We start from the raw sequence: 57,422 nt of genomic DNA, 5'->3' as shown, positions 1-57,422 counted from the left end.
TTATTGACCGATGCCATATGCACTGCCCCTGATAAGTAGATGAAGGAGAAGGTTGAAAGGAACCCTCGATTGTGCCCCAGGCTGCCGCCGGCATCCCCGTCGGGTGCCAGAATGAGGGTTCGGCATGAATAGAGAACCCGACTTCCTCGAGCACCTGCGCGCCGAATTGCGCGGTGGCCGCATCTGGCTCGACCGCGCCATCGTGCTCGGCTACGCCATTGCGGCCGGGCTCTTCGTGGTGGGCTTCACGGTTGCCAGCGACTGGGTCTTCGGCCAGTTCCACCGCTTCTACCAGGCGTGGCCCTGGGCGGTGCTGCTGACCACGCCGCTCATCACGGCGGCCATCGTGTGGTTCACGCTGCGGTTTTTTCCCGGTGCGGGCGGTTCGGGCATTCCGCAGATCAAGGCCGCGCTGCATCCGGCGCTGCCCGAGGAGCGGCGCTTCGTCTTCGCGTCGCTCCGGCTCACGGTCGCAAAAATCGGGCTGGGCGTTGCGGGTTTCGCGGCCGGGCTGTCGATCGGGCGCGAAGGCCCCTCGGTGCAGGTTGCCGCTGGCGTCATGCAGCACGCGCGGCGCTGGCTGTCGCCCAACACCACCATCGATTCCCGCGCGCTGCTGGTGGCGGGCGGGGCGGCTGGCATTGCCGCGGCCTTCAATGCACCGCTGGCGGGCGTAGTGTTCGCCATCGAAGAACTGTCGGGCCGGCTGGAGGCGCGCTCCAGCGGCCTCATCATCACGGCCATTGTGCTGGCGGGCCTGGTGGCGGTGTCGGCGTTCGGCAATACCAGTTACTTTGGCGTGATCCGCGTGCCGCGGCTGGGCTGGGACGCGCTCGGGCCCGGGCTGCTGGTCGCTCTGCTGAGCGGCGCTGCGGGCGGTCTGTTCGCGCGGCTGCTGATTGCCTCGCTGACCGGCACAGCCGGGCGGCTCAACCGCTGGCGGGCGCGCTTTCCGGTGCGGTTCGCGGCCTGCGGCGGGCTGGCGGTGGCAGTCATCGGGCTGGTGACGGGCGGGGTCACCTTCGGGGCAGGGTCGGAAGCGGTCAAGCAGATGCTGCTGGGCCATGACGAACTGACGCCGCTCTACACCGCGCTCAAGTTCATTGCCACCTGGCTCACCGCCTGGTGCGGCGTGCCCGGCGGCATCTTCGCGCCGTCGCTGTCCATCGGCGCGGGCATTGGCGATGCGGTGGCCGGACTGGCGGGCAATGACCTGGGGCCCGCGCTCATCGCCATGGGCATGGCGGGCTTCCTGGCCGCGGTCACGCAGGCGCCGCTCACGGCGTTCATCATCGTGATGGAAATGGTCGACGGCCATTCGATGGTGCTGAGCCTCATGGCATCGGCCATGCTGGCCAGCCTGGTCTCCCGCATGATCAGCCGGCCGCTCTACGAGACGCTGGCCGAGCACATGGTGGGCCGCGCCATCGGCAGCACCGCGCCGGTGCACCGGGCGGAACCGGAGGCCCCGGCGGAGAAACCGCCACAACCCGCCCCCTCGCCATGAAATTGCGGGCGGACTATCATGCTCGGTTGCCCTCGGACGATCGAACCCTTGAAATCCCCCGCCACTGACAACCCGGAACGCGACGCCTACCTGGGCGCCGTGCTCGCGCAGCAGCGCATCAGCATCCGCGGTGCGCGCACCCACAACCTGAAGAACGTCGACCTCGACATTCCGCGCAACAAGCTGGTGGTGATCACCGGCCTGTCGGGCTCGGGCAAGTCGAGCCTGGCGTTCGACACGCTGTATGCCGAAGGGCAGCGGCGCTACGTGGAAAGCCTGTCGGCCTATGCGCGGCAGTTTCTGCAGCTCATGGACAAGCCCGACGTCGACGTGATCGAGGGCCTTTCGCCCGCCATCAGCATCGAGCAGAAGGCCACCAGCCACAACCCGCGCTCCACCGTGGGCACGGTGACCGAGATCCACGACTACCTGCGCCTGCTCTATGCACGCGCCGGCACGCCCTACTGCCCCGAGCACCACCTGCCGCTGCAGGCGCAAACGGTGTCGCAGATGGTCGACGCCACGCTTGCCATTCCCGATGAGCCGCGCCTGATGATTCTTGCGCCCGTCGCGCGCGAGAAGAAAGGCGAGTTCCTGGAGCTCTTCGCTGAAATGCAGGCGGCTGGCTACGTGCGCTTCCGCGTCGACGGGCAAACCTACGAATACAACGACCTACCCAAGCTCAAGAAAACCGAGAAGCACGACATCGATGTGGTGATCGACCGGCTGCGCGCACGCCCCGACATGCAGCAGCGCCTGGCCGAGAGTTTCGAGGCGGCGCTTCGGCTGGCCGAAGGCCGCGCCATTGCACTGGAGCTGGGCACCGAGGGAGCGTCCGACAAGGAGCACCTGTTCAACGCCAAGTTCGCGTGCCCGATCTGCCACTACTCGCTGTCGGAGCTGGAGCCGCGCCTTTTCTCGTTCAACTCGCCTGTGGGTGCCTGCCCGAGCTGCGACGGCCTCGGCCACCGCGAGGTGTTCGATCCGGCGCGCGTGGTGGCCTTTCCGTCGCTCTCGCTGGCCAGTGGCGCCATCAAGGGCTGGGACCGCCGCAACGGCTACTACTTCAGCATGATCGAGAGCGTCGCCAAGCACTACAAGTTCGACGTCGACGCGCCCTTCGAATCCTTGCCCGCCTCGGTGCAGCAGGTGCTGCTGCACGGCTCGGCGGCCGAGGAGATCAAGTTCAACTACACCATGGAGTCGGGCAACTTCGCGGGCAAGAAGCTCACGAAGAAGCATCCCTTCGAGGGCATCATCCCGAACATGACGCGGCGCTACCGCGAAACCGATTCGGTGATGGTGCGCGAAGACCTTGCGCGTTTTCGCAACCTGCAGCCCTGCCCCGACTGCGGCGGCTCGCGGCTCAGGCCCGAGGCGCGCAACGTGTTCCTGGTGGACGAAGCCAATCGCCCGGCCGACGGCGGCGACCCGCCGCGCATGGCAATCTTCGAACTGAGCCACCTCACGCTGCGCGATTCGCTCGCCTGGTTCCAGAACCTGAAGCTGCGCGGCGCCAAGGCCGACATTGCCGACAAGGTGGTGCGCGAAATCGGCCTGCGCCTGAAGTTCCTGAACGACGTGGGACTGAACTACCTGAGCCTGGACCGCAGCGCCGAGACGCTTTCGGGCGGCGAGGCGCAGCGTATTCGCCTGGCCTCGCAAATCGGCTCCGGCCTCACGGGCGTGATGTACGTGCTCGACGAGCCGAGCATCGGCCTGCACCAGCGCGACAACGACCGCCTTATCGGCACGCTGAAGCACCTGCGCGACATCGGCAACAGCGTGATCGTGGTCGAGCACGACGAGGACATGATCCATGCCGCCGACCACGTGATCGACATGGGCCCCGGCGCGGGCGTGCACGGTGGCCGCGTGATGGCGCAGGGCACCTACGCCGAGGTGTCGGCCAACCCCGATTCGCTCACCGGCCAGTATCTGTCGGGCACGAAGAAGATCGAAGTGCCCAAGCACCGCACCGCCTGGCTGCCGGTCGTGAAGAAGCCGGCCTTCAACGAAGGCAAGAAGGCCTCGCGCTTTCCGCCGAGCCCCGCGGCCGAACGGCGCGCCGCGCGCGAGGCGGCTCACCTTGCTTCACAAACCGACCTGCAGGAAATCCGCGTGGTCGGCGCCACCGGCAACAACCTGAAGAATGTGAGCGTGGCCTTTCCGGTCGGCCTGCTCACCTGCGTTACCGGCGTTTCGGGTTCGGGCAAGTCGACGCTGGTGAACGACACGCTCTACACCGCCGTGGCTCGCACGCTCTACCGCGCGCACGAAGAACCGGCCGCGCACGAATCGGTCGAGGGCATCGAGTATTTCGACAAGGTCATCAACGTCGACCAGAGCCCCATCGGCCGCACCCCGCGCAGCAACCCGGCCACCTACACCGGCCTGTTCACCCCCATTCGCGAGCTGATGGCCGAGACCAACACCGCGCGCGAACGCGGCTACGGCCCGGGGCGCTTCAGCTTCAACGTGGCGGGCGGCCGCTGCGAGGCCTGCCAGGGCGACGGCGTGGTGAAGGTCGAGATGCACTTTCTGCCCGACGTGTACGTGCCCTGCGAGGTGTGCCACGGCCAGCGGTACAACCGCGAGACGCTCGAAGTCCAGTACAAGGGCAAGAACATTGCGCAGATCCTCGAGATGACGGTCGAGGTGGCGCACGAGTTTCTGAAGGCCGTGCCGACCATCGAGCGCAAGCTGCGCACGCTGCTCGACGTGGGCCTTTCGTACATCAAGCTCGGCCAGTCGGCCACCACGCTTTCGGGCGGCGAGGCGCAGCGCGTGAAGCTTGCGCTCGAGCTCAGCAAGCGCGACACCGGCCGCACGCTCTACATCCTCGACGAGCCGACGACAGGCCTCCATTTCGCCGACATCGAACTGCTGCTGAAGGTGCTGCACCAGCTGCGCGACGCGGGCAACACCATCGTCGTGATCGAGCACAACCTGGACGTCATCAAGACGGCCGACTGGCTCATCGACATGGGGCCCGAGGGCGGCGCCGGCGGTGGAACGGTGGTGGGCGAAGGCACGCCGGAAGACATCGCGGCCAATGAGGCGAGCCACACGGGCCGTTACCTCAAGCGCCTGCTGTAGCCGGCAGCAGCGCCGGCTTGCTGCGCGAATGCGCAAGCCGCGCCACAATCGCGGCCCATGCCTTCCTTCACGCCGCGCCAGTTCGTCCTGCTCGTTCTACTGACCCTTGCATGGGGCCTCAACTGGCCCGTGATGAAGCTCGGCGTGGCGGACTATCCGCCGCTCGCCTTCCGCGCCATTTCCATCTGGCTGGGCCTGCCGGTGCTGGGCCTTGCGCTGGTGTGGATGAAAGTGCCGTTTCGTGTGCCGCGAAGCGCGTGGCCCGACCTGGTGTGGCTCGGCGCCACCAACATGTTCGTCTGGCATGCCTGCATCATCCTTGCGGTGAAGGCGCTCTCTGGCGGGCGCGCGGCAATCCTCGGCTACACGATGCCGGTGTTCTCTGCGGTGATCGGCGCGGTGCTGTTCTCTGCCGTGCTCACGCGGCGCGCATGGATCGGCGTGGGTGCCTGCGCGGTGGGCGTGGGGCTCTTGCTGTGGCACGAGCTCACCGACTTTGCAGGGCGGCCCGGCTACGTGGCGCTCGCACTGGCGGCTGCCGCAACATGGGCGTTGGGCACGCAGCTCCTGCGGCACACGCGCATCGGGCTTCCAACGCTCACGCTCTCGTTCTGGATGACCGCAATGACGGCTGTCGTGATGACGGCGCTCACGCTGCTTTTCGAGCGCGACCAGTGGCGTTGGCCGGGCGAGGTGACCTGGGGTTCGATTCTCTACAACGCGGTGCTGATCTTCGGCTTTGCGCACGCGGCCTGGTTCTACCTGGCGCGCGGCCTGCCGCCGGTGGCATCGACGCTGAGCGTGATGTTCATTCCGGTGCTCGGCGTATTCAGCGGCGCGGTGTGGCTCGGCGAGGTGGTGCACTGGCAAGACTGGGTTGCCGTTGCGCTGATGATGGTGGCGATTGCCTCGGTGCTCTGGCCCTCTCGCGGTGCCACAGCCAAGGCCTGACGAAGAAGCCTCAGGTCGTCGTCTGCACGTGCAGGCGGCTCGTCTTGCAGCGGTGCAGCGCGCGGTAGTGCTCCAGCGGCCGGCCGTTGGCACCGTAGGCAATCGACTCGATGCGCAGCAGCGGCTCGGGCTGCGGCAGGTCGAGCAGCTTGCAGGTTTCGGCATCGGGCAGCACCGCATCGATCCAGCGCTCGGCGCGCACCAGCCGCAGGCCGTATTGCCTGCGCAGCACGTCGTACAGCGAACGGTCTTCCAGCCGGGCGCGGTGCAGCCCGGGAGCCAGGTCGGCCGGCACCACGGTTTCGACCAGGAGGCGCAGTTCGCCATCGACGCTGCGAAGGCGCTTGAGCGCGACGACCTGCGTGTCGTCGGCCAGCCCCAGTGACGAGGCTTCTTGCGCAGTGGGTGCGCGAAGTTCCTGCGTGAGGATCTGGGTGCGCACCGAGCGGCCCTTGCGCTCCATCTCGTCGGAGAAGCCCAGCACGGTCGAAACAAAATCTTCGTCGCGCTCGCGCGCCGACACAAACGCGCCGCGCCCCTTGATCTTGTAGATGAGGTTGTTGCGCACCAGGTCGGCCAGCGCCTCGCGCACCACGATGCGCGAAATGCCGAACTGCTCGCCCAGCTCTGCTTCGGAGGGCAGCTTGGCGCCGATGGGCAGCACGCCTTGCAGGATCTGCAGGCGAATGGCGTCGCGAAACTGCGCCCACAGCGGCGATTCGGAGTTGCGGTCGAGCACGGTCGACATGTCGTTGGGACTGTTCACTTTTTTAAGCCTGGCCAAGCACTGGGCTGGCCATCAATGATGCATCGAAAGAAGATTGTTCGCCCGGCGCCACGGCGTGCAAGCGTACGTTGTGTCGCTCGCGCAGCGCGGTGGCGCAGGCGCACAGCTCGTCATGGGCCTGGCTTGCATCCCAGCCCAGCGCTTCGGCCGCGACACCCGCTATTTCGGCCAGCGCGGCATCGGTCACCAGGCCGCGAATGGCCAGCAGCGTGCGGCGAATCACAAGATCGTCGAGATGCACCACGCCGGTTTCAAGGCACAGGTACGACAGCTCGGCAGCCGAATAATCAGGCGCATGCCGCAGGGGTACGTCGCCCGATGCGGCAAGGCGCTGCGCCAGCGGCAGCGCCTTCGAGCCGTAGCGCGCCAGCAGGTTCAGCGCGCGCGTGCGGCCTATGCCCGACGCCACCATCATCTTCTCGATGAAACGGTCCGTCGCCGATGCATCGGCCGGCAGGTCCGCACCCCCACCGATAGGCAGCAGCTCGGTCGATGCGGTGCGCGAGCGGCCCAGCAACTGCAGCACTTCGTTGGACGCCTCTTCGGCCAGTGAGCGAAAGGTGGTCCACTTGCCGCCGACCAGCCCGACGATGGCGATGTCCCGCGTTGCATTCGGCGGATCGACCACCACCGAATGGTCGCGCGAAATCTGCCCGGGCTTGTCGGCATCGGAGCGCGCGAGCGGCCGCACGCCAACGTAGGTGTAGACCACGTCGCCGCGGCCGAAAGCCATGTTCGGAAAAACCTCGCGCAGCACGTCGATCAGGTAGTCGACCTCGGCCGGCTCGGTGACGATCTGGTCCGGGTCTTCCACCGGAATGTCGGTGGAGCCCACCAGCACGCGGTCCAGAAACGGGTAGACGATGCACACGCGCCCGTCCACCGCCTCGAAGTAGGCCATGCGGCCGTCGAGCGCATCGCGCAGCGCAGGGTGGTCGAGCACCAGGTGCGAGCCCTTGGTGCCCATCACGCGCGGGCCGGCACCGCCGAGCACCGCCGCGCTGCGGTCGAGCCACGCGCCGGTGGCGTTCACCACGGTGTCGGCGGTCACGCGCACGAGCGCGCCGGTGATCTCGTCGCGCAGCGTGAGGATGTTGCCCGCGCAGCCCATCACGCGGCAGTAGTTCGCGGCCGCCGAGCGCGGCTGGTCGCGGCACGCATCGCCGATGAGTTCGAGGATGAGCCATTCGGGATGGCTGATCCACGCATCGAAGAACGTGGCGGTCCAGCGGATTGCCGTACGGAACAAGCCGCGGTCGGCCGAAGGCACGCGGCCGATGCGATGCCCCGGCATCACGCGCTGGCGGCGCCCCAGGAGGTCATAGAGCCGCAGGCCCAGCGCCACGGCCAGCAGGCCCCGCGTGCGCTGCGGCGGCGTGCGGCCGAAGAACTTGAGCGCGCTGCTCATCAGCCCGCCGAAGAAGTTGGCCAGCGGCACCACCGTCTTGAGCGGCCGCACCAGGTGCGGTGCATTGCGCAGCAGCAGGTTGCGCTCGCGCGTGGCTTCGGCCACCAGCGAGAAGCTGCCGCTCTCCAGGTAGCGAAGGCCGCCGTGGATCATGCGTGAAGGCGCGCTGCTGGCGCCTGCGCCAAAGTCGCCCTTGTCGACGATGAGGCAATCCACGCGCTGCAGCGAAAGGTCGCGAAACACGCCCACGCCGTTGATGCCGGCGCCCACGATCACGGTGGAGAAATGCCGCCCCGCCAGGGAGGCAGGACGCACGAAGGGCAATTGCCAGGCGCTCATAGAAAAACCTCCGCGCTGCGCGCTGCGGTGCGAGCGCCTTCGGGCGGCCGGGCGGCGCTCATAGAAAAACCTCCGCGCTGCGCGCTGCGGTGCGAGCGCCTTCGGGCGGCCGGGCGGCGCTCATTTCGCGCCTCCCGCAAGGTGGGTGAATACAGGTGACATGCTGTCGATCAGTTCGTTGAAACCGGCGTTGAAATCCGCATGGGCGCTGGCGTCCCGCGCATCGGGTTCGACCACTTCGCAAGGCGCGAGCAGCGGGCTGCCCTGGGCCGCGTCGTCGAGGCCCTGCGACATGGCCGCGTAGATTGCTGCGCCGCGCGCACCGGTCTCGTCGTCGGCGCAGCGCTCGACGGGCCGGCCGAGAAAGGACGCCAGCAGGCGCACGAGGCGCGCATCGCCCGCGCCGCCGCCGAGTACCGTCGTTTCGCCAACCGCGAGGCCGGCTGCGGCAAGGCGCGCCGTGTGCCGCGCATGCAATGCCGCAACGGAATCGACCACGGCGCGTGCCATGTCGGCGCGCGTATGGTGGCTCTTGAGGCCCACGAAGCCTGCGGTCACACCGCCTCCGCCGTTGACGAAAGGAAGAAAGCGCAAGCCGCCGGCGCCGAGCGGCACTGTCATGGCAAGGTCGACCACCGCGCGCGAATCGGGCAGCGCGAGCACGCCCGCAAGCCAAGCGATATTGGCCATCGACGAGGGGCTGTTCTCCATGTAGAGGCGCTCGCGGGTGCGGCCGAAGTTGACGATGGCGACGGTGGGCTTGGGCTCCAGCACCGGTCCGACGACAGCATTGACACACCATGTGCCGAACACCGACACCGCACGGCCGCGCGCTTCAGCGCCGATCGCCGTCATCGAGGCGAGCAGGTCGATGGCGCCCATCGCCACCGGAATGCCCGCGGGCAATCCGCACAACGCCGCCTCGGAAGACCGCAGTTTTCCGATGACGGTGCCGCCAGGCACGATGGGACCGAAGGCATGTGCGCCAAGCTCCGCAATGCCCGATGCGTCGAAAGCCGCCTGCGACCAGTTGCCGGTAGCAAGCGACACCAGGCCGGCGGTACTCGCATCGCTGGCATCGGTGGCAATTTCGCCGGTAAGCAGAAAACCGAGGTAGTCCTTGGCGAACAGCAGGCGGCGCAGTTCGCCGCGCTGCACCGCGTCCGAGCCCAGCAATTCGGCGGCAATCACCGTCGGCTGTCCAGGCCAGGGGCTGCAGCCCACCTCTTCGAACAACTGCGCGCCGTGGCTCGCCGCGAGGGACCGCGCACGCGCGTCGGCGCGCTGGTCGGTGGAGGCTACCGCGCGCCCGCCGACGAGCTGGCCGCCGGCATCCAGCGCATACAGGCCCGCGCCGTGGCCGGTGCAGGCCATGGCGCGCACCTCCACCGTGCGGGGGCCGAGCTGCTGGGCGATGTCGCGCAGCACATGCGTCAATGCGGCGCGGATGGCAGTTGCGCCCACCTCGCAACCGCCGCCGGCCAGCCGGTTGTGCGGCAGGGGCATGCGGGACAACGCAACGGTGCGGCCGCTCGCGGCTTCGAGGGCCAGCGCCTTCAGGCTGCTCGAGCCCATGTCAACACCGATCAATATGTTTGGCTTCATGTCATAACAGCTTCTGCGACTTGAAAGCGGCTCGCCAGTAGCGTTTCCCCTAGTTATCGCGGCAAACAACCCGCGATTACATTCTACCTGTCATAACAACTGTCGTGACAACAAGGTCCTGAAGATCTGCTCCCAAAGGCAGGTCGCAAGCTCTGCCAGTCAACGCGAGGAGACACAAGATGAGGCGAAATTTCCTGAAGTCCGCTGCGGCCGCCGGTATCGGCCTGGCCGGCACCAGCGCATTTGCGCAGTCCACACCCACGGCCGCGGCCACCGGATTGCGCGGCAACGCGAACGACGTCTACGTGATGAACGTGATGGTGTCGGGCGTCGAATACTGGTTTCCGGTCTACGAGATGATGAAGCAGCTCGGCCGCACGCTCGGCGTGCGCACGCGCTACACCGGCACGCCGGAGTACGACGTGAACAAGCAGCTGGCCTCGTTCGAACAAGAGCTGGCGCGCAAGCCCGCGGGCATCCTGCTGCACCCGATGAATCCCGACCCGTTCATCGAGCCGATCAACCGGGCGGTGGCAATGGGCATCCCGGTCGTGACCTTCGCGGCCGATTCGCCCAACTCGAAGCGCGCATCCTTCGTTACCTCCGACAACGACCGCGAAGGCACGCAGGCGGCCGACGCGATTGCAGCGGCGCTCGGCGGCAAAGGCGAATATGCGGTGCTCGAGAACCCGGGCCAGGACAACCACGACCGCCGCATCGCGGCCTTCATCAACCGCATGAAGGCCAAGCACGCGGGCATGAAGCTCGTGGGCCGCGCCGCCAGCAACCAGGACCCCAGCAAGGCCTACCAGGCGGTGCTGAGCCTGGCGCAGGCCAACCCGAACCTGGGTGCGCTGTTCATGCCCGAAGCCAACTCGGCGTTGGGTGCGGCGCAGGCCAAGATCGAATCGAAGAAGAACATCCGCGTGATGTGCTGCGACGTGAACGCCAAGATCCTGGACATGATCAAGGCCGGCGACGTGTTCGGCGCCATCAACCCCAACCAGGGCATGCAGGGCTACATGGGCATGATGATGCTGTTCCTGGCCAAGAACCCCTCGCTCATCGACCCGATGAACGATGCCAAGCGCAACGGCACCAACCCGATGTCGGTGCCGTTCCTGGACAACGGGCTGTCGGTGGTCAGCAAGGCCAATGCCGACGACTTCTACTGGGACAAGTACCTCGCGCGCCGCGGCACCAAGGGAATCGGCGAATGAGCGCAGCGCCGGGCCGCCCCAAGCAAGCTCGCACCGCAGCGCATAGCGCGGAGGTTGCAGAGTGAGCACGTTGCTCGAACTGCGCAGCATCAGCAAGCGCTTCGGCGCTTCGCGCGCGCTCTCGGGCGTGGACTTCTCCCTGCACGCGGGCGAGATCCACGCCCTGTGCGGCGAGAACGGCGCGGGCAAGTCGACGCTGATGAACATCATCGACGGCATCCACCGCCCGGACGAAGGCGACATCTTGCTCAACGGCGAGAAGGTGGCCATCGACGGCCCGGCGCATGCCATGCGCCTGGGCATCGGCCTGGTGCACCAGGAGATCGCGCTGTGCGGCGACGCCTCCGTGGCAGAGAACATCTTCATGCCCGAGATCAACGCCGGCAGGCAGGCGTGGATGAACTACGCCAGCCTGAACGCACGCGCGGCCGAAGTGCTGGCGCGGCTCGGGCAAGAGATCGACCCCGCCGCGCCGGTGAGCGAACTGAGCATTTCGAACCAGCAACTGGTGGAGATTGCCAAGGCGCTCACGCTGGACTGCAAGGTGCTGATCCTCGACGAGCCCACCGCCGCGCTCACCGACAATGAATCGGCCGCGCTTTTCCGGGTGCTGCACGACCTAAAGGCACAGGGCATAGGCATCATCTACATCAGCCACCGCATGGCTGAAATATTCACGCACTGCGACCGCGTCACGGTGCTGCGCGATGGCCGCAACGTGCATTGCGGGCCGCTGGCCGGCCTGACCGCCGACGAGCTGGTGCGGCGCATGGTCGGCCGCGAGCTCGGCAACTACTATCCGCCAAAGCAACCCAGCGCCGATTCCTCGGCCCCCGTGCTCGATGTGGCCGGCATCGGCGACGGCGAGCGCGTGCACGGCATTTCGTTCGAGCTCAAGCGCGGCGAGATTCTCGGCATTGCCGGCCTGATGGGCGCCGGCCGCAGCGAACTGGCCGAAACGCTGTGCGGCCTGCGCCCCGCCACGCAGGGCACGGTGCGCCTGAACGGAAAGGCGCTTTCCATCCGCAAATACAGCGACGCGCTGCACGAAGGCATTGCGTACCTCAGCGAAGACCGCAAGGCCGCGGGCGTGTACCTCGACCTGCCGATTGCGCAGAACATCTCTTCGATGGCGCTGCGGCGCGTGAGCTCCGCCTGGGGCCTCTTGCAGCGCTCGGCCGAACATCGGCTGGCTCGCGAGCTGGGTGCAAAGCTCAACCTCAAGTCGGACGGCGTGGCCATCGAGGTCTCGAGCCTGTCGGGCGGCAACCAGCAGAAGGTGGCCATTGCCAAGCTGCTGGCCACCAACCCGTCGGTGCTGCTGATGGACGAGCCCACGCGCGGCGTGGACGTGGGCGCGAAGTCCGAGATTCACCACATCCTGCGCGAGCTTGCGAACCAGGGCGTGGGCGTGATCGTGATTTCTTCGGAGCTGCCCGAGATCATCGGCCTGTGCGACCGGGCACTGGTGATCCGCGACGGGCGGCTGGCCGGTGAACTCAATTCCAACGAAATGACGGAGGAAGCCCTGCTGCGGCTCGCCTCCGGGCTCTGCGAACAGGAGATGGCATGAACTATCCGGCACAACTCGATGCGGGCATCGCGCCGAGGCAGTCAGGAGGCGGGCCCGTGAAGCCCGCCAACAAACTCACCAGCATGCGCGAGATGGGCCTGCTGCTGATCATTGCGGTGCTTTGCGTGGCCATGAGCTTCGCCTCGCCCTACTTCCTGACGTGGGAGAACGTGCGCGCCATGCTGCTGTCGTTTTCCATCGAAGGCATCGTGGTGGTCGGCATGACCATCCTGCTGATCGTCGGGGGCATCGATCTTTCGGTGGGCTCGGTGGTGTGCTTTGCGATGGTGGTCACGGGCAAGCTCTTTCTGATGGGCGTGGACCCATGGCTCGCAAGCCTGGTGGCCATTGGTGCGAGCGGGCTCATCGGCGCGATGATCGGCGGCTGCGTCACGCGCATCGGGCTCAACCACTTCATTGCATCGCTGGCGTTCATGGTGATCGTGCGCGGGCTGTGCCTGGCACTTACGCAGGGCACGCCGCAGTCGCTGTTCTCGCTGCCGGCCGAGTTCAAGTTCATTGGGCAGGGCACGCTGTTCGGGGTTCCGGCCGTCATCCTGATCTTCATTGCCATCGTGGTGGTGAGCGACTTCGTGCTGCGCAGGTCGACCTTGCTTCGGCGTGTTTTCTACACCGGCAGCAACGAGAAGGCGGCGCTGTATTCGGGCATTCGCGTGGGCCGCGTGAAGTTCTGGGTCACGGTGCTGTGCGCCGCATCGGCAGGCCTTGCGGGCGTGATCTACACGGCGCGCTTCGGCGCTGCCACGCCCACCTTCGGCGTGGGCATGGAGCTCAACGTGATTGCCGCCGCGGTGATCGGCGGGGCCAGCCTCAAGGGCGGCTCCGGCACGGTGCTGGGCGCGGTGCTCGGCCTGGCACTGCTGTCGGTGGTGACCAGCTCGCTCATCCTGCTGGACGTTTCGCCCTACTGGCAGGACGTGATCAAGGGCCTGATCCTGCTCGCGGCCGTGACCATCGACCACCTGTTGAACACGAGGAAGAAGACAAGATGAAGAGCGAGATGAAGCAGACCGCGCTGGGCCCGTCGGGCATCGAATGCTCGGCCATCGGCCTGGGCACCTGGGCCATGGGCGGATGGATGTGGGGCGGCGGGGACAACGCGGCCGCCATGGTGGCCATACAGGCCTCGCTGGACGCAGGCGTGAACCTGATCGACACCGCGCCGGCCTACGGCCTGGGGCGTTCCGAGAGCATCGTGGGTACCGCGCTCAAGGGGCGCCGCCACGAGGCGGTGATCGCCACCAAGTGCGGGCTGGTCTGGCACACGCAAAAGGGCACGCATTTCTTCGAGGAAGACGGGCACCCGGTGTACCGCTATCTCGGCCGCGATTCGATCTTTCATGAATGCGAAGAGAGCCTGAAGCGCCTGCAGACCGACTACATCGACCTCTACATCACGCACTGGCAAGACAGCACCACGCCCGTGGCCGAAACCATGGATGCGCTGCTCGACCTCAAGAAGCAGGGAAAGATCCGCGCCATCGGCGTGAGCAACGTAAGCCCCGAGACGCTTGCCGAGTACCTGCGCCATGGCCCGGTCGATGCGGCGCAGGAGCGCTACAGCCTGATCGACCGCGAGATCGAAACCACGCTCGCGCCCTTGTGCAGCGAGCACGACGTGGCGGTGCTGGGCTACTCGTCGCTGGCGCTCGGCCTGCTCGCAGGGCCGATCGATCCGGCGCGCGAGTTCAAGGGCGACGACCAGCGTGCAAGCAATCCGCGATTCAGCGAAGCCAACCGCTCCAGGCTCAAGGCCTTCTTCGAAGAGCTCGATCCGCTGCGCACGCAACTGGGCTGCTCGTTCGGCCAACTGATGATTGCCTGGACCATTGCACGCGGCACCGTCTCGGTGGCGCTGTGCGGCGCGCGCGTGCGGCAGCAGGCCATCGAGAACGCGGGTGCCGGCGCGGTCGACCTGGGCGACGACGCCCTGCGGCTGATCGATGCGGCGGCAAAGCGCCACCTGAGCGCCCTCGCCTGACCAATCCCATTTTTTTCGACCCAACAAGGAGTTCTTTCCATGTCGAAAGACAAGACAGCGCGGCTCAACCGGCTGCTCACCAACGGCCGCTGCCTGGACATTGCCCTCGACCACGGCGTGTGCAACGAGCCCTCGTTCCTCGATGGGCTGGAAGACATGCCCCAGGTCATGGACAAGCTCCTGGCCGCCGGCCCCGATGCAATCCAGCTCAACTACGGACAGTCCGACCTGCTGCAAGACCGCCCCGGCCGCAACAAGCCGGCGCTGGTGATGCGCATCGACATGGGCAACCCCTACAACGCCACGCTGCACCGCGTGATGTGGGCACAGCTGCAGAACGAGCATGACCCGGTGCTGCCGGCCGTGCAGCGCGACGCGGCCTGCGTGGTGGTCAACCTGTTCATGCTGCCGAACGAGCCCGACCTGTTTCGCCAGTGCGTGCAGAACATTGCGCGCGTGCGCGCCGACTGCGACCGCTACGGCATGCCGCTGATGATCGAGCCGCTCGTGATGCAGTCGCCGACACCCGGCAGCCGCTACCAGGTCGATGGCGACGCCGAGAAAATCGTGACGCTGGTGCGCCTTGCGCGCGAGATGGGCGCCGACATCGTCAAGGCCGATCCGACCAGCAACCCTGCCGACTTTCACCGTGTGGTGCAGGCGGCGCGCTGCCCGGTGCTCGTGCGCGGCGGCGGGCGCGAAGACCTGCAGCAGGTGTTCGCGCGTTCGCGCGCATTGCTGGACCAAGGGGCGGTCGGCATGGTGTACGGACGCAACGTGTACCAGCACGCCAACCCTTCGGCGGTGGTGAGCGCGCTGATGGCCATGATCCACCGCGATGCGAGCGCCCAGGAAGCCTGGGCGCTCTACGAATCGGGCGGCGCCGCCTAGGCAACGAAAAAGCGCCGGCGCAAATACAAGAAATCAGCACGGCAGGCGATGCACCCGTCGCCAGCCGGGGTGCGTCCTGCGCGCGCACTGGAGAGAGGTCGAGCAACGGGTTGCCCTGCGAACTTCTAACAATCTGGAGGCGACGATGAAGATCCGGTATTTCTTGATGGCGTTCCTGGCCCCGCTCGTCACATTGCTGACGCATGCGGCCATCACCGGGGTCAGCCCGATGACCACCCTCGACAACATGGCAACGGCTGTAGCCGATGCCATGGCCGATCCGCTCCCGCTGCAGGGGCCGGGCCTCGGCAACCTTAGCTACACGTCGGCCGAGCTGTTCAAGCCGGTGTCGATGATCACCAGCCTCGCGCACCCGCTCGATCCTGCGCACAGCAGTGCCTACGAGTCGCGCGAGGTGCCTGCCACATACCCGGGCCGCAAGGACTACGGCATGAACGCGGGCATCATGATCAACGGCTACTTTCTCACGTCCTTCGCGCCGGACAGCGGCCTTGGGCCTGGCGGCTTTCTTCTGTACGACGTGTCGAATCCGCGGCAGATCAAGCTGGTCAAGAAGATCTACGAGCCCGAGGCCCGCACCAAGGAGTTCCGCGAAACGCACTCCTTCGGCACGGCGAAGATCGGCGGCAAGACCTACGTGGTGCTGCCCAGCATCTACGGGGTGGAGTTCTGGGACTTCACCGACATCAACGACATCAAGCAGGTGAAGAAGCTGGCGCTGCCCGGCGTCAACGCCGGCGACTACGAAGACGTGAGCTGGCAGCTCTGGTGGCAGGCGCCCTACCTGTACGTGGCCTCGGCGGGGCGCGGCATGTTCATCGTCGATGCCAGGGACCCCGCGAACGCGGTGGTTGCGAACCGCGGTGCCGGCAAGCCCAACCCGGTGCCCACGGGCGAGCTCGGCAACTTCCGGATCGGCCCGATCTTCACCATGGGCAACCACATGGTCCTGACCGCGATGGAAAGCAACGGCGGCTTTGCGAGCCTGGATATTTCCGACCCGCTCAACCCCAAGGTGCTCGACTCGATCGTCGGCACAACCCCGTTCTACTACGCCACCTGCTTCGACGGCCGGAACCTGCACGCTTCCACGCGCGGCGGCGGCGCCAAGATGTACAGCTATGACCTGAGCGACCGCTCGCGCTTCGTGGCCGAGGACAACCGGCTGGTCATCGACGAACAGCTGTACTGCGCCACGCAGGACAACTACGTGATCCAGGGCGCGCAGACGCGCATCCACAAGGTCGACGTGAGCAATCCGCTGAACCACGTCGAAGTGGGCCGCGGCAGCATCCTGCGCGAGGACGACCCGAACTTCTCGCACTCGGACAACGGCCAGGTCGCGATGTTCGGCAATCTCGTCTTCGTGGGCAACGACCACGGCTCGGGCAGCGGCTTCATCGTGCACGCGGTGGACCCGGACACCACCAGGCCCGAAGTGAAGCAGGTCTCGCCGGCCAACGGCGCGAAGCAGCAGGCGCTCAGCTCGCGCATCGGCATTGGCATGACCGACAACATTCGCCCCGAGAGCGTGAACGCCAACACCTTCGTCGTTCGGGCGGTGGGCGGCAACACGCTCGCGGGCACCTACAGCGTGCAGCTGGGCATCATCAACTTTCATCCCGAGCAGCCGCTTTCGCCCGGCACCAGCTATGAAGTGTTCTTGCCGGCCAACGGCGTGAAGGACTATGCGGGCAACGCCATCGGCGCCGACTTCAAGTCGGTCTTCAACACCGGCAACGCGACCGACATCAACCTGCAGCACTACTGGACGCTGGCGGGCAACCTCTCCGACCAGATCGGCAGCAACAACGGCACTCCGGCGTCGGGCGATGCTTTTGAAAGCATCGGCATGAGCTTTGCGGCGCGCACCGCGGGCGTGCCGCTGAAGAACGACACCGTCGCCACGACGCTCGGGGGCACCGCCTCGCTGAGCTTCTACATGAAGACCACGCAGGCAGGCAGCGCCAACCCATGGACGGCTCCCGGCATCTTCGGCCGCGACCAGGCCAACGGTGCGGACGACGTGTTCTGGGGCTGGATCGACAACAGCGGCTTCATGAACCTCTCGGTGGCAAACAAGGCCACCAACAACCCGGGCACCCGCTCGCAAACTGCCGTGAACGACGGCAACTGGCACCACGTGGTGATGACCCGCGACGCGGCGTCGGGCGCGCAGGCCATGTACGTGGACGGCGTGAAGACAAGCTCTACCGGGCTTACCGGCACCAAGGGGCTTGCCAACAAGTTCCAGGTGATGGGCCAGATCCAGGGCAACACCGACCTGTTCAAGGGCACGCTGGCAGAGGTGCGCGTGTACAGCCGGGTGCTCACCGACAGCGAGGTGGCCACTCTGCGCGGCCAGGCCATCATCGGCGACCCGGGCATCGGCGGCGGGCCGAAGATCGTGAACGGCCAACTGGTGTTCGACCCCGCCACGCTCGGCAGCAGCGGCGCGCAGTTCCGTTGGAACTTTGGCGACGGCACGCAAACGGCCTACTCCACACAGCCGCGCTACACCTACACCTACACACGGCCGGGCCACTACACAGTGACGCTCACGGTACGCGATGCGAGCGGGCGCGAAAGCTTCTACACCTACAACGTGACCGTGATCGCGCCGGTCACGGCAAGGCCTCCCACGCACACCACCAACATCACTGGCGATGCGAACGCGGTGTACTCCGTCAACCCCGACAGCGGCACGGTTGCGTCCATCGATGCGCAAACCCTGGCCAAGCGATGGGAAACAAGGGTCGGCGAAGAACCGAAGACGCTGGCCGTCGGGCCCGACGGGCGCATCTGGGTGGCGGTGCAAGGCGAAGACAAGCTGGTGGCGCTCAACGCCGCCGACGGCACCCTTTCGGCCACAGTGGCGCTGGCGTACGGCAGCGGCCCCTACGGCGTGGCCTTCACGCCGGACGGTGCCAGGGGCCTGCTCACGCTCGAAAGCAAATCGGTGCTGATGAGCTTCGACCCTGGCACGGGGGCGACCACCGGGGCGGTGGCACTCGAAGGTGGCGTACGCGGCATTGCGGTGAGCGCCGATTCACAGCTGGCCTACGTCACGCGCTTCAAGTCGAAGATGACCGGAGGCCAGCTGCACAAGGTGAACCTGCAGAGCTTCACCGCCATGGCCACCATTGCGCTGCCCGTGGACACTACCACGGTCGACACCGAGAGCCGCGCACGCGGCGTTGCCAACTACCTGAGCCAGGTGGTGATTTCGCCTGACGGCCGGCGAGCGGTGCTGCCCTCGAAAAAGGACAACATCGTGCGCGGACGCTTCCGCGACGGTGTGGACCTGACGCACGACCAGAGCGTGCGCTCCATCCTCTCGCAGGTCGACCTGCAGGCGGCAGCGGAAGTGTTCGACGAGCAGATCGACTTCGACGACCGCGCACCTGCGCGTGCGGCGCTGTTCTCCGCGCCGGGCGACTACCTGTTCGTGGCGCAGATGGAAGGCAACCGCGTGGCCATCGTCGACCCCTACAGCCGGGCGGTGCGGGGCGAGATCAACGCAAGCAGCGCGCCGCACGGCCTGTACCTGGACTCGGCGCGCAAGCGGCTGTTCGTCAACAACTTTCTCGCGCGCTCGGTGTCGGTGCACGACGTGGCGCTGGTGCTCTCGTCCGAATCGGCCTCTGCCACCTTCTTGCAGAACGTGATGACGGTGGCGCAGGAGCCCATGGCGGCCGCTGCCTTGCGCGGCAAGCAGGTGTTCTACAACGCCTCCGACCGGCGCATGAGCAAGGACAACTACATATCGTGCGCAAGCTGCCACGCGGACGGCGGCGACGACGGCATGGTGTGGGACTTTACGCAGCGCGGCGAAGGCCTGCGGCGCACCATCAGCCTGCAGGGCCGGCGCGGCGTGGGCCACGGCAAGCTGCACTGGACCGCCAACTTCGACGAGGTGCAGGACTTCGAGAACGACATCCGCAACGAGTTCGGCGGAACGGGCTTCCTGACCAATGCCGACTTCGCCGCCACTGCCGATCCGCTGGGCGCCCCCAAGGCCGGCAAGAACGCGCAGCTCGACGACCTTGCGGCCTACCTTGGCTCGCTGAACAAGTACATGCGCAGTCCGGCGCGTGCGGCGGACGGCAGCCTGAGCGTCGAAGCAGTGAGGGGCCAGACCGTGTTCAACACAGCGCAGTGCGCAACCTGCCACACCGGCGGCACCTTCCGCGACGGCCTGCGGCACGATGTGGGCACCATCCAGCTGTCTTCCGGCAAAGGCAGCAACCAGCCGCTGGCGGGCCTGGGCTTCGACACGCCCACGCTGTCGGGCACGTGGAACACCACTGCCTTCTTCCACAACGGGCAGGCGGCAACCCTGCAGGATGTACTGAACGGAGGCCACGGCAATGCATCGAGCTTGCCGGCAACGGACGTGGTGGCGCTGCGCGAGTACGTGCGATCGCTCGACACCGCCCCGGCCGTGGTCACGCGGCTTCGCTCCGACCTGAACCCCACGATGTGCGTGAACATCAAGGGTGCGCTCACCACCAGCGGCACCACGGCCGTGCAGTGGCCCTGCGGCAACGCGGCCAACGAGAAGTTCACGGTGAACAGCATCACCGGCGGCTACGTGCAGTTTGTGGCCGAGCACAGCGGACTGTGCCTGGCGCAGAACGGCACGGCAACCACCAACGCGCCGGTGGTGCAGGTGGCCTGTTCGGCCGGCAATACGGCGCAGTGGAGCCTGGTGGGAGGGAGCATCCGGAACCGCGCATCGGGCTCATGCCTTGACGTGCCGGGCAGTGCGACAGCGCAGGACACCGCGCTCATCACGTGGACTTGCAACGGCGGCACGAACCAGAACTGGACGCAGCTTCCGTAAGCACCGCGAAGCTTCATGGAAAAGCCGGCCGTTTCGACGGCCGGCTTTTTTTCAATTGCCCTCGGGCCGACGCGGCCCGATCCGTCAGAAGCGGCGGTTGTAGGAGAAGGTCACTCCCGCCCTGCCGAGAACGGCGGCCTGTATCGCATCCCGAGGGGTCAGGCGCCAGCCGATCGCCGGAATGATGGCCGGGGAGAAGCCGCCAACGTTGAATGGCACCTTGTCCTTGAAGCGCCCGCGGTAGCCGTAGATGATGCCGCCGGACAACTTGAAATACAGCGAATCGGTGCCCAGCAGCGCATTCCACTCGTGGCCGTAGTAGACATAGGCGGAGGCTTGGCCGAAGGAATTGCTGAAGAGTGCGCCTCCCACGGTCGAACCGTCAGGCGCAATGCGCTCCAGCCCGAGCAGAACGACACGGCGGTGCTCCGCGTCCTTGTGCCAGTGATGCGTGAAGGGCGCAACCACAAGCTCCCACTTCGTATCGGCAACCGGCTCGGGAGAGTTGGCCGAACCGGCTCCCACGCTCGCATATGCGGTCGCACAAACACTGGCACAAGCGGCCGCAGCCAACATGGCGGCCGCCCGCCAGGCATTGCATTTCTTCATTGTCGATCCCTGGTGTTTTATTTATTGGACGCGGTTGCCGGCGACAGATGGCCTGTGCCGTTCGAGGTCCCCGGTCCGGGATCGAGCCTACCCCCGGTCCGGCGGGCCGCCAGGGCGTGGCCGGCCAGCAAAGCACACGAAGCGCCTCATTCTTCACGGTTAGCGGGCTTCATAAGCATGACCTCCCGCGTCATGGACCGCGCGCACCCGCTTTGAGAAAGTACCTCCATCGATCAACCACAAGGAGAAAGCACCATGACCGGCTTCAACATTCTTCCGCTCGCAGTGGCCCTGCTGATCGGCATCGCGGCGCTCGGCTCCTGCCTGGGCATTGCGCTGGTCGGCCAGAAGTTTCTCGAAAGCAGCGCGCGCCAGCCCGAGATGATCGACGCGCTGCAGACCAAGTTCTTCCTGGTGGCCGGCGTGACCGACGGCGCCTTCATCATTGCCACCGGCATCGGCCTGTGGTTTGCCACGGCCAGCCCATTCGGCTGAGGCCGGCCGCGCACCAGGAAGTGACACGATTCACTGGCACCATTCGTGCTAGCACCGTTGACACCGAATTGTTTATGGTTAAAGTATTTAGCTATCAACGGTTCGATGTTTTGCGGCACTGCATGGCGCGGTGCCGGTGCATCGTTTCATCCTTCCTCTGCCGGAGAACCCATGAGCCACCCGTCCCCGAAGTTGCCCGCGCTGCCGCGCACCCTGCTTTCGCTGCTGCTCTGCGGCGCAGCCCTTGGCGGCGCGGTCTCCGCCATGGCCGCCCCCGTGAAGGTGGGGCTGGCACTCGACATCTCGGGCCCCTTCGCGGCATTGGGCGCCGAGGCGCGCGACGGGTTTGCGCTTGGCATCAAGCAACTGGGCGGCAAGCTCGGCGGGCAAGACGTGGAGTTTGTGCAGGCCGACATGGCCGGCAGCCCCGACCAGGCCAAGCAGCTGGTCGACCGCATGATCCAGCGCGACAAGATCGATATTTTCAGCGGCCCCATCGGCTCCAACGTGGCGCTGGCCGTCGGCCCCACGCTCTTCAACGCCAAGGTGCCTTACCTTTCGGCCAATGCCGGTCCCAGCCAGTTTGCGGGCGCCCAATGCAATGCCTACTTCTTTGGCACGGCTTACCAGAACGACCAGTTCCACGAGGCTGCCGGCAAGTTTGCGCAGGACCGCGGCTTCAAGAAGACCGTGCTCATTGCACCGAACTATCCCGCCGGCAAGGACGCGCTGGGCGGCTTCAAGCGCCAGTTCAAGGGCCAGGTGGCCGACGAGCTCTACACCAAGCTCGGCCAGATCGACTACGCGGCCGAGCTCGCGCAACTGCGCGCGGCCAAGCCCGACTCCATCTACTTCTTCCTGCCCGGCGCCATGGGCATCAACTTCATCAAGCAGTTCGTGGGCGCCGGCCTCTCCAAAGACATCACTCTCGTGACCAGCGGCTTTTCTGCCGACGAAGACGTGATCGGCGCCGTGGGCGAGCCGATGCTCGGCCTGTTCAACACCTCGCACTGGGCGCACGACCTGGACAACGCCGCCAACAAGGCGTTCGTTGCCGCCTTCCGCAAGGAATACAACGGCCGCTATCCGTCGGTGTACGCGGCGCAGGCGTATGACGCCATTCTTGCGATGGACGCCGCCGTGAAGCAGGCAGGCGGCAATGCGCAGAACCGCGAAGCCGTGGTGGCGGCCCTCAAGAAGGCCAGCTACGCCTCGACGCGCGGCAACTTCAAGTATGCGAACAATCACTTTCCGATCGAGAACTTCTATCTGCGCGTGATCGGCAAGGACGCACAGGGCAAGGTCACGAACAAGCTGATCAACACCGTTCTCACGAACTACGGCGACAGCTACGCAGACAAGTGCCCCCTCAAGTGAGCGGCATCCTCGTTCTCGAGCAGCTGCTCAATGGCCTCGGCTATGGGTTGATGCTGTTCCTGCTGGCGGCGGGGCTCACGCTGGTGTTCGGCATCATGGACGTGCTGAACCTGGCGCACGGCTCGCTCTTCATGTCGGGGGCCTATGTGGCGGCCGAGGCGCACACGCGCACCGGTTCGTTCACCGCGGCCATCGTCATTGCGGTGGCCGTGACGGTGGTGGTGGCGCTGCTGCTCGAAGTGCTGCTGATGCGGCGCCTGTACACACGCGACCACCTGGCGCAGGTGCTCGCCACCTTCGGCGTCATCCTGGTGGCCGACGACATCGTCAAGATGGCATGGGGGCCTTCGCCGGTGATGGCGCCCACTCCTGCCGCGCTGTCCGGGCCAATCAATCTGGTGGACGGCCTGCCCTACCCGGCGTATCGCCTCGTGATTCTTGCTGGCGGGCTGCTGGTGGCGCTCGCGCTGTACCTCCTGGTCAACCACACGCGCATCGGCATGCGCGTGCGCGCAGGCGCTTCAGACCGGCCGATGGCCGAGTTGATGGGTGTGCGCGTGGGCCGCATCTTCAACGGTGTTTTCCTGCTCGGCGCGGCGCTGGCTGCACTGGCCGGCGCGCTGATGGGGCCCATCGTCGCGGTGCAGGTGGGCATGGGCGAGGCCATCCTGATTCCGGCGCTGGTGGTGCTGGTGATCGGCGGCATCGGCTCGGTGCGTGGCGCCTTCGTGGCGGCATTGCTGGTCGGCGTGGTCGACACCATCGGCCGCGCCTTCGTGCCGATGCTGCTGCGTGCCACGCTGCCGCCGGCCACGGCCGCCGACCTGGGGCCGCTGTTCGCCGAAGTCGCGATGTATGCGCTGATGGTGGTTGTGCTCATCTTCCGGCCCTCCGGCCTTTTCTCGGCACGGTCGTGAAATGAAGTCTTCCTCACGCTATATCGGACTCGGGCTGCTCTTTGTGCTGCTCGCTGCGTTTCCGCTGGTCGCGCCGCTGCTCGGCCTCGACTTCTACATCGGCTTTGTGCGGCGCGTGCTCGTGGTGGCGCTCGCGGCGGCAAGCCTCAATTTCATTCTCGGCTTCGGCGGCATGGTGGCGCTCGGGCATGCAGGCTTCATCGGCATGGGCGCGTACACGGTGGTGGCACTCAGCGATGCGGGCGTGATGTCGGCGTGGGTCATGTGGCCGCTGGCGGCGGTGGTCGCCGGCGCGGTTGCGGCGCTCATCGGCACCGTGGCGCTGCGCACGCGCGGCGTTTACTTCATCATGACCACGCTGGCCTTTGCGCAGATGCTGTACTTCGTGGTGGTGTCGCTGCGGCGCTACGGCGGCGACGACGGCTACACGCTGATGAGCCGGCCCACGCTGCTGCCCGGGCTCGACCTGGGCAACGAGTCGAACTTCTATTGGGTGGTGCTGGTCATCGTTGCGCTGGCGCTCTGGTGGCTGCAGCGTGCAACGCAGTCGCGCTTCGGCCATGCGCTCATGGGCATTCGCGACAACGAGACGCGGATGCGGGCGCTGGGTTACCCCGTGTTCCGGCTGCAGCTTGTGGCCTTCACGATTGCCGGTGCCATCGCGGGGCTGGCGGGCGCGCTGCTTGCGGGCGGCAATGGCTTCGTGAGCCCGGCGACGATGCACTGGACGCAATCGGCCACGCTGCTGGTCATGGTGGTGATCGGTGGGCTGGGGCGCAGCTGGGGCGGGCCTGTGGGCGCCATCGTGTGGCTGCTGCTCGAAGAGTTCCTGAAGCAGCACACGGAGCATTGGCACATGCCGCTCGGGTTGCTGTTGATTGCCGTTGCGCTGTGGGCGCCTAAAGGGCTTGCTGCACTCTACAAGCGCCGCTTGCCCCTCACCCCAGCCCTTTCCCCAGAGGGGCGAGGGAGTAAAGCATGAGCCTTTTCAGAATCGAAGGGTTGGTCAAGCGCTTTGGCGGCTTGCTCGCAACCGACCATGTGAACCTGACCGTGGAGCGCGGCGAAGTGCATGCGCTCATCGGGCCGAACGGCGCAGGCAAGACCACGCTGGTGAACCTGATCACCGGGCTGCTCAAGGCCGATGCCGGGCGCATCCTGCTCGACGAGAAGGACATCACCGGCTTCAAGGACCACCAGCGCGTGGCGGCGGGCATGTCGCGCTGCTTTCAGGTGACGCGCGTGTTTGCCAAGGAAACCGTGCACGACAACCTCATGCTCGCGGCGCAGGCCCATGCGGGCAGCAGCCTGCGCTTCATGGCGCCGCGTGCAACCGAGCGTGGCCTGGTGGACCGCGCCGTGGCGCTGGCCGAACGCGTAGGCCTTGGCAGCGAACGCCACCGCATCGCAGGCACCTTGCCGCACGGCGCCCAGCGCGCGCTCGACGTGGCGCTCGCGCTTGCGGCCGAGCCCAAGCTGCTGCTGCTCGACGAGCCGATGGCGGGCATGGGACCCGACGAATCCGCGCGCATGGTCGAGCTGATCGAATCGCTGCGCGAATCGATGGCCATCCTGCTGATCGAGCACGACATGGACGCGGTGTTCCGCCTGGCCGACCGGCTCACGGTGCTGGTGCAGGGCCAGGTGCTGATGAGCGGCACCGCCGACGAAGTGCGCGGGCACCCCGACGTGCAGGCGGTGTACCTCGGTACGGAAGCAGAGGGACACGCATGAACGCCGCCACCACATTGCTCGACGCGAAATCCGTCGAGGCCGGCTACGGCGCCAGCCAGGTGCTGTTCGGCATCGATTTGAAGATCGGCGCCGGCGAAGTGCTTGCGCTGCTCGGCCGCAACGGCATGGGCAAGAGCACGCTGCTGAAGGTGCTGACGGGCACGCTCGCGCCGATGCGCGGCAGCGTGCACTTCGGCGGCGATGCCATCGGCGGACACAAGCCCGACGCCATTGCGCGGCGCGGCGTGGCCATCGTGCCCGAGGGGCGGCACGTGTTTCCCAACCTCAGCGTCGACGAGCACCTGCGCGCCTTCGCGCGGCCACGCCCGGGCAGCGCACCGCGCTGGACGGTCGAGGCGCTGTACGGCCTGTTTCCGCGTCTCGCGGAACGCAAGGCCAATGCGGGCAACCAGCTTTCGGGCGGCGAGCAGCAGATGCTGGCGATTGCACGCGCGCTCTCCACGCATCCGCGCCTGCTGATCCTGGACGAAGCCACAGAGGGCCTGGCACCGGTGATCCGCGAGGAGATCTGGCACTGCATCGCCACGCTCAAGGCCGAGGGCGAAGCGATCCTGGTGGTCGACAAGTACGTGCAGCGCCTGCTGCCGCTGGCCGACCGCCATGTGATCCTGGAGCGCGGACGCGTGGTGTGGCAGGGCGACTCGGCCGCGCTCGATGCCGACCGTTCGCTCTGGACGCGCTACCTGGGCGTGTAGCTCGGCTCTTTCGCTACGGCGCACCCGGCGCCACGTGCCGCGTGCGGCCTACTCGGGCGCCGCGTCGAGCCTCAGGATGAGGTCGCGGCTGGCCCGGTTGAGCCCCGTCACGTGGACCACGCTGCCGTGCTTGCGCAGCCGCTCGACCACCTTGTTGAGCGCGGCCACTGAGGTCACATCCCAGAAGTGCGCTTGCGACACGTCGATGTGGACCGGTGCGCCGTCGATCTCGCGCACGTCGAAGGCATCGACCAGCATGTCGGCCGATGCGAAGAACACCTGGCCGCTCACGCGGTAGACGCGCGTGCCGCTTTCATCGACGGTATCCGCATGCACGTGCAGCAAACGCGCGACCTTGAAAGTGAAGAACACGCCGCTCAGCATCACGCCGGTGGCCACGCCCGCGGCCAGGTTGTCGGTGGCGACGGTGACCGCCACGGTCGCGAGCATGACGGCGCTGGACATGCGCGGATGGCGCACCAGCGTGCGAAGCGACCCCCAGTCGAACGTGGAGGCCGACACCATCACCATGATGGCCACCAGCGCCGCCACCGGCACCTGCGAGATCCAGGGCTTGAGCAGCACCATGAGAATCAGCAGGAAGACGCCCGCGAACAGCGTGGACAACCGGCCGCGCCCACCGTATCGCACGTTGCTCACGGTCTGGCCGATCATTCCGCAGCCCGCGATGCCGCCGAAGAAACTGGCCGCCACATTGGCAATGCCCAGGCCGCTGCATTCGCGGTTCTTGGAGCTCGGCGTGTCAGTCAGGTCGTCCACCACGCTGGCCGTCATCATCGATTCCAGCAGGCCGACCATCGCAATGGCAAAGGCTGGCAGCGCGATGATGCGCAGCGTGTCGAGCGACATAGGCACCGACGGCAACGCAAAGGCGGGCAGCGCGTCGGGCAGGTGGCCCAGGTCGGCCACCGTCTTGAGCGGCAAGCCCAACCAATGCCCCACGAGCGTGACCACCACGATGCACACCAGCGGCGAAGGCACGGCGGTCGTGATACGCGGCAGCAGGTAGATGATGGCAAGGCCCAGCCCCACCATGGCCCAAGTGGCCGTGTTGGCGCCGATGAAGTGCGGCATCTGCGCCGCAAAGATCAATATCGCCAGCGCATTGACGAAGCCCGTTCGCACCGACGTGGAAACGAAGCGCATCAGCACGCCGAGCCGCAGCAGGCCGAAAACGATCTGTATGGCCCCGGCCAGCACGCCGGCTGCGAGCAGGTACGGTAGCCCGTGCACATGCACCAGCGGTGCGGCCACGAGCGCCACCGACCCCGCCGCGGCAGAGACCATGGCCGGCCGGCCCCCGGTAAAGGCAATGACGATGCTGATGACGAACGAAGCAAAGAGCCCGACCGCAGGGTCGACACCGGCCACGAAAGAGAAGGCAATAACTTCGGGAATGAGGGCGAAGGTGGCGACGGCGCCGGCCATCAGTTCGCGCGGAATGCTCGGGAACCATTCGGCTCGCAAGCGGCTGTGTGGAGAAGACATGGATGGAGAGCGGCCCGCACGCGGCGACATGAAGGGCCGCGCCACGCTTCACGGGTAGATGCTCCCGATTGTAGGTAGCGCCCCGGCGCCCGCCCGCAGGCGCTCACACCGAGCGGGTGATGCCGCCGTCCACGCGCAAGTTCTGGCCGGTGATGTAGCCCGCGCCTTCCGATGCGAGAAAACCGATGACGGCGGCAATCTCGCTGCTCTTGCCGTAGCGGCCCATCGGAATGCGCGAACGAAACTCGGGCTTCTCGGGCAAGCTGTCGATGAAGCCCGGCAGCACGTTGTTCATGCGCACGTTCTGTGCGGCGTATTTGTCGGCAAAGAGTTTGGTGAACGCCGCAAGGCCCGCGCGAAACACGCCCGAGGTTGGAAACACAGGGTCGGGCTCGAAAGCGGCGAAGGTGGAAATGTTGATGATGGCGCCCCCGCCCTGCTTCACCATGAGCGGCGCCACAAGGCGGCTCGGGCGCACCGCACTCAGCAGGTAGACATCCATTCCCCTGTGCCAATCTTCATCGGTGATGTCGAGAATGGGAGCGCGGGGACCGTGGCCCGCGCTGTTGACCAGCACATCGATGCGGCCCCATTCTTCAGTGACCTTGTCGACCAATCGCTTCAAGTCGTCGTTCGACTGGTTGGAGCCCGTCACGCCGATGCCACCAAGCTCTGCGGCCAGCGCTTCGCCCTTTCCCGATGACGAGAGGATGGCGACGCGAAAGCCGTCTTCTGCAAGCTTGCGTGCCGCGGCGGCGCCCATGCCGCTGCCGCCGGCGGTGACCATGGCTACTTTTTTCTGTGCTTCGGAAGACATGCTGCGTCCTTGATTCGTTTCTTTTGAGACGCGTATTTAGCCAAGGATTTGGGGCATTTGCACAGGCTGGGTTCTTTGTTCAAGGGCGCTGTTGTTCAGGGCCTGTGCAAAGGCCACCGGGTACTCCCCTCCGCGAATGTCCCCCGGGGCTGCGCCCCTCCTCCTTTATTTCGCTGCGGGGAGCACCCGATGCCCTGTGCACTTGGGCACGCTGCTGGTGTACCGCCGATCAACGACCGCTCTGTACAACGCACCCGCTGGCGGGGTGCCTTGCGCAGCGAAATAAAGGAGGAGGCCGCAGGCCGGGGGACATTCGCGGAGAAAGGTACCCCGTCGGCGGGTGCGCCGCCCTGAACCGGCGGCGCCCTGAACGGCAGCACCCAACACCGTCTCAGCGCTTGACCCGCAGCATCCCCTCTTGCGCCGTAGAAGCCACAAGCCGCCCGTCCCGCGAATACAGGCTGCCGCGGCACAAGCCACGCGCGCCGCTCGCGCTCGGTGAGTCGAGCACGTACAGCAGCCAGTCGTCCATTCGGAAATCACGGTGGAACCACATGGCGTGGTCGAGACTTGCGGGCCGCACCTGGCCGCTCATGAAACTCAGGCCGTGCGGCAGCATTGCGGCGCGCAGCAGTCCATGGTCGGAGGCGTAGGCGAGCAACGCGCGGTGCACGACCGGATCGTTGGGCAACGGTGCAATGGCACGCATCCAAATGGCGCTTTCGGAGGGGCGCACTTCCGGCGTCAGCAGGTCATCGGCCTCCACACGGCGATATTCGATGCCGTGCGGCTCCAGGCCCTTGATGCGCCAACGCTCGGGTAGCCGGTCGCCGAGCGCGATGCGCTGGTCGAGTTCGCTCACCAGGCCCTCGGGGCCTTGCACCGTTGGCATGGTGAACTGGTGCTCGACGCCGTCGTCCACCGTCTGAAACGACGCCGACATCTCGAAGATGATGCGTTCCTGCTGGCGCGCCACCACATGCCGCGTGGTGAAGCTGCGGCCGTCGCGCACGCGGTCGACGCTGTATTCGATGGGCGCATGCTCGCCCGGCAGCAGGAAGTAGGCGTGCATGGAATGCACCGGCCGGTCGGCGCCGACCGTGAGGCTTGCAGCCGCCAGCGACTGGCCGAGCACCTGGCCGCCGAACACGGCGGGCGTGCCGATGTCTTCGCTCTGGGCCAGGAATTTGTCGCCCCCCAGCGGCTCGAGTTGCATGAGCGCGACGAGTTCGTCGACAAGGCGGGCGGCGGTGGCGGGGTCGGTGGTCATCGGAAGAAAAGGCTGCAGGCGTCAGCAAAAAGAATCAACCTGCAACCATAGCAAAGGCCGGGCCCGCGGGCTGTCGCGGGCCGGTCAGGGCCGGGCCGGCCGCCCGGCCTGAAAGATCAACGATCGAGATCTACGCCGTCGGCCGCGAGCTTGTCTTGCAACGCCGGCACATCGACGTCGGCAAACCGGGCACCGCTGCCCAGCGAAGCCGCCGCCGTTCCCGCGGCCTGCCCCATCACAAAGCAGCCGCCGCTCGCACGCGCGGCCGACTGGCCTTCGTGCGTCATGGCGGCGCAGCGGCCGGCCACCAGCAGGTTGTCGACGGTGCGCGGCACCAGCATGCGCCATGGCAGCTGGTTGTAGGTACGACTCTCGTCGCGCGGAAAAGCCCACTCGATGCGGCCGTCGGCATGCATTTCCATCGGCCAGGCATTGATGCCGATGCTGTCGTCGAATGCGGCCGACGAGAGAATGTCCTCGCCGGTGAGCGCATAGAGGCCTTCGATGCGGCGCGTTTCGCGAATGCCGACCTGCGGCGCAATTTCGACGATGGCCGACTTTGCGAAGCCCGGCACCTCGGCCTTCATGAACTTGAAGTATTCGGCAATCTGGCGCCGGCCTTCGAGCTCGCCCTCGGTGAGTTCGCGCGCATCCACCCCGTTCATCGCGCGGCCAGCGGCATTGCGGATCTGCGTGACGTTGGCGCGCCATTCGCGCGGGTCGATGTTGGGGCGGAGGATGGCGCCTTCGCGCGGAAACTTGTACTTGCCGGGCTTCTGCTGCTGCACCGTGGCCATCAGGTCGTTGATGGCCTTGAACTCGCCGACGGCCGCAAGGGCCGGCTCGGCATCGACCTGTCCGACGCGGAACATGGTGGTGGGGAACAGGCCGCTGCCGTGGCCATCGCCCACTTCGAAGGGCACGCCCGCAAAGGCGGCCACATCGGCGTCGCCGCTCGCGTCGATGAATGCATTGGCGCGAATGGCCTGCCTGCCCGACTTGGTTTCGACCACCAGCGCGGCGATGCGGTCGCCGTCGCGCACCACCGCTGCCGCCCATGCGTGAAACAGCAGGTTCACGCCGGCGTCCGCCAGCAACTGGTCCGCCGCAATCTTGTAGGCCGAGGTGTCGTAGGAGCGCACGCGGATGCGGCCCTGCATGCCGTCCTGCGGCTTGTTGAGGCCTCCGAGCGCGTCGATCCGCGCGAGCAGGTCGTCGACCACGCCGCGCACCAGCAGCGTCATCTCGCCGTTGCGCTTGCCGTACAGGCCGGCAAAGTTGGTCACGCCGCCCGCGGTGCCCATGCCGCCCAGAAAGCCGTAGCGTTCCACCAGCAGCGTGTTGGCGCCATGGCGTGCCGCGCTCACGGCCGCGGCAATGCCGGCGGGGCCGCCGCCGACCACCACCACGTCGTATTCGCCGAAGACCGGCAGCTCGCGCGCCGGCTCGGTCAGGGTCTTCTGACTGGCTGCCGTCATCACTGGATCTTGATGCCGCGGGCCGAAATGATCTTGGTCATGATGGCCGCCTCTTCCTTCACGCGCAGGCGCATGCCGTCCGGCGAGGTGCCGACTGCCTGCCAGCCCTGCTCGAAGAGCTTCTGGCGCACTTCGGGCTGCTTCATGATGGTTTCGACCTCGCGGCTGAGGCGGGCCTGCGCGGTCTTGGAGAGGTTGGCGGGGCCCAGCAGCGCCACCCACACTTCGAGCGAAAAGTCGCGCACGCCGGCATCGGCCAGCGGCGGCAGCTCGGGCACCAGGGTGCTTCGGCCGCCCGTGAGGCCAATGGCCTTGAGCTTGCCGGCACGCACCTGCGGCATGGCCACGCCGGGCGGAATAAGGGCCATCTGCACCTGGTCGCCCAGCATGGCGGTCACGACCTGCGGATTGCCCTGGTAAGGCACGTGCTCGGCGTTGAAGCCGGGCACGCGGCTCTTGAGCAGTTCCATGCCCAGGTGACCGACCGAGCCGACACCCACCGAGCCGTAGTTCCACTTGTCGCCGCCCTTGCGGGCCGCATCGAAGAAAGCGGCGCCCGAAGGCAGGCTGTTCTGCGCCACCAGCACCAGCGGCGCCGTGGCAATCAGCGAGAGGTAGGTGAAGTCTTTTGCCGGGTCGTAGGGCAGCCGCGGGTACAGCATCTTCGACGAGGTGAGATTGCCGTTGATGACGATGCCCAGCGTGTGGTCGTCATTGGCCTTGGCCACGATGTCGGCCGCGATGTTGCCCGAGGCGCCGGGCTTGTTGTCCACCACCACGGGCTGGCCGAGCGCCTTGGCGAGCGGTTCGGCAATGGTGCGGGCGGCAATGTCGGGCGTGGAGCCGCCCGGAAAACCCACGAGCAGGCGAATCGGCTTGGTCGGCCAGGCGTTGTTCTGTGCATTGGCCGCCAGCGGCAGCGCGGCGGCGGCAGCCAGGCCGCAGGCGATCAGGAGGGCTCTCTTGGTTGCTTGCATGAAAGGTTCAGGAAAAGAAGAACTGTGAAAAAACGTAATGATGACAGCTACTCAAGGCTGATGTTGCCCCGGCGGACCAGTTCGCCGTAAACCTTGGACTTGGCCTCGGCGTTGCGTTCGATTTCTTCCGGCGACCACGCCAGCGGCTCGAAGGCGAAGGTGTCGAAACGGGCGCGGATCTCGGGGTCGGCGATGACCTTGGCCACGTCGGCGTTGATTTTGGCCTTGACCGCCGCCGGCACGCCCTTGGGCGCCAGCAGCGACACAAAGGAGTTGACCTCGAGCGACGCCGGCCCGCCCGCCTCGGCCATGGTGGGCACGTCGGGCATCTGGGGAATGCGCTTGGGCGCGGCCACGGCTATGTAGCGCAGCTTGCCGGCCTTGTAGATGCCCTGGCTCGACGGAATGCTCGCAAAGGCCCACGGCACTTCGCCGGTGCCCACGTTCGAATACAGCTGCGACACCTCGCGGTATGGCGCATGCCGCATGCGAATGCCCGTGAGCGCCTCAAGCTGCTGCGCGCCCAGGTGGCCGGGGCTGCCCACGCCCCACGAGCCATAGACCATCGCCTCGGGGTTGGCCTTGGCTTCGGCGATCAGGTCGCCCATGTTCTTCAGCTTCGACTCGCTGGAAACCGCGACGAAAAACGGTGTGCGGAAGAGCGAAGCCACCGGGTCGAAATGCTGCAGGGTGACGAAGTTGCGCGACTTGTACAGGTGCGGCAGCGCAGCCACGTGCTCGCTGTCCAGCTGCAGCAGCGTGTAGCCGTCGGGTGCGGCGCGCCGGGCCTGGTCGATGGCGATGAAGCCGCCGCCGCCCGGCCTGTTGTCGACCACCACGCGCTGGTTCCACAGGCGAGAGAGCTTGTCCGAGACAAGGCGCAGCACCGCGTCGGGCCCGCTCCCTGCGGCAAAGGGCGTGACCAGCGTTACCGGCTTGCTCGGATAGTCGCTTGCCTGCGCCAGGGCGCAGGTGCTGGCGGCAACGGTGCCCAGGGCAAGCATGCCCGCCACCAACGCGCGTGAAGAAAAGTTCATGGCTTGTTGTCTCCTGGGCCTGTGGCCTCGAATAGTGATGACGAAAAAATCCGTTGGTTTCAATGCGGCGAAAGCATGGCCCCTGCGTCGGCACCGGCCGCCGCGGCAACAGGCCGCAACGACTCCGGCGCGTCGTCCAGGCAATGCTCGGGCCGCCATGCATAGAGCCATTCGACCGCATCGTAGAAGCGTTCGGGCGTGCGGCCTACCCAGAGGCTGTTGCGCACCAGCCGCTCCACGCCCTTGGCGTGATACAGGCGCCCCATTTCGCGCACCGAAAGCACCACGCGGGCGGTGCGCGGAATGCGCGCGGCCTCATAGAGCTTGAAGGCAGCCGGCAGGTCGAAATTGCAGGCCTGCACCGCGGCAGCGAGCGTGACTGCGTCTTCGAGCGCCATGCAGGCACCTTGCGCAAGGTACTGCATCATCGGGTGCGCCGCATCGCCGAGCAGCGTGGCCGGGCCTTCGCTCCAGCGTTCCACAGGGTCGCGGTCGGCCGTGCTCCAGCGCCGCCACGAGGTCGGCCGGTCGAGCAATTGGCGCGGGCGGGCATGCACGCCCTCGAAGTACGACAGCACCTCTTCCTTGCTGCCGTCGGAAACGCCCCACTCTTCCTGCTCGCGGCTGTGGAAGGTGACCACCAGGTTGTATTGCTCGCCATGGCGCAGCGGATAGTGCACCAGGTGGCAGTTGGGCCCGGCCCAGACCACGGGCGCGTTCCAGCGCAGGTCGGCAGGCATGTCGGCCACCGGCACCACGGCGCGGTACACCACATGGCCCGAAATGCGCGGCTCGTCGCCCACGAGCTTGGCGCGCACCACCGATTTCACGCCGTCGCAGCCCACGATGGCATCGGCCGTGAAGCGCCGGCCGTCGCGCGTCACGGCAACCACGCCCTGCGTCTTGCCGCCGCCGATGTCGATCGACTCGACCTGCGCCGACGTGTGAAAGCGGATGAGCGGATGCTGCTTCACCGCCTCGTGGATGGCACCGTGCAGGTCGGCGCGGTGGCTCACCGCATATGGATTCCTGAAGCGCGCGCGAAAGGCCTCGCCCACGGGCACCGAGGCGACCTCGCCGCAATCGACGGCGTCCATCATCACGAGCCGGTCGGTGAACACCGAATTGCGGCGCACCGCTTCGCCCACGCCCAGCGCATCAAGCGCTGCAAAGGCGTTGGGGCCGAGCTGCAGGCCGGCGCCAATCTCGCCGATGCTGGCGCTCTGTTCGAGCAGGTCGATGGAAACACCAAGGCGCGCCAATGCCAGCGCGGCCGCCATGCCGCCGATGCCGCCGCCGACGAGCAGCACGCTGGGTGGGTTCTTCGTGAAAGATGTGCTCATTGCGGGACCTCTTCTGCGCGGCGTTCCATCAATCGATACGCACGGTGAGCGAAGGGAGCTTGTCGATGCTCACCTTGAGCGTCTGGCCCGGCTTGACCGCGCCCACGCCTTCGGGCGTGCCCGTGAAGATCAGGTCGCCGGGCTGCAGCGCAAACAGCGTCGACAAATTGGCAATCACTTCGTTGACCGACCAGATCAGGTGCGTGATGTCGCTGTTCTGCCGTACCTGGCCGTCGACCTCGAGCGTGATGGCACCTGCATTGATCTCGCCCACATCGGCCAGCGTGCGCAGCGGCGCAATGGGCGCCGAGAAGTCGAAGGCCTTGCCGATTTCCCATGGCCGGCCGGCTTCGCGCATCTTCATCTGCAGGTCGCGGCGCGTCATGTCCAGGCCGACGGCGTAGCTGTGGATGTGGCCGGCCGCCTGCTCGACCGCAATGTTCTTGCCGCCCTTGCCGATGGCGACGACGAGCTCGGCTTCGTAGTGGTAGTTGCTGGTGAGCGGGGGATACGGAATGACGCCGGTCGCGCCTTCGGCCACGGGCACCACCGAGGCGTCGTCGTTGGGCTTGCAGAAGAAGAACGGTGGTTCGCGATCCGGGTCGAAGCCCATCTCGCGGGCATGCGCCGCGTAGTTGCGGCCCACGCAGTAGACGCGGCGCACCGGAAACAGGCCGTTCGAACCCACGATGGGCAGGCCGACGATGGAAGGAGGCGCGAAGACGAAGGACATGAGGGCTCCTGCCGCGCGGGGCGGCACATGTAGAGACAAAGAAATAAAAGAAAAAAGGGACCGGCCGGCTTTCAGGCGTCTTCGAGAAAGGCTTCGCGCAACACGCCCATGGCCTGCTGCACAGGACGGTCGGAGAAACTGAAAAGCACCACGTCTTCGCCGGCTGCCGAGAGGCGCAGCGGCGCCCACGACGGAACGACGAAGGTGTCGCGTGGGCCGAATTCGAAGCGCTGGCCGGCGATGTGTGCCGTGCCGCGGCCTTCGACCACGCTGTAGACGGCGCCGTCGGTGGCGCGGTGCGTCTTGCCGGCAAAGCCCTTGGGCAGCAGCTGCAGGTGGGTGCCGATGGTGGGCATCGGCGCGCCGCCGGTCAGCGGGTTGATATAGCGCAGCTTGTGGCCCAGCCAGGCATCGGGCGCTTCCTGCTTCTGCAGCAGGGCCAGCGCCTCGCGGCTGCGAGCGTAGGGGTAGTTGAAGATCGGCGAGGTGGGCGACACGTGGTCGTGGCGCACCGGCACCATGTTGTGGCCGAAGCGCGCAAGGCTGTTGCCCTCGGCGCGCGCCACGTGCTGGACCTTGGCGTCGTCGTTCTCGGCAAAGCCGGCATCGAAGAAGCGCAGCATCGGAATGTCCAGCCCGTCGAGCCACACCACCGGCTCCACCGTGCCGCCGATGCCCTCGTTGCCATGGTCGTGCCAGGCCCATGAGGGGGTGATGATGAAGTCGCCCGGGTACATGGTGGTGCGTTCGCCGCCCACCGTGGTGTAGGCGCCCTTGCCGTCGACGATGAAGCGCAGCGCCGATTGCACGTGGCGGTGCGAAGGCGCCACTTCGCCCGGCATGATGAGCTGCAGGCCGGCGTAGATCGACTGGGTGATGGACGAGTTGCCGGGCAGCGCCGGGTTTTCGAGCACGAGCACGCGGCGCACTGCTTCTTCGGCCGTGATGAGGTCGGCCGATTCCATCAGCAGCGGGCGGATCTCGTCATAGCGCCAGAGCGCCGGCACGCAAGGCGTGGTGGGCTCGCGCGGCACCAGGGCGTGCAGCGACTCCCACAGCGGCGTGAGGTTCAGCGGGCGAATACGCGCGTAGTAGTTGCGGCGCTCCGCGGCGTTGGCATGGGGTGGTTTCTGGGCTGCTGGATTCATGGCGGTTCGGCCTTGGGTTCGGCTTCAGGTTCGGCCTTTCATGCGGCCTTCGTCTCCGGGGAGCGGCTATCTTCCGCCGGTACTACTATTGGTGCAATGCAGCCACAGCGATAGCTGCAATCCTGTTTTTCGATAGTGGTGGCTGCGCAGTGGCCGCCAAGGAGGTGCTTCATGGCCCAGCTCGATCTCGAATGGCTGCTGGTTTTCGACGAGGTCTACAAGACGGCGAACGTGTCGAGCGCGGCCGAGCGGCTGGGCGTTTCCCAGTCGGCGGCCAGCACTGCCCTGGCCCGGCTGCGCACGCATTTCGGAGACAAGCTGTTCGTGCGCACCTCGCGCGGCATGGAGCCCACGCCCTACGCGCGGCAAATCCAGCCGCTGGTGCTGGACATTCTCGACAGGCTGAACCGGGCCAAGGGCGGCCGCACCAGCTTCGACCCCGCCACCGCGGCGCGCAGCTTTCGCATCTGCATGACGGACATCAGCGAAGTGGTGTTGCTGCCGGGCCTGCTCGACCACCTGCGGCATGCGGCGCCGGGGGTGCGCATCGAGACCGAGATCATCTCGACCGACAGCGGCAGGCGGCTGGAGGACGGCGCGGTCGACCTGGCAGTGGGCTTCATGCCGCAGCTGGACGCGGGCTTCTACCAGCAGACGCTCTTCATGCAGAACTTCGTCTGCCTGGCGGCGCGTAACCATCCCCGCATTGGCGAGCGGCTCACGCGCAAGCGCTTCGAGACCGAGGCGCATGCGGTGGTGGCGTCGTCGGGCACCGGCCATGCCATTGTCGACAAGACCATTGCGCGGCTGGGCCTCAGGCGCAATGTGGTGACCAGCCTTTCGAGCTTCCTGAGCGTGGCGCGTATCGTGGCGCACACCGAACTGATCGTGATCGTGCCCAGCATTCTCGGCAAGGTACTGGCCACGCAGGAGCCGGTGAAGCTGCTGGAGCCGCCCTTCGAGCTGCCCGCCTACGCCGTGAAGCAGCACTGGCACGAGCGGTTCCATGCGGACGCGGGCAACGCGTGGCTCCGGCGCACGCTCGCGGAGCTGTTCGGCGGCGGCTGAGCGTGAGCGCGGCGCCGACCGGCGGCGCACATCTACGGCGCCGCGCGCTCGCATAATCGGGGCTCCGACCAACACAGCCACAAAAAGGCGGCGCATGTCCTCCATCACACTTCGATTTCTGGCCGAGCCCAGCACCGTCAACTTTGGCGGCAAGGTTCATGGCGGCACCGTCATGAAGTGGATCGACGAAGCCGGCTACGCCTGCGCCACCAGCTGGGCAAAGCGCTATTGCGTCACGGCGTTCATCGGCAGCATCCGCTTTCACCACCCGATCATGATCGGCGACCTGGTCGAGGTAGAGGCCCGCCTGGCCTACACCGGCACCACCAGCATGAACATCTCGGTCGAGGTACGCAGCGGCGACATGAAGGGCGGCACCATGGACAAGACGACCGAGTGCCTGATCGTCTTCGTCTCGGTCGATTCGCACGGCCGGCCGCTGCCGGTGCAGCCCTATGTGCCGGGCACCCCGGGCGAAATGGCCCTGGCGGAACGGGCCAAGGCCCACCTGGACGCCAGCCGCGCAGCCGGCAAGGCGTAGCCCGCGCAGGCAGCGTTCATAGACGTGAAGCTCTAAAGGAAGAGGCGTCTTGCAGCTAGAGTAGCCCGATTGTTTTCACAGGAACATTCCGCATGGCTACCCAGGACGACGAAAACGGCAACAACAAGGGCTCGGACCGCATCAAGGATTCCGCGCAGCAGATCTGGCTGGCGGGGCTCGGCGCCTTTGCCAAGATGCAGCAGGAAGGCAGCAAGGCTTTCGAGGCGCTGGTGAAAGACGGCGCCGGCATGCAAAAGAAAACCCAGGCAGCAGCCGAAGAAACGCTTGCGCAGGCGCAGACGCGCATGGCCGGCTTTGCGAGCGAATTCGGCACCAAGGCCGCGGGCCAGTGGGGCAAGCTCGAAAACATCTTCGAAGAGCGCGTGGCGCGCGCCCTCGAAAAGCTCGGCCTGCCCTCGGCTGCCGAGTACGCCGCGCTGCAAGCCCGCGTGGCGGCACTCGAAGCCGAACTGCAGCGGAGCGCGACCAAGCCGGCAACCGCCGCCGCTCCTGCACGGGCGAGCCGCAAGACCGCAGGCCGCAGTGCGGCACCCGCAGCCGCCACCAAGAAAACCGTGCGGCGCAGCAACAAGGCCGGCTAGACAAGCCCGCCCGGCCATAGCGGGGTAGCCAACCCCTTCCTTTTGCGGCGCTGCACAACGCACGCCGCCGCAAAACATTGCCCTGCCGCGTTCAAGGTGCAGTGCACATACGCTAGAGTGTCCCCACAAGAGACAAAAACGGGGACTGACATGGCCAAGAAGGCGCCACGCCGCACAGCGCAACGCATCCTTGAAGCCGCACTGGAGCTGTTCAACCGCTTCGGGGAGCCGAACGTCTCCACCACGCTGGTGGCGGGCGAGCTCAACATCAGTCCCGGCAACCTCTACTACCACTACCCCGCCAAGGAAGAGCTGATCAACAAGCTCTACGAAAGCTACGAGGCCGAGCTCAACGAGCTCCTGCATGCCAGCGAAGGCGTGCACGACGTGGAAGACGCCTGGTTCTTCATGCACAGCCTGTTCGAGCTGATCTGGCGCTACCGGTTTCTGTACCGCGACCTGAACGACCTGCTCAGCAAGAACCGGCATCTCGAGACGCAGTTCCAGCTGGTGCTGAAAAACAAGGCGCGCGCCATCCGCATGCTCATTGCCGGGCTGAGCCGGGCCGGGCACCTCGAAATCGATGCGCACGAGGTCGACACATTGGCGCAGAGCATGGTCGTGGTGCTGACCTACTGGCTGAGCTACGAATACGTGCGCAACCCGCGCGAGGCGCTCGAGCCCGCGCATGCACAGGGTGCGCTGATGCGTGGCGGGCAGCACACGCTCCACCTGCTGGCGCCGTACCTCGGACGAGACCAGCGGAGGCATTTGCTCACACTCAGCAACGCCTACAGCGGCGAAGATCCGGCAAGCGACGCGCCGTCGGTTGCCCCAATCGATCTGGCGGCCTAGATGACCATGCCCCATCCAGACTTCAAACCGCTTTCGCTGATGTCCGCCGGCCCCGTTGCCGCGGCGGCACCCGCGGAACCCTGGACGCCGCTGCCGTACGCGGACGTGCCGCGCTACGACGCGCAGACCGCGCTTTTGCAGTGGACGCGCCTTCATGCCGGCCACCCGCTGCCGCCACCGGCGGGCGAGCATCCGCTGGCGGACGGCTGGGCGCTGTATCACAGCGGCGAGTTCGAGCGCGCCGCCGCGCTCGGCCTGCTGCATGGGCCCGAGGGCCTGGTGCTGGCCAACCAGGCCACCGCCATTTACGCCAACTATCTCGAGCCGCGTGAATCGGTGCGGCTTTCGATGTTCCGCCAGGTCATCGAACGCGCCGGTGCGCAAGCCACGGCGGAACCCGACAACTGCCAGGCGCTCTACTGGCAGGCCTACGCCCTGGGCCGCTACAGCCAGGGCATCAGCGTGGCGCGCGCGCTGGCGCAGGGCCTTGGCAGCAAGCTCAAGGGCGCGCTCGAACGCGTGATAGAGCTGCAGCCGGACCATGCCGACGCGCACATTGCATTGGCCGCCTTCCATGCCGAGGTGATCGACAAGGTGGGTGCGCTGGTCGGGCGCATGACGTATGGCGTGCGGGCCGAAATATCGGTCGAGCTGTTCGAGCGCGGCCTTGCGCTCAACGCCCATTCAGCCAGCGCGCTGATGGAATACGGCCGCGCGCTGCTCATGCTGCACGGCGATTCCCGCTTGGGCGAGGCCACGCAGCTGTACGAAAAGGCTGCTGCGCTGGAGCCGGTGGATGCAAAGGAACGGCTCGACGTGGAGCTGGCGCGGGCGGGGTTGTCGGACTGAGACGGCCGCCGGTTGGTACCCGCAGGTACCGCCCACTTAAGATGCGTACTCTTCGCTTTTCATTAGACCGCCCATGTCCGACCTCAACGCCCAATTCGAAGCCGCTCAAGCCAACTCCAAGCTGCTGGCCGAGCGCCCCGACAACCCGACGCTGCTCAAGATCTACGGCCTCTTCAAGCAGGCCACGGAGGGCGACAACACTGCCAAGAAGCCAAGCTTCAGCGACATCGTCGCACGCGCCAAGTGGGATGCGTGGACGGCGCAAAAGGGTTTGAGCGCCGACGAGGCCAAGCAGAAGTACATCGACCTGATCGAATCGCTGCGCGGCTGACCCGCACGCACAGCTAGCCGACGATGCCGCGCTCGTGCAGTGCGGCAATCTGCTCGGCGGTAAGGCCGATTTCCTTCAGCACGGCATCGGTGTCCGCGCCCAGCGCGGGCGCGTTGTACCGGTGGCTGGCAGGCGTGCGCGACAGCTTGGGCACGAAGCCGGGCACCGCAAGCGCGCTGCCGTCTGCCATTTGCACCTGCTGCAGCATGCCGCGCGCGGCGTAGTGCGGGTCGGCCGCAATGTCGGCAATGGTGTAGATGCGGCCCGCAGGCACGTGCGCCGCATCGAGCGCGGCAAGTACCTCGCTCACCGTGCGCTGCGCGGCCCAGTCGCCGATGGCGGCATCGAGCTTTTCTACCTGCGCCACCCTGCCGGTGTTGCCGGCCAGCGCCGGATCGGCGGCAAGGTCGGGCCGGCCGATGCATTCCATGAGCCGCCGGAAGATGCTGTCGCCGTTGCCGGCCACGATGGCATAGCCGCCGTCGGCGCAGCGGTAGGCGTTGGTGGGCGCAATGCCGGGCAGCGCGCTGCCGGCTGCCTCGCGCACCGCACCGAAGGCGCTGTATTCGGGCAGCAGGCTTTCCATGCAGTTGAAGACGGCCTCATAAAGCGCAACGTCCACGACTTGCCCCCTGCCCTTCGGATAGTCGGGGCTCACGGTGGCGTGGCGGTGCTGCATGGCCATGAGCACGCCGATCACGCCGTGCAACGAAGCCAGCGTGTCGCCGATGGAAACCCCTACCCGCACCGGCACGCGGCCGGTCTCGCCGGTGAGGTGGCGCAGCCCGCCCATGGCTTCGGCCACGACGCCGAAGCCAGGACGATCGCGGTAGGGGCCGGTCTGCCCGTAGCCGCTGATCCGCAACATCACAAGCGCCGGGTTCGCGGCCAGGAGCTCGTCGGGCCCAAGGCCCCAGCCTTCCATTGCGCCGGGGCGAAAGTTCTCGATCAGCACGTCGGCCTCTGCGGCAAGCTGCCGCACGATGGCTTGCGCTTCGGCTTGCCGCAGATCGAGCGCCAGCGAACGCTTGTTGCGCGACTGCACCTGCCACCACACCGATGTGCCGTCTTTCAGCAGCCGCCACGTGCGCAGCGGATCGCCCGCACCTGGCGGTTCGATCTTGATGACCTCGGCGCCGAAATCGGCCAGGGTGCGCGCCGCGAACGGCCCGGCAATCAGCTGGCCGAGCTCGACGACCTTCAGGCCGGCGAGCGCACCCGCCGAAACAGGCGCGGCGGAGGACGAAGAGGCGCCGGTCATGGCATGGCCAATTGCTGCATCAACGCCTGGCGCCGCTCACGCAAAGCGGCTTTTACCGCCCGGCGCATCGAGCAGCGCGTCGAGATTTTTCGCAATCTTCTGCTCGATCTGGTCGCTGAAGCTGCTGAACAGAAAACCCAGCGTGGCCTCCAGCGTGAGCGTGGTGGCCGTGACTTCCACGGTGCCGTCGATGCCGGCGCGGCTGAACTGCGCAACATCGCTGGTTTCGCCCTCGGTGTAGGTGCACTCCAGGCCGTAGTCCTGCTCGACCTGCTGCATCCATTGGCGTGCGACTTCGCGTGCACCCGCAATGCCCAGCGCGTGATTTCGTTCGATATGGATGTCAGGCACCGTGATCTCCGTGGTCGTCGTGTTTGTTGTGGATGGAATTGTTCGTTTGCTGGACGCCGGTGGCCGTCTGCAACGCGCGGCGCCGCTCATCCATTGTGGACAGCGCGGCGATGCGGCGCACCTCCTTGTAGAAGCGCGGCCAGTTGCGGCCTTCGCGCTCGAACAGTGCCTCGAAGCCGGGAACCAGGTCGTCGTAGGCACCCTGGGCTGCAAAGGTCGCGTTGTTGGCGCGTGCCACCCAGAGGTCGTACGCACCCTGGCGCGGGCCTTGCCATTCTGCGCGCAGCCCGGCATAGCGTTGACGAAAGTCGTCCATCGCGGCCTTCTTCATGGCGTCGACCGCCGTCCAGTCGCCGGCCTTGGCCTGCGCGGATTCATACACCTGACCGAGCGCGCGGCGCGTATTAAGGGCCAGCGCGCGAAACTGCTGGCGCTGCGCATCGAAGCGCGAATATTCACTGCGTGCCGCTTCGCTGGCTTCGCGCTGCAGCCACAAGGCGCCGCCAATGCGCTCCACCGCCGTGGCGTACGACTCGTTGAACACCGTGTCGCCGGGCACATAGAGCACCTGGTGCGCGAGCTCGTGGAACACGATGCGCGCCAGTTCGCCTTCGGGGTAGCCGATGAAGGTCGAAAGCAGCGGATCGCCGCCGGCCCAGTTCATCCAGCCCAGGGTGGAATAGGCCGGCACGGGGTAGACGGCGGTTTCCAGCCCCTTGGCGCTTTGCGCATCGGCTTCGGCCTTGGCTGCGGCCTCGTCGTAGTAGCCGCGATAGCCCACGCATCCCGCCACCGGAAAGCACCAGTTCTTGAGGGTGAGCGAATACGGCGGGGCGGCCACTACGTTCCACACCGCGGCGCGGCGGTGCAGGTCGGCATACGACTTGTAGCTCGGGTTGTCCGGCAGCGACAGTTCGGTCACCGCAAAGCTGCGAATGCGCTGTGCGAGTTCGAGCTTGGCTTTCAGCGGCTGCGAAACACCTGGGTCGGCCAGCCACTCGGGCACCGGCTTGGCGGCCCGCATGATGCCGATGTGGCCGCTGGCCGATTGCCAGTAGTAGCCGAGATCGGCGCAGCCACTCAGCAACAACAGCGCGGCGGCCAGCGCGGATGCGGGGGCAGCCCTCACCCCAACCCTCTCCCGGAGGAAGAGAGCGGAGAGGGCGCAATACGCTCCACTTCGACCAGGCAGTCGTAGAAGGTCGGGCCGCGGCCGATGTCGGTCAGGCGCTGGCTGGTGAGCTGGTTGACGTTGGTGCCGTCCATGCCGAGCTTGCGCCACCAGATGCCCATGCCATGCACCACGCCGGGCCGTGCGCGGCGCGAGACCTCGGCGCGGCAGCGGTGCTCGCCGCGGCCGTTGAAAACGCGCACGACGGCGCCGTTCTCGATGCCGCGGGCGGCTGCGTCGGCCTCATGAATCTCGAGCAGCGGCTCGCCTTCGATGGCGCGCAGGCTCGTGACGTTGACGAAGGTCGAATTGAGAAAGTTGCGCGCCGGCGGCGAAATCATTGCCAGCGGAAATTCGGTGGAACCGCCCGCGGGCTCGTAGTTGGGGACATGGTCGGGCAGCCCGTCCATGCCCTGCGCCTGGAGCCGCTCGCTGAAGAATTCGCAACGCCCCGAGGGCGTTGGAAACTTGCCGTCGGCAAAGGGCGCCTCGGGCAGCGGCAGGCTGGTGAAGCCCTGCGAAAGCAACTCTTGGTAGTCGACGGCGCCCGGCGCAAAGGCGGTGCGGCACAGCGACTCGTCGTCTTCGGAAAAGCAGGGCTCATCGAAGCCCATGCGGCGCGCCAGTTCGCGAAAGATCCAGGCGTTGCTGCGGGCCTCGCCGCGCGGCGCGACCGCGGGGCGGTTCAGCAGCACGTCGGTGTGGCCGTAGCTGCAGTGGATGTCCCAATGCTCGAGCTGGGTGGTGGCCGGCAGCAGGTAGTCGGCGTAGTCGGCGGTGTCGGTCTGAAACTGCTCCAGCACCACGGTAAAGAGGTCTTCTCGCGCGAAGCCCGCCACCACCTTGCCCGACTCGGGCGCCACCGCAACCGGATTGCTGTTGTAGACCACGATGGCCTTCACCGGCTTGGCCTGGTCGAGCAGCGCATCGCCGATGGTGCTCATGTTGACCGTGCGCGGCTTGCGCCCCGCAAGCAGGTCGGGCCGCTGCAGCGCGGCGCGGTCGGCGGGAAAGTGGCCCGAGCTGCTCAGCAGCAGCCCGCCCGCGCGGTCGCGCCATGCGCCCACGAGCGCCGGCAGGCAGGCAATCGCACGCGCCGCGTTGCCGCCGCCTCGCACGCGCTGCATGCCGTAGTTCAGGCGAATCGCGGCCGGCTTGGTGGTGCCATAGGCCTGCGCCAATGCCACGATCTGCGCCTCGGGCACGCCGCACACCGCAGCGGCGCGCGAGGGTGGCCACTGCAGGGCGCGCTCGCGCAGCTGCTCCCAGCCGAGGGTGTGGTTTTCAATGTAGTCGTGGTCGAGCCAGTCGTGCACGATGAGTTCGTGCATCAGTGCCAGGGCGAGCGCCGCATCGGTGCCGGGCAGCAAGGCGATGTGCTCGTCGCACTTGTCGGCGGTTTCGGTCTTGCGCGGGTCGATGCACACCAGCCGGGCCCCCGCGCGCCGGGCGGCCTGCGCATGGCGCCAGAAGTGAAGGTTGCTCGCAATGGAGTTGCTGCCCCAGATCAGGATGAGCTTTGCCTCGGCAAAAAACTCGATCCGCATGCCGATCTTGGCGCCCAGGGTATAGACCATCGCCTCGCCGCCTGCCATCGAGCAAATGGTGCGGTCGAGCAGCGTGGCGCCCAATTTGTGGAAAAAACGCCGATCCATCGACTCGCCCTGCACGAGACCCATGGTGCCTGCGTAACTATAAGGCACAATTGTTTCCGGATCCGTCTGCAATGCACGAAGATGCGCGGCGATGTCGTCAAGAGCGGCGTCCCAGCTGACGGGTTCGAACTGGCCAGAGCCTTTCGGACCGGTGCGCTTCATGGGCTGCACCAGGCGATCGGCATGGCTGTTGCGTTCGATATAGCGTGAAACCTTGGTGCAAAGGACGCCGCCCGTGTGCGAGTGGGCCGGATTGCCCTGCAGCTTTATGGCCACGCCGTCCTTGACGGTGGTGACCAGGGCGCAGGTGTCCGGACAGTCGTGCGGGCAGGCGCCCAGGACTGTGGAAGTTTCGGTGGGGAGAACAGTAGTTGCAGAGTCCGGGGCATCGTCCATCCGGCAAGTCTAAAGTTTTCCAGATAGTGCGCGGTAACGCGGAATAGGTTTTCACCATGATCAATCGCAGACATTTTTCACTGGCCACGGGTGCGGCCGCGCTGGGTGGTTTCCAGCTGGCCAGGGCACAGGGCGACACGCCGCTCGTGCTGGGCCAATCGGCACCCTTCACCGGCCCGGCCGCGCAACTGGGTATTCAGTTCCACCAGGGCGCCAAGCTGTTCCTGGACCAATACAACGCCCAGCCCGGCCGCCGCCAGGTGGTCATCAAGAACCTGGACGACGGCTACGAGCCCGACCGCTGCGCCGCCAATACGCAAAAGCTGATCGACGAAGACGTGTTTGCGCTGTTCGGCTACATCGGCACCCCCACCAGCATGGCAGCGCTGCCGCTTGCGGTGAAGGACAAGGTGCCTTTCGTGGCGCCGTTCACCGGCGCCATGTCGCTGCGCGAACCGTTCCACAAGAACGTGTTCCACCTGCGTGCGTCGTACAACGACGAGACCGCGCTGATCGTGAAGCAGCTCACCCACCTCAACCTGAAGAAGATCGCGGTCTTCTATCAGAACGACGCCTACGGCAAGGCCGGCGTCGAGGGCGTGACCCTGGCGCTGTCGCAGCAAGACCTCAAGCCGGTGGCGCTGGCCACCGTGGAGCGCAACTCGGTCGACGTGGCCGCAGCGGTGAAAACCATCGTGGCGGCGCGCCCCGACGCGGTGGTGCAGGTGGGCGCGTACAAGGCGTGCGCGGCCTTCATCCGCGAAGCTCGCAAGGCCGGCTACGGCGGCACCTTCTTCAATGTGTCTTTCGTCGGCACCCAGGCGCTGGCCGACGAGTTGGGCAAGGACGCTGCGGGCGTGATGGTGACGCAGGTGATGCCCTCGCCCTACAACCCGGCCAACGCGATCACCCGCGAGTTCGGCGACGCGGTCAAGAAGGCGGGCGCTGCGGCCAGCGCCAATTTCTCGAGCATGGAAGGCTACCTTGCCGCCAAGGTGCTCACAGAGGGTTTGCGCCGTGCACCGGGCAAGGCCTCGCGTGACGGCCTCATCACGGGGCTCGAAAGCATCGACCGCCAGCAGTTCGGCGGCTTCGAAGTGTCGTTCTCGCCCAAGAACCACGTCGGTTCGAAGTTCGTCGAGCTGTCGATGATCACGGCGGACGGCAAGATCAGGACCTGACCGCCTGGGATCGGCGGGGGCACCGCGCCCCCGCTTTTCTTCAGCTGCCGAGGCCGTCCACGGCCTGGAACATCGCCTGGCGCGCCTGGCTGACGATCTGCCCCCGCCAGGCGTCGGTGTCGGTATAGAACGCATCGCGCATCCGCGTACGAATGCCGTCGGCCAGATCGGCCGGCGCTTCGGGGTGCTTGTGCAGCCAGTGGTCGGCACGCAGGGCGCCCAGAACGTCCAGCATGGGCAGCGTGCCGTATTCGAGCGCAATGCCGGTGTACTCGGCCTGCGGGCACTCCTGGTACACCGCTTCGCTGATGAGGCCGCTCAACAGCGCCGAAGTCGACGAGCCGTCGTAGATCGACGTAACCGGCGCCCCTGGCGCACCCCACCAGGCATTGGCCCTGGCGTAGGCAGCCTTGTCGTCCCGCCCCGCAAAGATGCGTTCGCCGATGCCGTTCGGCCCGAGTCCCGTGTGCAGGTCGATCCACCCCAGCCGGCGTGCGCTGCCCGCATGGCGGCGCAGCACATTGCGCAGTGCCTTGTTGCTCCAGGTTGGCGCCTTGCCGCCAAAGAACAGCCCGTCGTCGAACTGGTATTGCCCACCGGTGACAGCCGCCTGGAAGGCGGCCACGCCGTGCTTTTCGATCCATTGATCGACCGCGGCCTGGTTCTCGGGCGTGGGCGGCCAGGCGTCGGGCAACAGCAGTGCGTGCAGCTTGGCGTAGGGCTGGTTGACCGGCAGCGGCTTCGTGAAATCGAGAAAGTTGCGGTTCAGGTCGACGTTTTCCTGCGTCACGCGCCGGCCGTATGAAAAGCCGTGCGGGTTGAGCGCATGCACGTACAGCACCGCAACGCCCTGCGCCTTTGCCTTCTCGCGCCACTCGGCATCGTGCAGCGCAAACACCTGCACGCCGCTGCCGCAATGGCCTTCCACGCCGTGGCAGGCGCTGGAAACGATCAGCAGGCGCTCGGCGTCGGCGTCGCCGTCGAGTGCCACGTCCATCGAAAGCTCTTCGCCGCCCTGCCCCTTGCCGGGGTGGGCATGCGGCTCGACCGTGAGGCCCGCGCTCACGCAGGCCTGCAGGAACTTCTGGCGCGCCTGGGCGTAGCGCGGCGAAAACGCCTCGCCGATGCCGATCAAGATGCGGTTCCTCCGGGCTTCAGGAACTGCTCGGCCAGTTGCACCCAGCAGGTGGCACCCAGGGGAATGAGGTCGTCGTTGAAGTCGTAGCTCGCGTTGTGCAGCGTGCACGGCCCTTCTCCGTGGTGCACGTCGCGGTGCGAACCGTCGCCATTGCCGATGAAGGCATAGGCGCCGGGCTTGGCCTGCAGCATGAATGCAAAGTCTTCCGAGGTCATGGCGGGCTCTTGCCGCAGCACGTTCTCGGCACCGACGATGCCGCCCATCACGCGGCGCGCAAAGTCTGCCTCGGCCTCGGTGTTGACCGTGGGCGGGTAGTAGCGCTCGAAGCGGAAGTCGCAGGTGGCGTCGTGCGCCGCGCAGATGTTCTCGGCAATCTTCTTCATGCGCGCCTCGATCATGTCGAGCACCTCGATGGAGAAGGTGCGCACGGTGCCCGTCAACTCGCAGTTGTCGGGGATCACGTTGTTGGTTTCACCCGCGTGGATGGTGGTGACGGAGATCACGGCCGAATCGGTCGGCTTCATCTTGCGCGTGAGAATCGTCTGGAACGCCTGCACGATCTCGCAGGCAATCGGCACCGGGTCGATGCCGGTCTGCGGCAACGCGGCATGGCCGCCCTTGCCGATCACGTTGACATAGAACTTGTTGCCCGACGCCATCACCGGCCCCGGGCTCACCGCGAACTGGCCGGCCTTCATGCCGGGCCAGTTGTGCATGCCGAACACGGCGTCCATGGGGAACTGCTCGAAAAGCCCTTCCTTGATCATTTCGCGTGCGCCGCCGCCGCCCTCTTCGGCCGGCTGGAAAATCAGGTACACCGTGCCGTCGAAGTTGCGGTGCTTCGCCAGGTGCTGTGCGGCGGCCAGCAGCATGGCGGTGTGGCCGTCATGCCCGCAGGCGTGCATCTTGCCGTGGTGCTTGCTGGCGTGCGCGAAGGTGTTGAGCTCGGTAACCGGCAGTGCGTCCATGTCGGCGCGCAGGCCGACGGCGCGGCTGCTGGTGCCGTTCTTGACGATGCCCACCACGCCAGTGGTGCCCAGGCCGCGGTGAATGGGAATGCCCCATTCGGTGAGCTTGCCTGCCACCACGTCGGCGGTGCGGACTTCTTCGAAGCAGAGTTCGGGGTGAGCGTGAAGGTCACGTCGCACGGCGGCAATGCCAGCCGCCTGCGTGACGAGCGAGTCGATGAGTTTCATGGGGCACAGTCTAGACTTTGCGGCTCGCCACCGCAAAGACCGTGCCGGGCTAGCTTCAGCGGCCGATGCTCTTGAGGTAGTCGGCGCGCGCGGCAATCGCCGTGTCGGTGAAGTCGGTAAAGACGCCGTCCACGCCCAGCTTGTAATAGATCGCGTACTCGTTCTTGCCGCTGCTGCCGTAGTCGGCGGCCAAGCGGCGCGACTCGTTGCGGAAGGTGAACGGGTGCACGAACAGCCCCGCCTTGTGGGCATCGGCAACCAGCGTGGTCGGCGCCATCGAGGTGGCGTCGGCATCGTTGACCTTGCCGTCCTTGTTGACGTCCACCGGCTTGCCGTCGGCGCCGATGGTGCCCTTGATGCTCACGATGTAGCGCTTCCACGGGCCGATGCCGTCGGCGTAGGTCTTGATTTCGGCGAGGCCCGCAGGCGTGACCATCACGTCGAAGTTGCGCTTGTCGCCCGCCTTGGTCCATTCGTAGGGCCGGTCGACCGGCACGGCGTAGGTCATGGCACCGGTCTTCATGTCGATGCCGTCGCCATCGATCAGCTGGATGAGCCGGGTGTTCAGGCCCTTGCTCTTCATGTACTTGAGGCTGCCGGGCTCGAACGACTGCACGTAGATGGGCGCGGTCTTGCTGTTCCAGCCGGCGGCGTTGATGGCGGCAACGACCTTGTCTTCCATCGGCAGGCCCAGGTCGCGAAAGTAGGTCGGGTTCTTGGTCTCGGGGTAGATCGCGATGGTGCGGCCGGTTTCCTTCGACTTGGCCTTGGCAAAGTCGATGATCTCCTGGAAGGTGACGATCTTGAACTTGCCGTTGAACTCCTGCGGCCGCTCGGCGTCGGTCGAAATGCCGCCCAGCATCTTGATCTCGGCCAGCGTGAAGTCGTTGCTGAACCAGCCGGTCTGGGTTTCACCGTCGACCTTGATGGTCTTCTTGCGCGAGGCAAAGCGCGGGTGCCTGGCCACGTCGGTGCTGATCGCCAGGTTGGGGTCGTGGCGGGCGATGAGCACGCCGTCCTTGGTGGAGACCAGGTCCATCTCGATCACGTCGGCACCCAGTTCGATGGCCCGGGCGTAGGCTTCGAGCGTCTGCTCGGGCAAGTAGCCCGAGGCGCCGCGGTGCGCAATAACCAATGGCGGCTGGCCGTCGAGCGTGAGCAGCTTTCCGGACGAGCCGGCGGGGCCGGTGGTACCGCAGGCGGCAAGGCAGAGGGCGGCGGTTGCCGTAAGAGCCAGCTGAAGGTTGCGCATCGTCTTTTTCTCCATCCAAAGAGGCGCAGGGTACCCGCTTCGCATGACAGCACCGGCAAGCGCGGCGCGCGGCGCCGACTTCTTGGACAATGTGTTGCATGCTCCATACGCTTTCCCCTCAAAGCCTCGCGCTGGCCCAGGCGCTCGTGCGCATGAACACCATCAGCGCAAACAGCAACCTCGAACTGATCGACCTTGCCCAGAGCCACCTGGCCTCACTCGGCGTAAAAAGCCGCATCACCTACAACGCCGAGCGCACCAAGGCGAACCTGTTCGCCACCCTCGGCGAAGGCAAGCCGGCCGGCGTCATCGTTTCGGGCCACACCGACACGGTGCCCTGGGACGGGCAGGAATGGAGCGTCGACCCGCTCTCGGCCGTGGTGCAGAACGAGCGCCTCTACGGCCGCGGCTCGGCGGACATGAAGAGCTTCATTGCCATCGCGTTGTCCAACGCCAGGCGCTTCCTGGAAAGCGACTCGCCTTTTGCGGTGCACTTCGCCTTCAGCTATGAAGAAGAAATCGGCTGCTTCGGCGTGAAGGAACTCATTGCCGACATGCGCGACGCCAACATCAAGCCGCTTGCCTGCATCGTAGGCGAGCCCACCAGCATGGTGCCGGCCATCGCGCACAAGGGCGTGTACCGCTACAAATGCTGCGTGCGCGGCAAGGAGGCGCATTCGTCGCTCACGCCGCATTCGGTCAATGCCATCGAGATGGCTGCGCGCGTGGTCGGCAAGGTGCGCGACATGGCCGAGGGCTTCGAGCGCAGCGAGCCGCGCTACGAAGGCTTCGACGTGCCCTTCAGCACCGCGAGCGTGGGCCAGTTCCACGGCGGCATTGCCGACAACGTGGTGCCGCGCGATGCCGAGTTCCGCTATGAATTTCGCGACCTTCCCACGGCCGATGCCAAACGCATGCAGGCCGACGTGCTGGCCTATGCAGCGAGCATCGAGCCCGCAATGAAGAAGGTGGCGCCGGATGCGGGCTTCAAGTTCGAAACCATTTGCGAGATCCCCAGCTTCCTTGGCGCGGCGAATGACCCGGTCACGCTGCTGGCCCAGCGCCTGGCGGGCGAAGACCGCACCACGCTGGTGGCCTTCGGCACCGAAGCGGGCCTTTTCAAGAACGCCGGCATCCCCACCGTGGTGTGCGGCCCGGGCAGCATCAACCAGGCCCACCAGCCCGACGAGTTCGTGAGCCTGGAGCAACTGGCGCGCTGCGAACTGTTCATGGAACGCCTTGCGGCCGCGCCCACCATTGGCTGAAGACCAACACGGCAGCGGCGCGCTGCAACGCATGAAGCGCGTCGCGCTCGGCCTGCTGTGCGCCGCGGCGCTGCTCTATGCGCTGGCCAGCGCGCTGCATGGGCAGCATCCGGCCTGGGGCTACGTGGCCGCCTTTGCAGAGGCCGCGATGGTCGGCGCCATTGCAGACTGGTTTGCGGTGGTGGCGCTCTTCCGCCATCCGCTGGGTCTGCCGATTCCGCACACAGCCATCATCCCGAGCAACAAGGACCGTATCGGCGCCAAGCTGGCCGGCTTCATCTGCAACAACTTTCTCGGCACCGAACAGGTACTCGCCAAGCTGCGGGAGTTCGACGCGGCCGGCCGCGTCGCCGACTGGCTGGCCCGCCCGGCGAGCGGTGAAAAGCTCGGCGAATGGGGCGTGGCCGCCACGCGCTACGGCCTCTCGGCATTCGACGACGAGCGCGTTCGCGCCTTCATGGGCCGTGCCGCGGCCGCGGGCCTGGAGAAGATCGACCTCTCGCGCCTGACCGGCCAGGCGCTGGATGCACTCACCGCGGGCGGGCGCCACCAGGCGCTGCTCGACGACGTGCTGCAGCAGGTGGCCGGCCTGCTCGAAGGCGAAGAGGTTCAGGCCCACATTACCGAAGCCATTGCGCGCGAGATAAAAACGCTGCGCTACGTGGGGCTGGACCAGGTGGCCGCCAAGCTTGCCACGCGCAAGATCGTCGCGGCCGTGGCGCGCACCATTGCCGAGCTGGCGGCCGAGCCGGGCCACCCGATGCGCAAGCGCTTCGATCACTTTGTGGATGACTTCGTGGTGCGGCTGAAGCTCGACCCCGAGTTCCAGCAGCGCGGCGAACAGATCCGCGCCGAACTGATGGCCCACCCCGCCCTGGGCGACTACCTGCACGGGCTGTGGGGCGAACTGCTGGCGTGGCTGCATGACGACCTCGGCCGGCGCGACTCGACCATTCGCCTGCGCATCGCGTCGCTCGCGGGCGCACTGGGCGCGCGGCTGCAGGGGGACGAAGCAATTCGCCACTGGATCAACGAGCAGATCGAAGCCGCCGCGCCGCTGGCCATCGAACGCTACCGCGAGGACATCCGCCGCTACATCGAGGAGCGGGTTGCCGAGTGGAATGCGGACGAAATGACCGTGGAGCTCGAGCGCAACATAGGCCGCGACCTGCAGTTCATCCGCATCAACGGCACGCTGGTGGGCGGGCTGGTGGGGCTGTTGATCCACACGGCAACGCAGCTGCTGCGCGGGTAATCCACAGCGGAAGAAAGTCTGCATGTCGCGGCACATGTCGCAGTAGAGACTGCGCCGCATCCCCCTCCTCCTTCTAGACTGCACGCGCATCCACAAGAAGGAGAAGGCATGCCCCGTCGCCTGTTGCGCGCCGCCGCCGCGCTGACCGCCACGCTCGCCCTGCTGGGCGCCTGCAGCACCGTCGCACCGCCCCCTGCCACGCGGCCGGCTTCATGGGCCGCTCCCGAGGCGCTGGTGCCGCCGTCCTCCTTCTCCGGAGTGCACGGCCTTGCCATCGACCAGAAGGGCCGGCTGCTCGCCGGCTCGGTGCTCGGCAACACGCTCTGGGAGGTAGACCGCACCACCGGCGCGGCCAAGGTGCTGATCGGAGCCCCCGAGGGCCAGGCCGACGACATTGCGGTCGGTCCCAAGGGCGAGCTGGCGTGGACCAACTACCTCATGGGCATGCTGCGCTACCGCGAGAGCGAGGGCGCACCGATGCGCGTGCTCGCCAAAGACCTGCCCGGCCTCAATTCGCTCGACTTCGACCGCCGCAACAACAAGCTCTACGCCTCGCAGGTGTTCCTTGGCGATGCGCTCTGGGAGATCGACCGCGAAGGCCAGAAGCCGCCGCGGCTCATCAGGAAGGACATGGGAGGCTTCAACGGCTTCGAGGTCGGGCCGGACGGCATGCTCTACGGACCGCTGTGGTTCAAGGGCCAGGTCGTGAAGATCGATCCGGCCAACGGCCACATGACCGTGATTGCCGACGGCTTCAAGATTCCCGCCGCGGCCAACCTCGACGGCAAGGGCAACCTCTGGGTAGTCGATGCGCGCAGCGGCGAACTGGTGCGGGTAGATTTGACCACCGGCCGCAAGACCGTAGCGAAGCAGTTGCGCCCGTCGCTCGACAACCTTGCCATTGCACGCGACACGCCGGACGGCACCATCTACGTGTCGAACATGGCGAACAACGAGGTGCAGGCCTTCGATCCGGCAACGGGTGCGCTGCGCACGCTCACCAGCGGCAAGCTCGCCACGCCCGCGGGCCTCAAGATCGACGGGCACACGCTCTGGGTGGCCGATGTGTTCGGGTTCCGCCAGGTGGATGTGCGCACCGGCGAAGTGCGCGACGTTTTCCGGATGCAGCGCGATCCGGATCTCGACTATCCCTTTGCCATCGGGGTCTCGGGCAATCTCTTTGCGCTGACCTCATGGTTTACCGGCACGGTGCAGTTGGTCGACCGCCAGACGCTGCGAACCGTCGAGACCATTCACGGGTTGAAGGCCCCTTTCGACGCCCTGCCCATGGCCGACGGCAGCGTGATCTATGCCGAAATCGCAACCGGCACCATCACGCGTGCGCGCGGCGCGAAGTTTGCCGACAAGCAAGTGCTCGCCAGCGGCCTGAGCGGCCCGGTGCAAATGATCATCGGTCAGGACGGCGCCCTTTACGTGACCGAGGCAGCGGGCAAGCTGGTCCGCATTCCGCTCGATGCGAGCGCGCCGCTGCGCGCAATTGCAGAGGGCCTGGCGTTGCCCGAAGGAGTGGCGCAAACACCTTGGGGCAGCTTCATCGTGGCCGAAAGCGCGGCGCGCCGGCTGGTCGAGATCGACCCTGCCAACGGCTCGCGCCGCACTGTGGCGGAAAACCTGCCGATCGGCTTGGCTCCGGGACCCGGCCTGCCACCGCCCTACGTGGTGACCGGCGTGGCCGTGGGCAGCGACGGGAGCATCTACGTCTCGGCCGACCTGAACAATGCGATCTACCGAATTCGGCCGCAGCGGTGACGTTTAAGGACGTGCATCGGGCTCTCGGTGGTCGTTGCCATGACCGTGCGGTGCTGATCGTCATCTACTGGGTGATCACGGGCACCAGCCTGGACGCCCCGGTTGCTCCGCGCCGGGTTCGCACCAGCTAATTGGCGCAAGCCGGACGCGCATGGGCGTCCTAGAGTCGGTGCAGAGCGAAAGCAATCTGCACTGACTCCTTCTTCATGCCCGCCATCGAATCCCGGCTGCACGCGGCCAGCGAATCCTTCCAGGCCCACCGCGCCGGCATGCTGGCGCTACTCGCCGAGGTGCGATCGCACGAGGCGCGCTCCGCGGCGGCGTCGAATGCCTCGGCCGAGCGCTTTGCCAGGCGCGGACAGCTGCTGCCGCGCGAACGCCTTGCGCTGCTGCTCGACACTGGCGCGCCATTCTTGCCGCTGGCATCTCTTGCCGGCCTTGGCCACGACACCGAAGACCTCGGCAAGAGCGTGCCCGGCGGCGGGGTAATCGCGGGTATCGGCCGCGTCTCTGGTGTGCGGTGCATGGTGAGTGCATCCGACTCCGGCATCGACGCCGGCGCGCTGCAGCCCATGGGCCTGGACAAGCAACTGCGCATGCAGGAGATCGCGCTCGAAAACAAGCTGCCCTACGTGCAGCTGGTGGAAAGCGCGGGCGCCAATCTCATGCAATACCGCGTGCAGGATTTCGTGCGTGGCGGCGGCATCTTCCGCAACCTCGCGCGGCTTTCGGCCGCGGGGCTCCCGGTGGTGACGGTGACGCACGGCTCTTCGACCGCGGGCGGTGCCTACCAGACGGGGCTTTCCGACTACATCGTGATGGTGCGCGACCGCACCCGCGCGTTCCTCGCAGGCCCGCCGCTGCTCAAGGCGGCCACCGGCGAAATTGCCACCGAAGAAGAACTGGGCGGCGCCGTGATGCACACGCATATCTCGGGCCTTGGCGACTACCTGGCCGAAGACGACCGCGACGCCATTCGCATCGCGCGATCCATTCTGGGCAGCATCGACTGGGCGCGCGACCAAGCCCCGCGCAAGTTTGCAATGCCGCTCTACGAGGCCGACGAACTGCTCGGCATCATGCCGGGCGACGGGCGGCGGCCTGTCGACATGCGCGAGGTAATTGCGCGCATTGCCGACGGCTCGGAGTTTCTGGAGTTCAGCGAGCACTACGGCAGTGCCACCGTGTGCGGCCACATGCGGCTCGAAGGCCACGCCGTGGGCGTTATCACCAACAACGGGCCCATCGACTCGGACGGCGCCACCAAGGCGACGCACTTCATTCAGGCCTGCTGCCAGTCGTGCACGCCCATCGTGTACCTGCAGAACATCACCGGCTACATGGTGGGCCGCGCACACGAAGAGGCCGGCATCATCAAGCACGGCGCCAAGATGATCCAGGCGGTGACCAGCGCCACGGTGCCGCAGATCACCTTCCATTGCGGCGCCTCCTACGGCGCTGGCAACTACGGCATGTGCGGCCGCGGCTTCGCGCCGCGCTTCTGCTTTTCGTGGCCCAACGCGCGCACCGCCGTCATGGGCGGCGATCAGGCGGCGCAAACCATGGCCATGGTGATGGAAGCGGGCATGGCCAGGAAAGGTTCGGTCGACCGTGAAAAAATCGACGCAATGCAGCGGCAGATCGTCGAGCGCTTCGATCGCCAGATGAGCGTGTTCACCACCAGCGCGCTGCTGCTCGACGACGGCGTGATCGACCCGCGCGACACACGGGCGGTGCTTGCCGAAGTGCTTGCCGTGTGCCGCGATGCGGATGCGCGCGTGCCGCAGGCCATGCAGTTTTCGGTGGCACGTCCATGAGCTTCAGCAAGATCCTGGTAGCCAACCGCGGCGAGATCGCCGTCCGCGTAATGCGCACCGCGCGCGCCATGGGCTGCCGTACCGTGGCTGCGTATTCGACCGCCGACGCCGATGCAGAACATGTGCGCCAGGCCGACCAGTCTGTATGGATCGGCGAGTCGCTGCCCGCGCAAAGCTACCTGAACATTGCCGCCATCGTCGATGCCGCGCTTGCGAGCGGTGCGCAAGCCGTGCATCCGGGCTACGGCTTTCTGGCCGAGAACGCCGCCTTCGCGCAGGCTTGCCGCGATGCGGGCCTTGTCTTCATCGGCCCCACTCCCCAAGCCATTCGCGCGATGGGCGACAAGGCAGGCGCCAAACGATTGATGCAGGCGGCGGGCGTGCCGTGCATTCCTGGCTATGAGGGAGAAGACCAGAGCCCGGCCACCCTTGCCGCCGAAGCCGCACGAATCGGCTGGCCCGTGATGATCAAGGCAACCGCCGGCGGCGGCGGACGCGGCATGCGCCTCGCGCCATCGGCTGCGGCCTTTGCCGGACTGTTGCAAAGCGCAAAGTCCGAAGCGCTCAATGCCTTCGGTGACGAGGCCGTGATATTGGAGCGCGCCATCCAGGCGCCGCGCCACATCGAGATCCAGGTGTTCGCCGACCGGCACGGCAACGTCATTCACCTGGGCGAACGCGACTGCTCGGTACAGCGACGGCATCAGAAGGTGATCGAGGAATCGCCCTCGCCGGCCGTGTCGGCGGCGCTGCGCGAGCGCATGGGCGCAACGGCGGTGGCGGCCGCCAGGGCCATTGGCTACGAAGGCGCGGGCACGCTGGAGTTTTTGCTCGACGCCGACGGCCACTACTGGTTCATGGAAATGAACACGCGGCTGCAGGTGGAGCATCCGGTGACCGAGGCGGTGACCGGGCTCGACCTTGTCGAGCTGCAGCTGCGAGTGGCGGCAGGCGAGCCGCTTCCGGTCAGGCAACAAGACGTGCGCTTGAGCGGCCACGCGATGGAAGTGCGCCTGTGCGCCGAAGAACCGCAGCAAGGCTTCCTGCCGCAAAGCGGCG

At 66.6% G+C, this 57,422-nt stretch carries 48 protein-coding genes (2 of these 48 running past the window's edge); 27 read left to right on the top strand and 21 right to left on the bottom strand.

The window, feature by feature from the left end; genetic code table 11:
* Positions 1-17, bottom strand: the start of a protein-coding gene (ssb, locus tag J2X67_RS10370) for a single-stranded DNA-binding protein (protein ID WP_157611664.1). Its footprint begins 541 nt before the window's first position; the window shows 17 of its 558 coding nt (coding positions 1-17); its start codon is at positions 15-17; the stop codon falls past the left edge of the window.
* 107 nt (positions 18-124) lie between these two features.
* On the opposite strand from ssb, the gene J2X67_RS10365 reads away from it, so the two are divergent.
* The 3 genes from J2X67_RS10365 to J2X67_RS10355 are packed head-to-tail and all read left to right on the top strand — an operon-like array spanning position 125 to position 5,557.
* A complete protein-coding gene (locus J2X67_RS10365; protein WP_309952779.1) occupies positions 125-1,507 on the top strand; it encodes a chloride channel protein in 1,383 nt (460 codons plus the stop codon).
* Positions 1,508-1,525: 18 nt separating this feature from the next.
* A complete protein-coding gene (gene uvrA, locus J2X67_RS10360; protein ID WP_309952777.1) occupies positions 1,526-4,606 on the top strand; it encodes an excinuclease ABC subunit UvrA in 3,081 nt (1,026 codons plus the stop codon).
* A 57-nt stretch (positions 4,607-4,663) separates the two neighbouring features.
* Positions 4,664-5,557, top strand: coding sequence for a DMT family transporter (locus tag J2X67_RS10355; RefSeq protein WP_309952774.1), 894 nt, complete (start codon positions 4,664-4,666; stop codon positions 5,555-5,557).
* A 10-nt stretch (positions 5,558-5,567) separates the two neighbouring features.
* On the opposite strand, the gene J2X67_RS10350 is transcribed toward J2X67_RS10355, so the two are convergent.
* From J2X67_RS10350 to J2X67_RS10340, 3 genes are all read right to left on the bottom strand, one after another.
* Positions 5,568-6,305 (bottom strand): GntR family transcriptional regulator, encoded by a 738-nt coding sequence (locus tag J2X67_RS10350; protein WP_409050487.1) that lies wholly within the window; start codon positions 6,303-6,305, stop codon positions 5,568-5,570.
* 22 nt (positions 6,306-6,327) lie between these two features.
* On the bottom strand, positions 6,328-8,091 hold the full coding sequence (locus tag J2X67_RS10345) for a glycerol-3-phosphate dehydrogenase/oxidase (protein WP_309952771.1): 1,764 nt from the start codon (positions 8,089-8,091) through the stop codon (positions 6,328-6,330).
* A 120-nt stretch (positions 8,092-8,211) separates the two neighbouring features.
* On the bottom strand, positions 8,212-9,696 hold the full coding sequence (locus J2X67_RS10340) for an FGGY family carbohydrate kinase (RefSeq protein WP_309952770.1): 1,485 nt from the start codon (positions 9,694-9,696) through the stop codon (positions 8,212-8,214).
* A gap of 179 nt (positions 9,697-9,875) precedes the next feature.
* Here J2X67_RS10340 and J2X67_RS10335 point away from each other — a divergent pair, with 179 nt between their 5' ends.
* The 6 genes from J2X67_RS10335 (at position 9,876) to J2X67_RS10310 (ending at position 20,249) form a co-directional block, all read left to right on the top strand.
* Entirely contained in the window at positions 9,876-10,916 is a 1,041-nt protein-coding gene (locus tag J2X67_RS10335) for a substrate-binding domain-containing protein (protein ID WP_309952769.1), read from the top strand.
* Positions 10,917-10,977: 61 nt separating this feature from the next.
* The gene (locus J2X67_RS10330; protein WP_309952768.1) at positions 10,978-12,489 is read left to right on the top strand and encodes a sugar ABC transporter ATP-binding protein; all 1,512 of its coding nucleotides are present in this window, start codon (positions 10,978-10,980) and stop codon (positions 12,487-12,489) included.
* Entirely contained in the window at positions 12,486-13,502 is a 1,017-nt protein-coding gene (locus tag J2X67_RS10325; RefSeq protein ID WP_309952767.1) for an ABC transporter permease, read from the top strand. The genes J2X67_RS10330 and J2X67_RS10325 overlap by 4 nt, the downstream gene beginning before the upstream one ends.
* A complete protein-coding gene (locus J2X67_RS10320) occupies positions 13,499-14,491 on the top strand; it encodes an aldo/keto reductase (RefSeq protein ID WP_309952766.1) in 993 nt (330 codons plus the stop codon). The genes J2X67_RS10325 and J2X67_RS10320 overlap by 4 nt, the downstream gene beginning before the upstream one ends.
* A gap of 39 nt (positions 14,492-14,530) precedes the next feature.
* On the top strand, positions 14,531-15,382 hold the full coding sequence (locus J2X67_RS10315) for an aldolase (RefSeq protein WP_309952765.1): 852 nt from the start codon (positions 14,531-14,533) through the stop codon (positions 15,380-15,382).
* A gap of 145 nt (positions 15,383-15,527) precedes the next feature.
* The gene (locus J2X67_RS10310; RefSeq protein ID WP_309952764.1) at positions 15,528-20,249 is read left to right on the top strand and encodes a LamG-like jellyroll fold domain-containing protein; all 4,722 of its coding nucleotides are present in this window, start codon (positions 15,528-15,530) and stop codon (positions 20,247-20,249) included.
* Between the two features lie 84 nt (positions 20,250-20,333).
* Here J2X67_RS10310 and J2X67_RS10305 read toward each other — a convergent pair whose 3' ends face one another.
* Positions 20,334-20,858, bottom strand: a complete 525-nt coding sequence (locus J2X67_RS10305) for an ABC transporter ATP-binding protein (protein ID WP_309952762.1) — start codon at positions 20,856-20,858, stop codon at positions 20,334-20,336.
* Positions 20,859-21,113: 255 nt separating this feature from the next.
* On the opposite strand from J2X67_RS10305, the gene atpE reads away from it, so the two are divergent.
* The 6 genes from atpE to J2X67_RS10275 all read left to right on the top strand — a co-directional run bounded on the left by atpE (position 21,114) and on the right by J2X67_RS10275 (position 26,097).
* Complete coding sequence (gene atpE / locus J2X67_RS10300) at positions 21,114-21,353, top strand: F0F1 ATP synthase subunit C (protein ID WP_157611649.1); 240 nt, start codon at positions 21,114-21,116, stop codon at positions 21,351-21,353.
* Between the two features lie 171 nt (positions 21,354-21,524).
* On the top strand, positions 21,525-22,730 hold the full coding sequence (locus tag J2X67_RS10295) for an ABC transporter substrate-binding protein (RefSeq protein ID WP_309952761.1): 1,206 nt from the start codon (positions 21,525-21,527) through the stop codon (positions 22,728-22,730).
* Positions 22,727-23,647, top strand: a complete 921-nt coding sequence (locus J2X67_RS10290; protein WP_309952760.1) for a branched-chain amino acid ABC transporter permease — start codon at positions 22,727-22,729, stop codon at positions 23,645-23,647. The genes J2X67_RS10295 and J2X67_RS10290 overlap by 4 nt, the downstream gene beginning before the upstream one ends.
* Before the next feature lies 1 nt (position 23,648).
* The gene (locus tag J2X67_RS10285; RefSeq protein WP_309952758.1) at positions 23,649-24,629 is read left to right on the top strand and encodes a branched-chain amino acid ABC transporter permease; all 981 of its coding nucleotides are present in this window, start codon (positions 23,649-23,651) and stop codon (positions 24,627-24,629) included.
* Positions 24,626-25,381, top strand: a complete 756-nt coding sequence (locus J2X67_RS10280; RefSeq protein ID WP_309952756.1) for an ABC transporter ATP-binding protein — start codon at positions 24,626-24,628, stop codon at positions 25,379-25,381. Before J2X67_RS10285 ends, J2X67_RS10280 begins: the two co-directional genes overlap by 4 nt.
* On the top strand, positions 25,378-26,097 hold the full coding sequence (locus tag J2X67_RS10275) for an ABC transporter ATP-binding protein (protein WP_281146408.1): 720 nt from the start codon (positions 25,378-25,380) through the stop codon (positions 26,095-26,097). The genes J2X67_RS10280 and J2X67_RS10275 overlap by 4 nt, the downstream gene beginning before the upstream one ends.
* A 48-nt stretch (positions 26,098-26,145) precedes the next feature.
* On the opposite strand, the gene J2X67_RS10270 is transcribed toward J2X67_RS10275, so the two are convergent.
* The 9 genes from J2X67_RS10270 to gtdA form a co-directional block, all read right to left on the bottom strand.
* Complete coding sequence (locus J2X67_RS10270; RefSeq protein WP_309952753.1) at positions 26,146-27,606, bottom strand: SulP family inorganic anion transporter; 1,461 nt, start codon at positions 27,604-27,606, stop codon at positions 26,146-26,148.
* A 103-nt stretch (positions 27,607-27,709) separates the two neighbouring features.
* Positions 27,710-28,423: an SDR family oxidoreductase gene (locus J2X67_RS10265; RefSeq protein WP_309952752.1), complete on the bottom strand. Its 714-nt coding sequence runs from the start codon at positions 28,421-28,423 to the stop codon at positions 27,710-27,712.
* A gap of 391 nt (positions 28,424-28,814) precedes the next feature.
* Positions 28,815-29,693: an acyl-CoA thioesterase II gene (locus J2X67_RS10260; protein WP_281149277.1), complete on the bottom strand. Its 879-nt coding sequence runs from the start codon at positions 29,691-29,693 to the stop codon at positions 28,815-28,817.
* 116 nt (positions 29,694-29,809) lie between these two features.
* Positions 29,810-31,171: an FAD-dependent oxidoreductase gene (locus tag J2X67_RS10255; protein ID WP_309952750.1), complete on the bottom strand. Its 1,362-nt coding sequence runs from the start codon at positions 31,169-31,171 to the stop codon at positions 29,810-29,812.
* A complete protein-coding gene (locus J2X67_RS10250; protein ID WP_309952748.1) occupies positions 31,171-32,148 on the bottom strand; it encodes a tripartite tricarboxylate transporter substrate-binding protein in 978 nt (325 codons plus the stop codon). Before J2X67_RS10250 ends, J2X67_RS10255 begins: the two co-directional genes overlap by 1 nt.
* Positions 32,149-32,195: 47 nt before the next feature.
* Complete coding sequence (locus J2X67_RS10245; RefSeq protein WP_309952746.1) at positions 32,196-33,185, bottom strand: tripartite tricarboxylate transporter substrate binding protein; 990 nt, start codon at positions 33,183-33,185, stop codon at positions 32,196-32,198.
* A 59-nt stretch (positions 33,186-33,244) separates the two neighbouring features.
* Positions 33,245-34,528, bottom strand: a complete 1,284-nt coding sequence (locus J2X67_RS10240; protein ID WP_309952744.1) for a 3-hydroxybenzoate 6-monooxygenase — start codon at positions 34,526-34,528, stop codon at positions 33,245-33,247.
* Positions 34,529-34,556: 28 nt separating this feature from the next.
* Entirely contained in the window at positions 34,557-35,261 is a 705-nt protein-coding gene (locus J2X67_RS10235) for a fumarylacetoacetate hydrolase family protein (RefSeq protein ID WP_309952743.1), read from the bottom strand.
* Between the two features lie 71 nt (positions 35,262-35,332).
* Positions 35,333-36,409, bottom strand: a complete 1,077-nt coding sequence (gene gtdA / locus J2X67_RS10230; protein WP_309952742.1) for a gentisate 1,2-dioxygenase — start codon at positions 36,407-36,409, stop codon at positions 35,333-35,335.
* Between the two features lie 171 nt (positions 36,410-36,580).
* On the opposite strand from gtdA, the gene J2X67_RS10225 reads away from it, so the two are divergent.
* The 6 genes from J2X67_RS10225 (at position 36,581) to J2X67_RS10200 (ending at position 40,655) form a co-directional block, all read left to right on the top strand.
* Entirely contained in the window at positions 36,581-37,477 is an 897-nt protein-coding gene (locus tag J2X67_RS10225) for a LysR family transcriptional regulator (protein WP_309952741.1), read from the top strand.
* A 94-nt stretch (positions 37,478-37,571) separates the two neighbouring features.
* Positions 37,572-38,018: an acyl-CoA thioesterase gene (locus tag J2X67_RS10220; RefSeq protein WP_281149267.1), complete on the top strand. Its 447-nt coding sequence runs from the start codon at positions 37,572-37,574 to the stop codon at positions 38,016-38,018.
* A 92-nt stretch (positions 38,019-38,110) separates the two neighbouring features.
* Positions 38,111-38,620: a phasin family protein gene (locus tag J2X67_RS10215; protein WP_309952739.1), complete on the top strand. Its 510-nt coding sequence runs from the start codon at positions 38,111-38,113 to the stop codon at positions 38,618-38,620.
* 150 nt (positions 38,621-38,770) lie between these two features.
* On the top strand, positions 38,771-39,475 hold the full coding sequence (locus tag J2X67_RS10210) for a TetR/AcrR family transcriptional regulator (RefSeq protein WP_309952737.1): 705 nt from the start codon (positions 38,771-38,773) through the stop codon (positions 39,473-39,475).
* Positions 39,476-39,481: 6 nt separating this feature from the next.
* Positions 39,482-40,324: a hypothetical protein gene (locus J2X67_RS10205; RefSeq protein ID WP_309953083.1), complete on the top strand. Its 843-nt coding sequence runs from the start codon at positions 39,482-39,484 to the stop codon at positions 40,322-40,324.
* Between the two features lie 73 nt (positions 40,325-40,397).
* Positions 40,398-40,655, top strand: coding sequence for an acyl-CoA-binding protein (locus tag J2X67_RS10200; protein WP_281149264.1), 258 nt, complete (start codon positions 40,398-40,400; stop codon positions 40,653-40,655).
* Between the two features lie 13 nt (positions 40,656-40,668).
* Here J2X67_RS10200 and J2X67_RS10195 read toward each other — a convergent pair whose 3' ends face one another.
* From J2X67_RS10195 to J2X67_RS10180, 4 genes are read right to left on the bottom strand one after another with little or no spacing between them, the layout of a single operon-like run.
* A complete protein-coding gene (locus J2X67_RS10195; RefSeq protein WP_309952736.1) occupies positions 40,669-41,916 on the bottom strand; it encodes a CaiB/BaiF CoA-transferase family protein in 1,248 nt (415 codons plus the stop codon).
* A gap of 36 nt (positions 41,917-41,952) precedes the next feature.
* The gene (locus J2X67_RS10190; protein WP_309952733.1) at positions 41,953-42,267 is read right to left on the bottom strand and encodes a polyhydroxyalkanoic acid system family protein; all 315 of its coding nucleotides are present in this window, start codon (positions 42,265-42,267) and stop codon (positions 41,953-41,955) included.
* Positions 42,260-43,396: an aminopeptidase gene (locus tag J2X67_RS10185; RefSeq protein ID WP_309952731.1), complete on the bottom strand. Its 1,137-nt coding sequence runs from the start codon at positions 43,394-43,396 to the stop codon at positions 42,260-42,262. The genes J2X67_RS10190 and J2X67_RS10185 overlap by 8 nt, the downstream gene beginning before the upstream one ends.
* Positions 43,393-45,489, bottom strand: a complete 2,097-nt coding sequence (locus tag J2X67_RS10180; RefSeq protein WP_309952729.1) for a molybdopterin oxidoreductase family protein — start codon at positions 45,487-45,489, stop codon at positions 43,393-43,395. The genes J2X67_RS10185 and J2X67_RS10180 overlap by 4 nt, the downstream gene beginning before the upstream one ends.
* Positions 45,490-45,545: 56 nt before the next feature.
* Here J2X67_RS10180 and J2X67_RS10175 point away from each other — a divergent pair, with 56 nt between their 5' ends.
* Positions 45,546-46,670 (top strand): ABC transporter substrate-binding protein, encoded by a 1,125-nt coding sequence (locus J2X67_RS10175; RefSeq protein WP_309952728.1) that lies wholly within the window; start codon positions 45,546-45,548, stop codon positions 46,668-46,670.
* Between the two features lie 40 nt (positions 46,671-46,710).
* Here the strand turns inward: J2X67_RS10175 and J2X67_RS10170 are convergent, their stop codons facing one another.
* From J2X67_RS10170 to J2X67_RS10160, 3 genes are read right to left on the bottom strand one after another with little or no spacing between them, the layout of a single operon-like run.
* Positions 46,711-47,805 (bottom strand): M14 family metallopeptidase, encoded by a 1,095-nt coding sequence (locus tag J2X67_RS10170; protein WP_309952726.1) that lies wholly within the window; start codon positions 47,803-47,805, stop codon positions 46,711-46,713.
* Positions 47,802-49,004, bottom strand: a complete 1,203-nt coding sequence (locus tag J2X67_RS10165; protein WP_309952724.1) for a M20 aminoacylase family protein — start codon at positions 49,002-49,004, stop codon at positions 47,802-47,804. Before J2X67_RS10165 ends, J2X67_RS10170 begins: the two co-directional genes overlap by 4 nt.
* Before the next feature lie 55 nt (positions 49,005-49,059).
* Positions 49,060-50,256, bottom strand: a complete 1,197-nt coding sequence (locus tag J2X67_RS10160) for a glycerophosphodiester phosphodiesterase (RefSeq protein ID WP_309952722.1) — start codon at positions 50,254-50,256, stop codon at positions 49,060-49,062.
* A 98-nt stretch (positions 50,257-50,354) separates the two neighbouring features.
* Between J2X67_RS10160 and argE the strand changes: the two genes are divergently transcribed.
* The 5 genes from argE to J2X67_RS10135 form a co-directional block, all read left to right on the top strand.
* Entirely contained in the window at positions 50,355-51,521 is a 1,167-nt protein-coding gene (argE, locus tag J2X67_RS10155; protein WP_309952720.1) for an acetylornithine deacetylase, read from the top strand.
* A complete protein-coding gene (locus J2X67_RS10150) occupies positions 51,514-52,776 on the top strand; it encodes a DUF445 domain-containing protein (RefSeq protein ID WP_309952718.1) in 1,263 nt (420 codons plus the stop codon). The genes argE and J2X67_RS10150 overlap by 8 nt, the downstream gene beginning before the upstream one ends.
* A 108-nt stretch (positions 52,777-52,884) precedes the next feature.
* Positions 52,885-54,546 carry a hypothetical protein gene (locus tag J2X67_RS10145; protein WP_309952717.1) on the top strand — a complete coding sequence of 554 codons (1,662 nt, stop codon included), beginning with the start codon at positions 52,885-52,887 and terminating at the stop codon, positions 54,544-54,546.
* A 206-nt stretch (positions 54,547-54,752) separates the two neighbouring features.
* Positions 54,753-56,363, top strand: a complete 1,611-nt coding sequence (locus J2X67_RS10140) for a carboxyl transferase domain-containing protein (protein ID WP_309952715.1) — start codon at positions 54,753-54,755, stop codon at positions 56,361-56,363.
* On the top strand, positions 56,360-57,422 hold the 5' portion of the coding sequence (locus J2X67_RS10135; protein WP_309952713.1) for an acetyl-CoA carboxylase biotin carboxylase subunit. 887 nt of this gene lie beyond the right edge of the window; only the first 1,063 of its 1,950 coding nucleotides appear in the window; the start codon lies at positions 56,360-56,362; its stop codon lies beyond the right edge, outside the window. The genes J2X67_RS10140 and J2X67_RS10135 overlap by 4 nt, the downstream gene beginning before the upstream one ends.

Origin of the sequence: Variovorax sp. 3319, assembly GCF_031456585.1 — a bacterium.
GTDB classification, from domain to species: domain Bacteria; phylum Pseudomonadota; class Gammaproteobacteria; order Burkholderiales; family Burkholderiaceae_C; genus Variovorax; species Variovorax paradoxus_P.
The sequence above is the reverse complement of the archived record's forward strand: the minus strand, read 5'-3'. Positions and strand labels throughout refer to the sequence as shown.

Bases quoted from the DNA above. Each gene is read 5' to 3' on its own strand.
- J2X67_RS10325 (WP_309952767.1), top strand. From the start codon at position 12,486: ATGAACTATCCGGCACAACTCGATGCGGGCATCGCGCCGAGGCAGTCA.
- J2X67_RS10350 (WP_409050487.1), bottom strand. From the start codon at position 6,305: ATGTCGACCGTGCTCGACCGCAACTCCGAATCGCCGCTGTGGGCGCAG.
- J2X67_RS10160 (WP_309952722.1), bottom strand. From the start codon at position 50,256: ATGCGCAACCTTCAGCTGGCTCTTACGGCAACCGCCGCCCTCTGCCTT.
- J2X67_RS10255 (WP_309952750.1), bottom strand. From the start codon at position 31,171: ATGACGGCAGCCAGTCAGAAGACCCTGACCGAGCCGGCGCGCGAGCTG.
- J2X67_RS10285 (WP_309952758.1), top strand. From the start codon at position 23,649: ATGAAGTCTTCCTCACGCTATATCGGACTCGGGCTGCTCTTTGTGCTG.
- J2X67_RS10295 (WP_309952761.1), top strand. From the start codon at position 21,525: ATGAGCCACCCGTCCCCGAAGTTGCCCGCGCTGCCGCGCACCCTGCTT.
- J2X67_RS10140 (WP_309952715.1), top strand. From the start codon at position 54,753: ATGCCCGCCATCGAATCCCGGCTGCACGCGGCCAGCGAATCCTTCCAG.
- J2X67_RS10365 (WP_309952779.1), top strand. From the start codon at position 125: ATGAATAGAGAACCCGACTTCCTCGAGCACCTGCGCGCCGAATTGCGC.
- J2X67_RS10345 (WP_309952771.1), bottom strand. From the start codon at position 8,091: ATGAGCGCCTGGCAATTGCCCTTCGTGCGTCCTGCCTCCCTGGCGGGG.
- atpE (WP_157611649.1), top strand. From the start codon at position 21,114: ATGACCGGCTTCAACATTCTTCCGCTCGCAGTGGCCCTGCTGATCGGC.
- J2X67_RS10315 (WP_309952765.1), top strand. From the start codon at position 14,531: ATGTCGAAAGACAAGACAGCGCGGCTCAACCGGCTGCTCACCAACGGC.
- uvrA (WP_309952777.1), top strand. From the start codon at position 1,526: ATGCTCGGTTGCCCTCGGACGATCGAACCCTTGAAATCCCCCGCCACT.
- J2X67_RS10220 (WP_281149267.1), top strand. From the start codon at position 37,572: ATGTCCTCCATCACACTTCGATTTCTGGCCGAGCCCAGCACCGTCAAC.
- J2X67_RS10210 (WP_309952737.1), top strand. From the start codon at position 38,771: ATGGCCAAGAAGGCGCCACGCCGCACAGCGCAACGCATCCTTGAAGCC.
- J2X67_RS10235 (WP_309952743.1), bottom strand. From the start codon at position 35,261: ATGTCCTTCGTCTTCGCGCCTCCTTCCATCGTCGGCCTGCCCATCGTG.
- J2X67_RS10275 (WP_281146408.1), top strand. From the start codon at position 25,378: ATGAACGCCGCCACCACATTGCTCGACGCGAAATCCGTCGAGGCCGGC.
- J2X67_RS10310 (WP_309952764.1), top strand. From the start codon at position 15,528: ATGAAGATCCGGTATTTCTTGATGGCGTTCCTGGCCCCGCTCGTCACA.
- J2X67_RS10195 (WP_309952736.1), bottom strand. From the start codon at position 41,916: ATGACCGGCGCCTCTTCGTCCTCCGCCGCGCCTGTTTCGGCGGGTGCG.
- J2X67_RS10245 (WP_309952746.1), bottom strand. From the start codon at position 33,185: ATGAACTTTTCTTCACGCGCGTTGGTGGCGGGCATGCTTGCCCTGGGC.
- J2X67_RS10180 (WP_309952729.1), bottom strand. From the start codon at position 45,489: ATGGACGATGCCCCGGACTCTGCAACTACTGTTCTCCCCACCGAAACT.
- J2X67_RS10320 (WP_309952766.1), top strand. From the start codon at position 13,499: ATGAAGAGCGAGATGAAGCAGACCGCGCTGGGCCCGTCGGGCATCGAA.
- J2X67_RS10260 (WP_281149277.1), bottom strand. From the start codon at position 29,693: ATGACCACCGACCCCGCCACCGCCGCCCGCCTTGTCGACGAACTCGTC.
- J2X67_RS10215 (WP_309952739.1), top strand. From the start codon at position 38,111: ATGGCTACCCAGGACGACGAAAACGGCAACAACAAGGGCTCGGACCGC.
- J2X67_RS10205 (WP_309953083.1), top strand. From the start codon at position 39,482: ATGCCCCATCCAGACTTCAAACCGCTTTCGCTGATGTCCGCCGGCCCC.
- J2X67_RS10265 (WP_309952752.1), bottom strand. From the start codon at position 28,423: ATGTCTTCCGAAGCACAGAAAAAAGTAGCCATGGTCACCGCCGGCGGC.
- J2X67_RS10270 (WP_309952753.1), bottom strand. From the start codon at position 27,606: ATGTCTTCTCCACACAGCCGCTTGCGAGCCGAATGGTTCCCGAGCATT.
- J2X67_RS10165 (WP_309952724.1), bottom strand. From the start codon at position 49,004: ATGAAACTCATCGACTCGCTCGTCACGCAGGCGGCTGGCATTGCCGCC.
- J2X67_RS10305 (WP_309952762.1), bottom strand. From the start codon at position 20,858: ATGAAGAAATGCAATGCCTGGCGGGCGGCCGCCATGTTGGCTGCGGCC.
- J2X67_RS10355 (WP_309952774.1), top strand. From the start codon at position 4,664: ATGCCTTCCTTCACGCCGCGCCAGTTCGTCCTGCTCGTTCTACTGACC.
- argE (WP_309952720.1), top strand. From the start codon at position 50,355: ATGCTCCATACGCTTTCCCCTCAAAGCCTCGCGCTGGCCCAGGCGCTC.
- J2X67_RS10145 (WP_309952717.1), top strand. From the start codon at position 52,885: ATGCCCCGTCGCCTGTTGCGCGCCGCCGCCGCGCTGACCGCCACGCTC.
- J2X67_RS10335 (WP_309952769.1), top strand. From the start codon at position 9,876: ATGAGGCGAAATTTCCTGAAGTCCGCTGCGGCCGCCGGTATCGGCCTG.
- gtdA (WP_309952742.1), bottom strand. From the start codon at position 36,409: ATGAATCCAGCAGCCCAGAAACCACCCCATGCCAACGCCGCGGAGCGC.
- J2X67_RS10225 (WP_309952741.1), top strand. From the start codon at position 36,581: ATGGCCCAGCTCGATCTCGAATGGCTGCTGGTTTTCGACGAGGTCTAC.
- J2X67_RS10280 (WP_309952756.1), top strand. From the start codon at position 24,626: ATGAGCCTTTTCAGAATCGAAGGGTTGGTCAAGCGCTTTGGCGGCTTG.
- J2X67_RS10175 (WP_309952728.1), top strand. From the start codon at position 45,546: ATGATCAATCGCAGACATTTTTCACTGGCCACGGGTGCGGCCGCGCTG.
- J2X67_RS10240 (WP_309952744.1), bottom strand. From the start codon at position 34,528: ATGAGCACATCTTTCACGAAGAACCCACCCAGCGTGCTGCTCGTCGGC.
- J2X67_RS10340 (WP_309952770.1), bottom strand. From the start codon at position 9,696: ATGAAGCCAAACATATTGATCGGTGTTGACATGGGCTCGAGCAGCCTG.
- J2X67_RS10200 (WP_281149264.1), top strand. From the start codon at position 40,398: ATGTCCGACCTCAACGCCCAATTCGAAGCCGCTCAAGCCAACTCCAAG.
- J2X67_RS10250 (WP_309952748.1), bottom strand. From the start codon at position 32,148: ATGCAAGCAACCAAGAGAGCCCTCCTGATCGCCTGCGGCCTGGCTGCC.